Origin of the sequence: Thauera sp. AutoDN2, from assembly GCF_051280715.1 — a bacterium.
Taxonomy (GTDB): Bacteria; Pseudomonadota; Gammaproteobacteria; order Burkholderiales; family Rhodocyclaceae; genus Thauera.
This window is the reverse complement of sequence record NZ_JBNCAR010000017.1, coordinates 1-54,971: the sequence shown is the minus strand read 5'-3', so window position 1 is coordinate 54,971 and position 54,971 is coordinate 1. Positions and strand designations below refer to the sequence as shown.

The following is a 54,971-nucleotide window of genomic DNA, read 5'->3' as shown; positions in this document are numbered from 1 at the left end:
TCGAACAGGGTCACCGACTGGCGACCCGCTGCGAACAGGCGGCGGGGCAGGTCGGGAAGCACGAGGATGATGCCGCCTTGCTTGCATACGGCAATCACGCGCTTGTCCATCCAGCCGGCGAAGTCGGTGTAGAGATAGCGACCGTCGATGCGGCGGCCGGTGCTCCAGTAGTTGAAGCGTTCGAAGGCCTGGCGGGGGCGTGGATTGGCCGCGCTAGTGTCGACCGTGCGGGCCACTGGGTGCACGGCCATCCCCGCGCGGGCAAGGGCGACCGCGATGGTGTAGAAGCTGCCGAAGTGGCCGGTGAGCAGGATGAGGGGGCCGGCCTGGAGGCGGGCTTCGCGCAGGGTCTCGAGGCCGTCGATCGCGATCGCAGGAGCGCCGGGCCGCAGCACCCTGTGGGCGTCGGCCTCTCGCTCGATCTTGACGCGTTGTGCGTTGGCGCAGGCGGTGTCGAGTGCGGCCTCGGTGGCGTCCGGACCCCATAGCCAGCGCAAGGCGTGCCGGGTCGGGGCGACATCGTTGGCGTGGAAGGCGCGCATGCGGGCGAGGGTTCCCTGGTGCGCGAGCCCGTGCGCCCAGCGCGGCAGGTCGAGGAAGTAGTGGCGCCAGGCAGCCAGGTCGGCAGGGGAGGTCATCAGCATGCGTTTCGGTCAGGGGGTGGGGGCGGCGAGTGCGCCGCGCAGTGCGGTCTCGATCCGCCGGGCGACGGTGGCGCCGGCGTAGCGCTCGCGCACGACCCGGGGGCCGCGTTCCTGGAGGTGGCGGCGCAGGGCGTTGTCGTCCATCACCCTGGCGAGCGCCTGCGCCAAGCTGGCGGGTCGGCCCGGGTCGGCGAAGACCGCGTAGTCGGATTCGGGGGCGAAGCGGGTGAAGGATGCGATGCGGGTGGCTACGCAGGCAAGGCCACAGGCGAGAGCCTCGGCTAGAGGCAGGCCGAAGCCCTCGCCTTCGAGGGAGGGGGCAACCAGGATGTCGGCGGACAGGAGGAGGTCGCGCATGGCCGCAGGAGCGATCGACTGGTGGTACTCGTCCACCGTGGTGATGGCAGCCTCTTCTGCCGTCAGTGCGACCGTGGAGGCGCGCAGCAGATGCAGCCGCCGTCCCTCCCGGCGCAGTTGCGCCACGGCGTGCAGCGCGTCGCCGATGGCCTTCACGTCCACGCCGAACTGGCCGACCACGAGGACCCGCCAGGGGTGACCGAGCAGCCGGCGCAGGGCGCGCCGCCAGGGTAGCCGGGGCGGGCGGAAGAGTTCGATGTCGACGATCTGGCCGATGTCGATGACGGGGAAGGTGGCGGTGCCGTAGCGCTGGTGCAGGCGCTCCTTTAGCCAGGGGCCGACGGTCAGCTTGGGGATCGGCGTGCGGTAGGCCGCTTCGATGCGGGGGAGGAGCCCGGCGTATTCGCGGATGTCGCCTTCATAGCCCTGGCAGAGGTGCGCGACCACGCGTGCGCCGATCTGGAGGGCGGGCTGGACCGTGGTCCAGAAGGTGGCGATGACGGCGTCGGGAAATTCTCCAGTGGCGAAGGGCGCATCGAGTTGGGGGAGGTAGCGCACCCGGAGCGGATGGGGGTACCAGTCGTGCGTGCCCATCACGGCGCGGATCTCGACGTGGTGGCCGAGTTGGCCGAGGAAGCGCGCCTGGTCGAACACGATCCGCACGCCACCGCATAGTTCGGTCGACATCAGCAGGTAGCAGATGCGCAGAGGGGCGGACATGCGGGACGTCAGCGGTAGTCGGTGTCGCCGCTGGTCAGCCACCAACGGCGGTTGAAGCGTTCGAGCACCCACGCCGGGCCCAGCGGGTTGGCCATGATGCGGAACTCGAGCGGCGCGGACGACTGCGCGAGGGGGGCGAAGCGTTCGGCGTGACTCGATGCGAGCCACAGGGTGAGGCGGGTCCCGGCGGTGGCGCCAAGCCAGTGGCGGGCCGCGGTAAGCAGACGCGGAATCCGCGGTAACGGGGCGATGATGTCCATCAGTTCGCGCTCTGCGCCGGAGCCTTTGACGAACAGCACGCCGAGCGTGCGGCGGAGCCAGCGGCTGCGCACGACCAGGCAGGTGTAGTGGTTCTCGGGGTGTTCGAAATAGCGCCAGCGCAGGTAGGCGGCGTCGCGCACGCCCACGAGGCCGTCCTGCAGGTCGGCGGCCATGGCCGTCCATAGGCGGTCGAGCCGGCGGGCGGCCTGCGGGCCGAGTTCGTGCAGGGTGTCGATGCGATCGCTGCTTGCGTAGGCCGGGAGCGCGTCGAAGCCGAGGGCATGGACCTGGTCGATCTGTGCGAATACGCCGAGGCGCTCGCCGAGGCGCATCGCGCGTTCGCTCGGGAAACCGAAGGCGAGGGCGTCCGGGTTGCGCTCGTCGGGCAGTTCGGCCAGCAGGCGGCGGATCAGGCGGGCGAAGGGGGAGTGTTCGCGCGCGAGTCCGCCCGGCTTGTGGGGACTCGCCATCAGGTCCCCGAGCTGTGCGATGCGGCGGAGCTGGCCGCCGGCCAGGGCGCGGCGGTAGAAGACGCCGCAATGCACCAGCAGGTCGCCGTCGGCATCCCAGGCGCCCCAGGACCGTCCGTGGCCCTCGCCGTACTTCCAGCGCACCATTTCCGGGCCGATGTCGACCTTGAACACCTCGCGGAAGAGTGGGCGGATGCGCTCCTCCGCGCCGGGCGCGGCCGCATCGATGCGCAGGGCGTCGGGAAGCGCGGCGGTCATGCTGTTGTCGCGGGCGCCTGCCAGTGGCGCTCGATGAAGACGAGACCCTGCTCGATGCCCGCCTGCATGACCTCGAAGCGGACGCAGTGAGGAGCGTGGTCGTAGATGTGCATCATGCGCTCGCAGCCGAGGAAGAGGCTCATGCTGTATTCGCCGCGCATCAGGGGCAGCTTGGGCAGAATGAGTTCGACGCTGGCGCTGCCGTCGGGGGCGCGCTCGATTGGCACGCCGTCGTACAGGCTGCCGGCGCTCGTGACCGACAGCCCCGCGTTGGTTTCGATGCCGAAGGCCAGGGTGGGCGGGGGGAGGGCTGGATCGGAGCAGAAATCGATGCGCACCCGCAGGGTGGATTCGCCCGATCGCAGGCACAGGTGATCGCCGTGTGTATCGTCGCTGCGGGCGCTGATGTGGGCGAAGCGGGCCTGCCCGGCCGGTGCCGAAGTGGCGTTTGCGGTTGCCTGCTCGGCGTCGGCAGGCGTGGCGGCGGCTGCGGCGTCGGTGCTGGTGGCGATGTGGGTGTCGGTGTCGAGGAGCAAGGCCGTGTTAAACGCCTGGGTGACCTTGCCCGGCGCGTCCCACATCCGTATCGCGCCATGGTCGAGCCAGAGCGCCCGATTGCAGATGGCCTCGATGTGGTACATGGAATGCGAGCAGAAGAGGATGGTCGCTCCACGCTCCTTGAGCTGCATGATGCGGTCGAAGGACTTGCGCGCGAACTCTCCGTCGCCCACCGACAGGGCTTCGTCGACCACTAGGATGTCGGGCTCGACAGAGGTCGCGATGGCGAACGCAAGGCGCACATACATGCCGCTGGAGTAGGTCTTTACGGGCTCGTCGATGAAGCGGCCGATTCCGGAAAAGGCCACGATTTCGTCGAAGCGGGCTTCGATCTCGGGGCGTGCGAGGCCGAGGATGGCGGCGTTGAGGAAGACGTTCTCGCGCCCGCTGAAGTCCGGGTTGAAGCCGGCGCCCAGTTCGAGGAGGGCCGCGATGCGGCCATTGACCTCGACGCTGCCGGTGGAGGGCGTCAGCGTCCCGCAGACCAACTGCAGCAGCGTGGACTTGCCTGCGCCGTTGCGGCCGACGAGGCCGAGCACTTCGCCGCGATGCAACTCGAAGCTGACGTCCTGGAGCGCATGGAAGCTGCGACCGTAGTTGTGTCGGTTGCCGACCAGCAGTTGCTTGAGGCGGTCGAGCGGACGCTCGTAGAGCTGGTAGGTCTTGCCCAGGTGCTGCGCACGGATGGCGATTCCGTCAGAGGACATCAGCGAAGCCCTTTCGCGTGGCCTGGAAGAAAAGCCCGGCCAGCCATGCGAATACGCAGGCCGCCAGCGTGTACAGCGCAAGCGCCTCCCATTGAGGCCACTGCGTGTGCAACAGAATCCGGCGGACGTTTTCGATGATCAGCGTCAGCGGATTGAAGAACATCAAGTCACGCATCGGTTCGGACAGGGATTCGAGCGAGTAGAACACCGGGGAGAGGAACATCGACAGGCTGACCACGAAGTTCATGATCTGTCCCACGTCGCGGATGAACACCCCAAGCGCGGAGAAGAGCCAGCCGATGCCGAGAAGGACGGGTAGCAGCGGCAACAGAACGAGGGGCAGTGCGAGCATGGTGGGAGCAAGCGCTCCAGGCTTGATCGCTGCGACGGCTAGGAGCAGCACGGCGGCGCTGAGGAGAAGATGGAACAGGCCGGACAATACCGTCACCCAGGGGAGGATCTCGAGCGGAAAGACGATCTTTTTGACCAGATTCGGTTGGTCGAGAATGAGCCTGGGTGCGCGTGTCGCTACCTCGGCGAAGAGGTTGAAGACCATAAGCCCCGCGAAGATTTGCATCGCGAATTCGACCCCGCCCGACTGCTCGGCGCCGGGCCAGCGTGCCTTGAAAACGCCGACGAAGACAAAAGTGTACACCCCGAGCATCAGGAGTGGCGTGATGAAGGACCAGCCGAGCCCGAGCAGCGAGCCGCGGTAGCGCCCGAGGACCTCGCGGCGGGCGAACTGCAGGGTCAGTGAGCGCTGGGCGAGGGGAAGGAAGAAGGACAGTCTCGGCATTGCTTGGGAAAGATCCCGGCGGGAGGGCGATGCGCTCGAAGGCGGTTGCGCGGGAGGCCACGGTGGAAACTGCGGCGGCCTTCGGGCGTAGGAAGCGGGTGATGATAGCAGAGATGGTTGTTGCATCCGGACTGTGGTCATCGGAACGAAACATACTTCGGTCAAGCGGAGAACCGGGCTGTGCGTGCGCCGGGCGCAGGGGCGGCGGCGCGCGCGAATGCCTATTTTCCATCGATCGTTGGTGCTGCTAGAATGCGAGTCCGTCCGAACTTCGAGAACTCAGTCGGTAAATCTTGGCTGCTAACTCGTAGGTCCGTGGTTCGAGCCCAAGTCGCGGATCCAGCGGGCTGGGCGGCGGCGGCTCAGTGGTAACGCGATACCTTGCCAAGGTATAGGTCGAGAGTTCGAGACGCTTCTGCCGCTCCAGTTTTCCTCCGTATTGCCCATGTGGCTCAGTGGTAGAGCACTCCCTTGGTAAGGGAGAGGTCGGCAGTTCGATCCTGCCCATGGGCACCACTTGCCCCGCCTGCCGGCGCTGCGCTGCGGGTTCAGCCCAGCCAGCCGTCGTCGTCGAGGATGGTACGCACCGCCGTGAGCTTGACCACGCCTATGCCGAAGCTGCCGCCCACCGGGTTGAACACGTCCAGATAGAAATTTTCGTCCGGCTCCGGCGTGGCATTGCCGAGGATCTCTACCGCGATGACCGCCTGGTGTTCGCCCGGGTAGAGGTTCAACGTGCCTTGGACGGCGATGTAGTCGCTGCCTGCGAGGGCAGATCCGTCGCGGGTCGCGTAGTTGACGCCAATGATCTCTTCCGGGGCGTTGCGCACCCCGGTGAACTGCAGAAGAAAATATACAAGCCGGGTGCCGGCGTTGCCTTCGGCGACTTCCTTGATCACGTCCTGGGGCCTGGTCGGTGCATCGGTGTATTCGGCGCGCAGGTTTTGGTCGATCCATTGCTGATAGGCACTCACGCGCTGCCAGGCGCCAATCTCGCCGAAGCTACTGTTGTTGAGATCGTCGACGTCGGGTGTGGTGGTTCCGCGGCTGAGGCTGGCGGTGTAAGTGGCTACGCCGGCGAGCATGCCGTCGATGAAGGCAGGGCCGCCGCTGTCGCCGCTCGCGATCAGCCCTTCATTCGCTCCGTAGCCGAGGTGGGTGCGGCCGAGGAGCTGTCCGAGGGCGTCGTTAGCGCTGAGGCCGTTGTCGAAATCGGCGAGGAGCTGGGTGCCGGCGAGCGGCTTCCAGTTGATGAAGGCGCCCAGCTGCGTTTCGAGCTCTGAAGCTTCGGTGTCGAAGAGGTTAGCAGCCTTCAGACGGGGCGGTGTGGCGCTCTCACTGCTGGTGACGCCCGTGGCGCCTGTGCCGGTGCGGCCGTAACCGGCCAGGGTGAAGGCTTGTCCAACTTCGTTGCGGTCGCGGTAGAGGCCGTAGCGGTCCGCCTCTACAGGGGCGGCGGAGGCGAGCCACACGAGTGCTAGATCGTTGTTGCCCTCTGTGTCGTATCCGGGATGCTGAACGTGCTTCAGCGCGCTTACGGTCTTCGTTTCGGCACCCGTCTCGAAGCTCACGCCGATCGTACCGCTGCGTCCGTCGAACAGATGTGCGGTGGTCATGATGGCCCGCCCGTCGAACAGCACTGCGCCGGTGCCGTAGTAGCCGGCGTAGCTTACCCGGACGACGCCGTCAAAGCCCTCGCCCGCGTATGTGCGGTAGCGCGAGTCGCTGAAGTGGGACGCTGTGGTAACCATACGATCTTGCTCCGAAGTCTCGCCGTGTTGATGTGCGGTCGGCGCATTTGGTCTATGGACGGACAAGCGAGCGCCGATTTCCGCGAAGGGTGTGCTGATGCAGGCGGGGCGCCTTCACTCAGTGCATGCGCGCAGTGTTGAGCTCTCGTAGAAGCCAAAGGTAGGTTTTCTGAAGTCCCTCTTCGAGTGTTTTGCGTGCCTGCCATCCGAGCTGCGCCAGTCGGCTCACATCCATCAGCTTGCGCGGCGTGCCGTCCGGCTTCGTTGTGTCGAACACCAGCTTGCCCTCATAGCCGATCACCTTGACGAGGGTTTCTGCCAGTTCGCGGATTGTCACATCCGTCCCCGTACCGACGTTGATGTGCGAGCGCATCGGCTCGGTCTCACTCGCGTAGCGCTCCTGCGAAATGTTCTGCAGATGCACCACCGCCTCGGCCAGGTCATCCACATGCAGGAACTCCCGCATCGGTGTGCCGCTGCCCCAGATCACCACCTCAGGCGCCTTCGCCAGCTTTGCCTCGTGGATGCGCCGCATCAGCGCGGGGATGACGTGGCTGTTCTCCGGGTGGAAGTTGTCGCCTGGGCCGTAGAGGTTGGTCGGCATGGCGCTGCGGTAGTCGCGGCCGTACTGGCGGTTGTAGCTCTCGCACAGCTTGATGCCGGCGATCTTGGCGATGGCATAGGGCTCGTTGGTGGGCTCGAGCAGGCCGGTGAGCAGCGCCTCTTCCTTCATCGGCTGTTCGGCGAACTTGGGATAGATGCAGGACGAGCCGAGGAACATCAGCTTTTGAACGCCGTGGGTGTGGGCGGCATGGATGATGTTGGCCTCGATCATCAGGTTCTGGTGGATGAACTCGGCCGGGTAGGTGTTGTTGGCGTGGATGCCGCCGACCTTGGCCGCGGCCAGATAGACCTCGTCGATGCGATGGGCGGCGAAGAAGGTATTGACCGCGTGCTGGTCGGTGAGGTCGAGTTCATCGCGCCCGGCGGTGAGGATGTTGGTGCAGCCCATCGCCTGCAGCCGGCGCACGATGGCCGAGCCGACCATGCCGCGATGGCCGGCAACGAAGAGGGTGTCGGTGAGGTTCATGAGGTTCAGTTCTCGGTGGCGACCTGCACGTCGTGCCCGTGCGCCTTCAGGAATGCATGCCGCTGTGCCACCTTGAGGTCTTCCGCGACCATCTCGGCGCACATCTCCTGCACGGTAATCTCCGGCGTCCACCCGAGCTTGTCCTTGGCCTTGCCCGGATCGCCGAGCAGGGTCTCGACCTCGGCGGGGCGGAAGTAGCGCGGATCGACGCGCACGATGATGTCGCCCACCTTCAGCGCGGGAGCGTTTTCCCCCTCGATATGCTCGACGACCGCATGCTCTTCCACGCCCTTGCCCTCGAAGCGCAGCGCGACGCCCAGCTCCGCTGCCGACCAGCGGATGAATTCGCGCACCGAATACTGCACGCCGGTCGCGATCACGAAGTCTTCGGGCTGGTCCTGCTGCAGCATCATCCACTGCATGCGCACGTAGTCCTTGGCGTGGCCCCAGTCGCGTAGCGCGTCGATGTTGCCCATGTAAAGGCAGCTTTCCAGACCCTGCGCGATGTTGGCCAGTCCGCGAGTGATCTTGCGCGTGACGAAGGTCTCGCCGCGGCGCGGGCTCTCGTGGTTGAACAGGATGCCGTTGCAGGCATACATGCCGTAGGCCTCGCGGTAGTTCACCGTGATCCAGTAGGCGTAGAGCTTGGCCACCGCGTAGGGGCTGCGCGGGTAGAAGGGGGTGGTCTCCTTCTGCGGGATCTCCTGCACCAGGCCGTAGAGCTCGGAGGTGGAGGCCTGGTAGAAGCGCGTCTTCTTGTCCAGGCCGAGCAGGCGGATGGCTTCGAGCAGGCGCAGTGTGCCCATGGCGTCGACGTCGGCGGTGTATTCGGGCGACTCGAAGCTCACCGCCACGTGCGACTGCGCGCCGAGGTTGTAGACCTCGTCGGGCTGCACCTGCTGCAGGATGCGGGTGAGGTTGGACGAGTCGGTGAGGTCGCCGTAGTGCAGGACCATGCGCGGGTTGAGCGTGTGCGGGTCCTGGTAGAGGTGGTCGATGCGCTGGGTGTTGAAGCTCGAGGCGCGGCGCTTGATGCCGTGGACTTCGTAGCCTTTGGCGAGCAGGAATTCGGCAAGGTAGGAGCCGTCCTGGCCGGTGATGCCGGTGATGAGGGCTGTCTTGGTCATTGGGTTCTCTTCCGGTTCGGTGCGCCGAGGCAGAGGCGCGTCTGGGGTCATGCGCTAGAATCCATGCCTCGGGTGATCGATGCGATTATCCCATCTCCAAGGGCCGGCCTGCCGTGAAACGTGTGTGGTAAGGCGGCGTCAATTGCTTGAACAGGAAGAGAAACGATGAGTAAGGGTTCGCTGCTGATCGAGGTGGGTGCAGGTGAGGTGATCGACAAGATCACGATCCTGAAGATCAAGGCCGAGCGGATGACCGATGCGGCAAAGCTCAAGAACGTGAATCATGAGTTGTCGGTTCTGAGCGCTGCATGCGCTCAGAACCTGACGGCGACGCCTGAGCTTGCGCGCCTCGAGGGGGAGTTGCGCGCGGTCAATGAGACCCTGTGGGTGATCGAGGACGACATTCGCGCATGTGAGGCGGTGCGCGACTTCGGGCCGAAGTTCATCGAACTGGCGCGCTCGGTGTACATCCAGAATGACAAGCGTGCGGCGATCAAGAAGCAGATCAACGAGCACTGCGGCTCCAGCATCGTAGAAGAAAAGTCCTACACCGAGTTTTCCTGAGCGGGCAGTTTTCTCAGAATTGCGTCGAGGACGGTCTGGACGGAGAGTTCGGCCAGGTTGGCAACCTCGATGGCCCCGAACTCGCCGCGACAGATGCCCGTGCGTGCAGCGCTTGTGTGCGGTCCGAACAAGGCGAGGCCAGGTTTGTCGAGGCACGACGCAACGTGGCTCGGTCCGGTGTCGTTGCCGACGACGAAGCATGCGTCCTTCAGCACGCCTGCCAGCTCGAACCAGTTGAGAAAACCGTTCGGGCCGAGCAGGGTGTGGCCGGGAATGCGCTTGCACAGTTCGATCTCGTCGGGACCAGGCGCCATCACGATGTCGTATCCTCGCGCGATGAGCGCTGCCGCCAGTTGGTTGTAGTAGGGCCAGCGCTTCTGTGGATGCCGGGCGGCGCAGCCCGGAATGAGGGCAATGTAAGGGTGGCGCACGCCTGCTTCGATGAGCAAGGTGTTCACATCATCGGCCATCCAACCCACGTTGGGCCGGATACATTCTGCAGGCTCGACCCCTGCTCGCCTCAGTTGCGCCACATAGCCATCAATTGCCGAAGCGGGACAGTCGCCCGCGGCGCGCCCGCTCCAGATCGCGTTCCTCAGAAAGAAGCGGCGATAGAGATCGGTGCGATCGGTCTTCTGCAGATCGAAAACGCGGTCGAAGGCTTCGGTTTTCAATGCGGTGCGCAGGGCCCACAGGGCGTTGAGCTTCCAGAGTGGCGCGCGGTTATCGATCAGAATGCGGTCGATATGCGGACAGCGCGCCATGAGTTTTCGAAAAGGTGCGGTTGTCAGCAGCACGGTTTCAGCGTGTGGGAACCGGGCGCGGATGTCGCGCAATGCGCCGTCCGTTTGCACGATATCGCCAAATGCGCCGTGGCGGATAAGGAGGATTTTTTCAGCGGAGGGCGAAGGCTTGCGAGCGTTTGTCGGCATGAGCGTCATGCGGATGGGTTTCTGACGGTGGGCGATGGGCTGGGCCTGGCGCGTTCACAAGGTGCGCCAGTACCGCGAGGAAAAGCATGGCATAGATGTTGAATTCACGCGACGCGTAGGAAATGCTGAACTGTGTTTGAACCAGCACTGCGCACGTTGCGGACAACAAAAGCCCAGCCTGGAGGCGCTGTTTCTGGGGCAGCGAGCTCCACGCCCGGATGGGGCCTGCCAGTGAGATGCTCAGTACGAGTATGAGGGTGCCGACGCCAACAAAGCCGGTTTCATACCAGGCGTCCAGCCACAGATTGTGTAGGTGCCTCACGGCATGGCCGTCGAGGCTGGCGATGCTGACGACCTCTTGATAGCGCTGCGCATTGCCCATTCCGACGCCAAACCACCGATTTTCAGGCGGGCTCTGAATCGCTTGCAGCCACAATGTAAGGCGTCCGCTGCTGAATTGGTCCAGCCTTTGAAAGAGATCCCCACCGTTCTCCAGGCCGCGCAGCAGGGTTTCGCCATTCAGGGCGACGGCCAGTGCGATCAGGGCAATGCCTGAGGCCACGACCTGTAATGCGGAGAGCCTGATAACCAACAAGAACAGCACCGTCGAGGCTGCAAGAAAGCCGATCAAGGTTGTACGCTCGTCCGCAAAAATGACCATGCCAGCCGTTAGTGCATAAAGTGTCATCGCCGTAATCAGGCTGCGCGCCCCATGTCGTGTGCCGATGCAGCATCCGACCAGGAAAGGCGCAAAGATGACGAGGTCCACGGTACGCAGGTCGAGGCGCGGGATGAAGTCTTCGCTGGTGAAGACTGTCTTCACGAGATCGATATAACAAGCCGCGAGCGCGGCAAGCGCGCCGATGGTGAAGGCGCGGAAGAGTTGGGTGATTCTTCTGGGGTCGTCCCGCAGGACGGCATAGGTGATTGCGCCGGTGCCCATGAAGAGCAGGACCATCGCCCAGGCCTTGATAGCACGAGCTGTATCTTCAGCAATAAAAATGCTTGGCGCATACGCGCATCCGAGCAGCGCGAGGAACTTGCCGCCGTCAACCAAATCCTTGCGCCGAAGCTGCGACAGGGAGAGCAACGCCCATAGCGTGTAGCCAAAGAACAGCGTATTGAACAGCCCTCGTCCCCCAATGTTGGCGACGGGGAAGAACGCTGGAGCCAGCCAACCCAGCCTCAAGAAAGCGGACTGGAGTGCCGCCAGCCTGGTCGAAGGATTTTTCCGTATCACGACCATCTCATGCCTGCGCGGCCTGACTCAGGTTCTTTCTTGATCTAAGGCGGACATGGAGTTTTTCCAGAACGAATCCAAGCGCGGCGACCGGGTGCCGCTTGCGCCAGGCATGTCGCCCGTACAAGGTACTGGATGCGCTTGTACTGCTGATGGCCTGTCTGGCGCTGGCTCCTGTTGTCTCAATGATCCGGGTGATTATCGCGAATAGATTTTCGTGCTCGAGTACGCGGTGCCGGGCTTCATCGATGGCGCGCAAACGTATCTCCCATTCATTGTTACGGATGGCCTCGATGATCACGCGAGCGGCACCATCGGCGTCGTGAATGTCGAGCGGGATGAAGCTGTCGGCCGGGAAGTAGTCTGCAGCGTTCGGTGCGCCGGCATAAAATGGCAGGCAGCGCCCTAGAAATGCATCGGTGAGCTTTTCCGTGATGTGGTGCGGGGCGATGTGATTTTCGATTGCGATGTGATAGCGGAAGGGATGCAACGCATCCGCTTTATCGTCCATCGGAATGGCACCACGCCCAAACAGAGTGACATCAGATAGCAACTCGGTCAGGCGTTTGATGAATTGGAAGCGCTGAGCATGAAGCGTATGTGTTTGCTGCTTGGGTGAAAAAACGCAGGATAGATCGTGGACTTTGTCTTCGAAGCTGGGGCCTGCCCGCATCTCGGCATACGATTTCCAGTGCTTCTGCCCGCTCCCGTAAAACCAGTGATTGGCTGCGTGCTGGTAGTGGCGGCAGGCGTGGGGTAGGGCCCACTCAGGTTGACTGGTGAGGACATGGCCGAACTGGGCAGTGTAGCCTTTACCGTATGTCTTGATGCTCTCCGGCTCGGTAGTGATCAGCAAGGTGTCTTGCGGGTTGCAGCGCAAGTTCTCGACAGCCTGGTCGCGACCTTGTCCCGCTTGCGGAGGCAGGTCGTCATAAACGACGAGCCAGTCGTATGCGTCCGCATCGCGTGCGAAGGTGAACTGGCAACTTCCCCAGCGCATTGTTGGATTGCTGAAATAGCGAAGCCATTCGCCCGGGTTGAGGCGGCTGAGGAATTTGACGATCGTCGTTTCGCGTTGCATGCGTAGTAGATCAGAAAAGTTCTTTGTAAATCGAGAGTGTTCTTTCGAGCATGTTGTCCAGGGTCAACTGCGTGCTCGCATGGGTGAAGGCTGCCTCGAATGTCGTCTTGAAGGCATCAAGATCGGTGAGTGCGTACTGGATCGTGCTGGCCAGCGCGCTAGGGTCCTCCACATCGTACAGTGCTTGCGCAGGCAGCAACTCCGGCATGACGCCGACGCGGGTTGATGCCACGGGTAGATTCTGCTGGAGCGCCTCGATCAGTACGTAGGGGCAGCCCTCATAGCGGGACGAAATGACCATCAGGTCGGCGCTGCGCACGTACGGCAGGACGTCGTGCTGATGTCCAGCGAGCCGAACTCGGTCGGTCAAGCCTCTGTCGGCAATCAAGCTCTCTAGCCTGGGGCGTTCAAAGCCTTCGCCTAGAATTAGAAGGTATGCGTCGATCTTGCTCCATGCCTCGATCAGAATGTCAAAACCTTTGACAGGGACCAAACGGCCCACTGCTATGACACGCTTGCCGCGCGGCGCATTATGCCAGGCCCCGTCCGATGCCTGGCTGTGATCATCCGAAGGCGCGATACCGTTATAGACGATGCGGATGCCGGGATGTTCGAGGTTTAAGGTGGATACCTTGCTGACTGCGATGACGCGCTCGAATGCGCGAAACATGCGAACGTTCTTCTTCCGGCTATGCAGGGTTGCCACGCTGTGGACCTTGAGCAGCGGAAGCAGGCTGCCAATCATGCTGGCCGCCTTGTTGCCATGTGCGTGCACGAGATTCGGGCGGGTTTGTCTTATGGTGCGCCAGAGCTGGAATAGCGCAATCGGGTTTCGCCGGCTGCCTGAGAATACAAAAGGCATGAATGTGATGTCTTGTGCGAAACGCACGCCGTACATCGGATCCGCAATAACGCAGACCTGGACACCTTCCTTTTTGTGGCGCATCAGGCCGTTTGCCAGCTCGACCACGTGCTTTTCGAGGCCGCCTTCACCGTACCCGGCCATGATGATGGTTATTTTCAATGTGTTATCGATCCTTAGAACGCCTCGGGTCGATTGGCCTGATGCGTGTTCAGATTGCATGGAGGCTGCGATAGAGTTCAATTGTCTGCGCCTGCATGCGCTCTAGCAGGAGGCGATCATTGGGCCTCGCAGCGGGCGTCCGGTTGGTGAGTACGTCCGCAGTTCGCTTTGCGGCAGCCTCGACATCTCCCTTCGCCACCGCCCCATGCGGAAACAGCTCCCCCAGAATCTCCGCCACCCCCCCATGCGCATACCCCACCACCGGCCGCCCCATCGCCAGCGGCTCCAGCACCGTGCGCCCGAACGACTCCGGTGTGCTCGACAAGCTCAGCACGCAGTCCGAGATCGCATAGATTTCGCGGACGTCGCTTCGATGCCCGGTGAACACGATCCGCTCGCCCAGCCCTTCCGTCTGCACGCGCTCACGGATCTCCTTCGCGTAGCCCGGCCGCTTCGGATCTTCGCCGCCGACGATCAGCCCCACCACGTCCAGCCCTTCGCCAACCAGCTTGGCAACGAGGCTGATGAAGTCGTGATGTCCCTTCAGCCGCGTGAGTCTCCCCGGCAGCGTCAGCACCTTGCGCTGTCCGATCTGCGGAAACTCGGCGCGGAATCGTTCCAGCCACTCTTCCGACGGCCGGTAGTCGCGCGGAAACTCCGCCGGGTCGATGCCGCGCGGGATCACCGTGATGCGCTCGTCGGCCAGGTGCGGCCAGCGCGACGGCGGATAGTTCGTACGGATGTAGTCGCGCACCGTGTCGCTGACTGCGATCACGCGCTCGCCCGCGCACATGATCGCGCTGTAGCGGCTCACCGAGTGCATGCCGTGCACCGTGGTGACGAAGCGCGGACGGGTCTGCGCCGGCATGCCGCGCCACGCAAGCCACGCCACCCAGGCGGGCATGCGCGAGCGGGCGTGGACGATGTCGAAGCGCTCCTGCTCGAAAAGTCTGCGCAGCGCGCGGTACTGCAGGAAGGTGGTCGGCGACTTGCGCCCGAGGTCGCGCGCGATGTGGCGCGAGCCTTCGCGCTGCAGCTGCTCGACCAGCCGCCCGCCTTTCGACAGCACCACCGATTCATGCCCGGCCGAAACCAATGCGCGCGCAATCTCCAGCGTGCCGCGCTCGACGCCGCCGCTGTCGAGGGCGGGGAGGAGTTGAAGGACCTTCAGGGGTTTCATCGCGAAGGCCGCATATGTGCGGCGTGTTCGTTGGCGTCGGGCATGGCGCGATTGTACCTGCGCGCTGGATGCAGGTTGAGCGTGGCGGCTACCCCGGCCAGCGCGACAGCATGAGCCCGGCCACACGATCGGCTTCGCACAGGCGAGTCTGCGGAACGAGTAACAGAGCCTTCCGCTCCCAATCCGCAAACGGGGTGACGAAGCCCTCGCGCTGCAGTTGCGCCACCCCTGCGGTGATCCGCGTTTCGCCCTGCCGCGGCACCGAGAGCAGCCCGGTAGCTGCGCCGGCGGTGAGGCTCTCGTACACCATCGAGACGCTGTCCTCCGTGACCCAGGCTTGCGCACTGCGCGCAACCTGTTCCATCGCCCAGCCGGACGGCGTGTCGCGCACCGGGCGTACGTCCACGCCGCGTTCGCGCAGGGCGAGCAGCGCCGACTCGGTGTCGGCCGGCGTGCGGCGTGAGGTGGTCAGCGTCCAGCGCATCCCTGGTGTGGCGGCGAGGATGGCGTCGATTTGCGCGAGCAGGTCGGCACTGTTCCAGCCGTGGTGCTTGGACGGCCCGCCGATCAGGAACAAACCCTTGTCGACTTCGCGCTCGCGGCTGGGGCGGGCGGTGTTGAGCACGCCGCGGGTGGCGATGATGTTGGCACGCTCGGGCGGATGATCGTGCTGCGGGATCACGCACAGGTCGAACCAGCCCAGTGGCAGGCTGGGCCGCATCAGCGCGATGAGCTTGCCGCCGTGCGCGCGTCGTGCGGCAAGGCCGGCGAGGTGGGTGCGATGGCCGGCGACGAGGATGAAATCCGGGTCGGGCAGTCCCGCGCCCGCCGGGAAGTGGCCGCCCAGCCACTGCCACAGCGCGCTGTGCCCGGCCGGGGCGTCGATCCAGTGCGCCTCGACCGCCGCGCGCGCAGCAAGCGCCTGCGCCAGCCCCTGCAGTTGGCTGCGATGGCCGGGCTTGTTGTCGGTGATGAGCCAGAGGGAAGTCATCGGGGCTTCACCTTCATCCTCGGTTGAACCACTTCAGCACCACGCCCCAGCTTTCCATGTCGATCCGTGTCACCTGTCCGCAGCCGAAGTCCAGTCCCAGCCAGCGCTCGGGCGGCAGGCCGAGGAGGTGGCCCGCGATGACGCGCAGCGGGCCGCCGTGGGCTATGACGACGAGGTGTTCGGGCGCCGTGCCTGGAAATACCCTATTTCCAGATTCTTGCCTGATCTCGTCCAGCCATTGCAGCACCCGTGCCGCCATCTCACGCGGCGACTCGCCGCCTGGCGCGCGAAAGCCGAGCGGGTCGGCGGCCCAGTCGTCGATGGCGCTGCCGATGTCGGCAAAGCTGCGGCCTTCCCACTCGCCGAAACAAATCTCCTTGAGCCGGTCGTCGAGGTGCGGCCTTCCAAGTGCCTCCGCGAGCAGGCGCGCACGCGCGAGCGGGCTGGCGTGCAGCGTGAAAGTGTCGGGCAGCAGCGGCCGCAGGCGGGCGGCGACCTCGGCAGGGCATTCGGCCAGGCCGAGATCGGTCTGCCCGTAGCAGGTGCCGGGCTCGACAGCGGGGCGGGGGTGGCGGATGAGGTGAAGTTGCATGCGCGGTTTCAGGTGGTCAAGGGGGTGCCGATGGCGGTGAGCACCCCGATATAGCACGCCAGCTCCGCCGCCTGCTGCACCGCGCCGAGCAGGTCGCCAGTGTGGCCGCCCAGGCGGCGCAGGAAGAGGCGGGCGAGCCAGAGCGTGACCAGTGCGGCGAGGATCAGCGACCCGGCCGCGGGCGCGAGGCCGAGCCCTGCCAGAGGCAGCAGGCCGAAGACTGTTGCGAATGCCAGCTCGCCGCGCGGCAGCCGCTTCGCCACGGTCCGCGCCTTGGCACTGTCGTCCTCACGTGCGTAGGGCAGGGCGTGCAGCACGCCGACCGCAGCCAGGCGCGACAGCGCGTGCGCGGCGATCAACGCGGCGGCGGCTGTCGTGGGCGAGATGGCAGCGAGCTCGATCAGCGCTGCGGCCTTGGCCAGCAGCATCAGCACGATGGCGATGGCGCCGTAGCTGCCGATGCGCGAGTCCTTCATGATCGCGAGGATCTGTGCCTTCTCCCAGCCGCCACCGAGGCCGTCACAGGCGTCGGCAAAGCCGTCTTCATGCAGGGCACCGGTCAGGCGAACGGTGAGCGCCATCGAAAGAATGACCGCGAGGCTGACCGGCAGCAGCGAGGTGAGTACGAGCAGCGCCGCGGCGCCGGCGCATCCCACCACCCAGCCCACCAGCGGCAGCCATGCGGCGGCGTGCGCGAGCCGCTCCGGCACCCATTCCACCCAGGCGGGCACGGGCAGCCGGGTGAAATAGCCCAGCGCGGTGAAGAAGCGGGCGAACTGCTCGCGCATGGCCGCGTTCCGGGGGCGTGAAAACCGTTTGCGCGCTTAGGTCGCCGGACCTTGGTCGCTCACCCCGGCCGACTCGAAGCTTGCCATGTCGTTGAGGAAGTTGACCGCGGCCTGCACCAGCGGCAGGGCGAGAGCGGCGCCCGTGCCTTCGCCGAGGCGCAGGTCGAGCTCCATCAGCGGTTGGGCGTCGAGATAGTCGAGCTGCACGCGGTGCCCCGGCTCCTGCGAGCGGTGCCCGAATATGCAGTAAGACAGCACGTTGCAGGCGATGGCATGTGCAGCCAGCAGGGCGGAGGTGACGATGAACCCATCAACCAGGATCAGCATCCGCTTTTCCGCTGCACCGAGCATTGCACCGGCCATCATCGCAATCTCGAAGCCGCCGTACTGGGCCAGCACCTCCAGCCCGTCGTGGTGTCGGCCGCCGCGTTCGAGCGCCTGCGACAGCAACTGGCGCTTGCGGATCAGCCCGGCGTCGTCCAGCCCGGTGCCGCGCCCGGTCACGCTGTACAGATCGCCGTCGCGGGCCGCGCCCACCAGGCAGTGGGTGATCAGCGAGGCCGAGGCCGTGTTGCCGATGCCCATCTCGCCGAAGGCGACACAGTTGCAGCCGTTGTCCGCCAGCGCATGGGCGAGTTCACGGCCGCGCTGCAGGGCGGCGTCGCGCTGGCCGGGCGTCATTGCGGGCTGTTCGATGTAGTTCGCGGTGCCCGGCGCGATCTTCGCGTCGATCAGTCCGGTGCGTTTGCCGAAATCGTGATTCACCCCGGCATCGACCACGGTGAGCCCCCAGCCCATCTGCTTGCTGAACACGTTGATGGCGGCGCCGCCGGCGAGAAAGTTCTCTACCATCTGCCAGGTGACGTCCTGCGGAAAGGCCGATACGCCCGCCTTTGCCGCGCCATGATCGCCGGCGAACACCACCATGTGCGGCTGGCGGATCTCGGGTGTGAGCGTCTGCTGGATGAGGCCGATCTGGTGTGCGAGCGGCTCCAGGCGCCCGAGCGCGCCGAGCGGCTTGGTCTTGCGGTCGATCTTGTGTTGCAGCGCGGCGGACAGCAGCGGGTCGGGCGGAACGATGGCGAAGGGTTTCATGGTGACAAGCTTGGTCGGTTGGACGGGATGTTCATCGTGGACGGGGGCTACGCAGCCGCATGGAGTGCAGCACACGCGTCCGTCCTGGATGTCGTGCGGCTTGCAGTTTAGCCCTGCTTCAGCACCAGCGGCAGTCCAGCGGCGACGAAGACAACCCGTTTGCATAGGGTGGCCACTGCCTGGTTGAGCCGTCCGGCCTCGTCGCGAAACAGCCTGCCAAGCTGGGTTTCGGGCACCAGCCCCAGCCCAACCTCGTTGGCGACGAGGAGAATGCGGCCGGGCAATGCGGGCAAGGTGGCGAGCAGTCTCTCGCGCTCGCGGCGAAAGCGCGGCAGCTCGTCGGCGTCGGCTCCGGGTGGCAGGTGCTCGGCGTCGATCAGCAGGTTGGTGACCCACAGCGTCAGGCAGTCCACCACCAGACAGCGATCGGGTGCGGCTTCGCGGCGCAGTGCATCGGCCAGCGCCACGGGCGCCTCCACCGTACGCCAGCCCGCGGGGCGGTCGGCCTGGTGGCGGCGGATGCGCGCGGCCATTTCGTCGTCGAGGGCTTCGGCGGTGGCGATCACCGTCACCGCAAGTCCGGATCCGGCGGCGCGCCGTTCGGCTTCACGGCTCTTGCCGGAGCGTGCGCCGCCGAGGATGAGTTCACATGTCATTGTCGTGGTTTGGTTTTCCGCTCGTCGTGCGGATTCTTTTTGCAGTGCACGATACCGCCTCGTACGGTATCATCCGCCCCCACTGCCCCGGAAGGGGCAACGCGTTATCGGTGCCCGCGGGCGTATCTCGCCCAGGGTTAAACGGGAAACAGGTGCGCGGCCCTTCGCAAACGAGGCCGCAATGCCTGTGCTGCCCCCGCAACGGTAAGTGCGCGCAAGGTGTGTCCTGCAGCCACTGGGAACATTCCCGGGAAGGCGACTCACCCGTCCGGCCATCAGGCCGGCACAGCGCACGAGCCCGGAGACCGGCCGGAACGCGGAATGGCGGATGTGCCGCGGGGTGGCGGCGACGGGCGCGGTTTGTCTTGCTCTCTTCGGTTCTACCTGCCTCGTGGTGCGTCCATGTGAAGTTGCCATGGCGTGCGGGGACGCACGGTGTGGCGAAGGGAGAGCCCTACGATGAATATCCGCTTCTCCGCGCTGGCTTCGGCTGGCGCGCTGTGCTGTTTCACCCTGCCGGCCGTTCATGCCGCCGATGCCCAGTTGGGCCATGTGGTCGTCACGGCCACCCGTCAGCCGGTCAGTGCAGATGCCGCGCTCGCGAGCGTCGACGTGATCGAACGTGACGAGATTGCCCGTGCCGGTCATTCGAGCCTGCTCGGCCTGCTGGCGTCGCGGCCGGGGGTGCAGATGGCACGCAATGGCGGCCCTGGATCGAGCGGAAGCGTCTATATTCGCGGCGCCAACGCCGGGCATACGCTGTTGCTTGTGGACGGTGTCCGCATCGGCTCGGCGACCAGCGGCTCGCCGGTGCTGGAGACCATCCCGCTCGAGATCGTTGAGCGCATCGAGATCCTGCGCGGCCCCGGCAGCGCACTTTATGGTGCGGATGCGCTGGGCGGCGTGATCCAGGTGTTCACCCGCAAGGGCAAGGAGGGCTTCCACCCCTCGGCGCGCGTGGGTGCCGGCAGCGACGGCGCACGTGAAGCCAGCGCCACGCTGGCTGGCGGTGCGGGTGTCCTGCGCTATAGCGTGACCGCTGGGCATGAGCGCAGCGACGGCTTTAATGCGCGCACGCCGGTGCTGTCCGTGAACGACCGCGACGACGACGGTTTCCGCGAGGATTACCTCAGCGCCTCGCTGGCGCTGGACCTGGGCGGCAACGACGAAATTGGTGCCAATGTGCTGTATTCCGACATGCGCAACTGGTATGACGCAGCTCAGCCCTTCGATTCCCATCTGGACAAACGCGCGGAATCCTATGGCATGTATCTGCGCAAGCAGCATTCGTCCGATTGGGTCAGCACCCTGCGTTTCGGCCATGGCGTCGATGCGCTCGAGAACCAGTCGAATGCCGGCGCGCGTTCCCGCTTCGACACGACACAGCGTCAATTGAGTTGGCAGCACGATATTGCGCTCGGTGGCGGCTCCTTGATGGCGGCCTACGAGTTCCTGCAGCAGCGCGTGCAGACGACGACCCACTACGAGAGGACCCGGCGCCATATGAACGCCTTCCTGCTCGGCTGGGGCGGCGAGTTCGATCGCCACCGCGTGCAACTCAATGCACGTCACGACCGCAATTCCCAGTTCGGCAGCAAGACCACCGGAACAGCGGCCTACGGCTACGAGATCACGCCGGAGTGGCGCGTCCATGCAAGCATCGGCAATGCGTTCAAGGCACCGACCTTCAATGATCTCTATTACCCCGTAGAGTGCTATCCGGTGTGGGGTTGCTTCGGCGGGAATCCGGCGCTCAAGCCGGAGGAGGCGCTCAATCGCGAGATCGGTGTGGCCTGGGAGCGCAATGACCTCAGCCTGGGGCTGACCTACTTCAACAATCGCATCCGAAACCTGATCGATTGGAGCAGCGGTGTGGCGGCGAACGTCGGCCGGGCAGACATCGAGGGGGTGGAAGCGAGCCTGGGTGCCATGCTCGGGCAGTATCGCGTGCGTGCCAGCGTCGACCTGCTCGATGCGGAGGATCGGCAAACCGGCGACGAGCTCGGCCGTCGTGCGCGCATCAGCGGTGCGCTTGCGCTGGAAAGGCTTGCAGGCGCATGGACCTGGGGCGTGGAGTGGAATGGGAAAGGGCCGCGTTATGATCGGGTGCCCAATGCCCCTGCCGGTCGCATGGGGGGCTATGGCCTGGTCGATGCGTACGTGCACTACGCCGTGGCGCCTGACTGGAGTGTGGAAGTTCGCGCCAACAACCTGCTCGACAAGGACTACGAACTTGCCAAGGGGTACGGAACACAGGGCCGGAGCGTCTTCGTGGCACTGCGCTACGCCATGCACTGATCGCCGATGCCTGCAATCGCGCTACGTGGGGAGTCGCGCGTGAGTCCAGCCATGCGCCGCACGCGATCGCCGCTGGCGATCGCCGTGGTCCTGCTGCTGGCGGGGGCGCTTGCGCTGCTCCTGGCGCTGGTCGCCGGGGGGCTGCCGGTGGGGACCGCCGACGTACTGGGTGCGCTTACCGGCGCGGACGGTATGAATGCGACCGTGATCCGCGAGCTCCGCCTCCCCCGCGCCCTTGCTGCCTTCGCCTGCGGTGGCCTGCTCGCCACCGCGGGTGCCCTCATGCAGGTCTTGCTGCGCAACCCGCTGGCCGACCCCTACATCCTCGGCATTTCGGGCGGTGCGGCGGTGGGTGCGCTGGGGGCGATCACGCTCGGGGCGGCTGCGTTCTGGGTGGACGCCTCCGCCTTCGTCGGCGCGCTCACCGCGATGCTCGTCGTCTTCGGTCTGGCACACGGTGACGGTAGCTGGACGCAGACGCGGCTGTTGCTGACAGGCGTCATCGTCGCGGCTGGCTGTGGCGCCGCGGTCTCGCTGATGCTTGCGCTCGCGCCTGACACACGCGTGATGTCCATGCTGTTCTGGATGATGGGCGATGCGAGCGCAGCAGCGCGGCCGTGGCCGGCGCTGGTGGTGCTGGCGTTGGCGCTGGTGGTCGTGTTGCCGTTTGCGCGCGACCTCAACGTGCTCGCCCGCGGTGAACTCTCCGCGCGGGCGCTGGGCGTACAGGTGGGGCATCTGCGCATCGCGCTGTACGTGCTCGCTTCGCTGCTGACTGCGACCGCGGTGACGCTGCTCGGCTCGGTGGGCTTCGTCGGCCTGATCGTGCCGCACCTGGTGCGGCTCGCACTGGGCAACGACCAGCGTGTGCTGATCCCCGCTGCGGCGCTCGCGGGGGGCACCCTGCTGACCCTGGCCGACACCGCTGCGCGCACCGTGATGGCACCGCAGCAGTTGCCGGTGGGCGTGCTCACCGCGCTGATCGGCGTGCCGGTCTTCCTGTTCCTGCTCTCGCGCAGCCCGCGCAGCACACGATGAACGCTGCCCGTCGCCCCCTGCCGGAGGATGCGGCTCCGCTGCTCGAGGCCGAACGCCTCGCGCTCAAGGTGGGCGAGCGATGGCTATGCTGCGAGTTCAGCCTCAGCCTGGCCGCGGGTGAATGCCTGGTGCTGCTCGGCCCCAACGGCGCTGGCAAGACCACGCTGCTGCACACGCTGGCCGGGCTGCGCGAACCCACGGTGGGCGAGGTGCGCATCGGCGGCCTGCCCTACGCCGCCTGGCCGACGCTGGAGGCGGCACGTTTTCGCGGCCTGCTCGCCCAGCAGCAACCCGACCCTTTTGCCGCGGGTGTGCTCGAGACCGTACTCGTTGGGCGCCATCCTCACCTTGGGCGCTGGGGCTGGGAGGGGCCGCAGGATGTGGCGATCGCGCGCAGGGCGCTGGAGGCGGTGGAACTGACAGGCTTCGAGCAGCGGGACGTGCAGACGCTGTCCGGTGGCGAGCGCCAGCGTGTGGCGATCGCCACCCTGCTCACGCAGGCGCCGCGCCTGTTCCTGCTCGACGAGCCGCTCAATCACCTCGACCTGCATCACCAGATCGCCACACTCGAACTCTTCCAGCGTCTGGTGCGCGAGCAGGGCGCCGGGCGCGGCAGTGTGCTGGTGCTGCACGACATCAACCTCGCCGCACGCTACGCCGACCACATCATCCTGCTCGACGGCCGCGGGGGCGTGATCGCCGGCGATCGCGACACCGTGCTGCGTGCCGACCTGCTCGGCCAGGCCTTCGGCCACCCGCTGCGGCGGATCGAGCACGCGGGGCGGGCGGTGTTTTTGCCGGATTGAGCGCAGGCCCTGGCCCAGAACCCTGATCGGTATTCCCGATCTTCCATGTTTATCGACCATACCGACAACGGACCCGATCAGATGCTTCGCGACCCGCTCGCGGCATGCCCGTCGTTGCTGCCGGGCTCACCGACTACGAACAGGAGAACAACCACATGACCCAGTCCCCCGACCGCGACACCCGCCACAACGCCCGCATGGTGCGCAAGAAGAACGTCGTCGATGAGAAGATCGCCACCGCGCAGGCGGAGCGTGGCGTGCTGCTGGTCAATACCGGCAACGGCAAGGGCAAATCCAGCGCTGCGTTTGGCCTGGTGGCGCGCGCGCTTGGCCATGGCATGCAGGTGGGGGTGGTGCAGTTCATCAAGGGGCGGTCGGATACCGGCGAGGAGGCCTTTTTCCGCAAGCAGCCGGGGGTGCGCTGGCACGTGATGGGCGAGGGTTTCACCTGGGAAACGCAGGACCGCGCCCGCGACGTCGCTGCGGCTGAAGCAGCCTGGGCGGTGGCGCGCGAAATGCTTCAGAATCCGGTCTTCGGCCTCGTGGTGCTGGATGAGCTGAATATCGCGCTGAAGTACCAGTATCTCGACCTCGAGCGGGTGCTTGCCGATCTGCGCGCCCGCCCGCCGATGCAGCACGTGGTGGTCACCGGCCGCGGGGCGCCGCTCGCGTTGGCCGAGGCCGCCGACACCGTCACCGACATGGCGCCGGTCAAGCACGCCTTCTCCGCAGGGGTGAAGGCAATGCCCGGCATGGAGTGGTAAGCATGGCAGTTCCCGATCTCGCGGTTCATCGTCCCGGCCCCCTGCCGGGCTGTGTCTACCTGGTGGGCGCAGGTCCGGGGGACCCGGAGCTGTTCACCTTGCGTGGCGCGCGCCTGGTCGCGGGCGCGGATGCGATCGTCTACGACAACCTCGTCAGTCCGGCCATTCTCGACCTTGCGCCGATCGAAGCCGAGCGCATCTATGTCGGCAAGAAAGCCGCCGACCATTCGCTGCCGCAGGACGAGATCAATCTGCTGCTGCTCAAGCTGGCGAAGCAAGGTAAGCGGGTGGTGCGCCTGAAGGGCGGCGACCCTTTCATCTTTGGTCGTGGGGGCGAGGAGATGGAGCTGCTGGTGGATGCCGGCATCCATGTCGAAGTGATTCCCGGTGTCACTGCGGCGGCAGGTGTCGCCGCCTATGCGGGCATTCCGCTGACGCATCGCGAGCATGCGCAGTCGGTGGTGTTCGCCACTGGCTTCCTCAAGGAGGGCAAGCTCGATCTGGACTGGCCGATGCTCGCGCGCCCGCAACAGACCGTGGTGATCTACATGGGTATCTCGCGCCTGGCCGACATCTGTGCGCAGTTCATTGCGCACGGCTTGTCGCCGAGCACGCCCGCGGGCGTGATCGAGCGCGGTACCACCCACGCCCAGCGCGTGGTGGTGGCCGACCTCGCCACCCTGCCGCAGCGCGTCCTGGAAGAGGGGGTGCGCCCGCCCTCGCTGACAGTGGTCGGCAGCGTCGTCGGGCTCTACCCCAAGCTCGCGTGGTTCGAACCGGAAGACCAGCCCAAGGCCTCGCCGTTACCGCACGCTGGTTGCGCGGTGGTGCATGGGAAGGGCGAGGCTTGAGTGCCGTGGGCGCGCCCAGCCGTGATGAGGCGATGAGCCCCGCCGCGCGGGGAGATCGCGCGCCGGACGGTTCCCATGCTCGTGGCGGGGCTGGGGCCGTCCAGTGCCCGGCGCTCTTTGTCGCTGCACCCGCCTCCGGCCAGGGCAAGACCACCGTCACCGCCGCGCTCGCCCGCCTGCACGCCCGCTTGGGCAGGCGGGTGCGGGTGTTCAAGTGCGGGCCGGATTTCCTCGATCCGCAGATTCACGCGGTGGCAAGCGGCGCACCGGTACACAACGTTGATCTCGGCATGTGCGGCGAAACCGATATCGCCTGGCGGCTGCACGCCGCTGCGCGCGAGTGCGACCTGATCCTGGTCGAAGGCGTGATGGGCCTCTACGACGGCACCCCCTCGGGTGCAGACATCGCGCGCCGTTTCGGCATCCCGGTGATGGCGGTGATCGATGCGCGTGCGATGGCGCAGACCTTCGGCGCCGTGGCCTACGGACTGGCGCACTACCTGCCCGGTCTGCCCTTTGCCGGTGTGCTTGCCAACCATGTTGGCAGCGCGCGCCATGCCGAAATGCTGCGTGCGTCGCTGCCCGAGGGCATGCGCTGGTTCGGTGCTGTGATGCGCGACGCGGACGCGGCGCTGCCGGAGCGTCATCTCGGCCTGCTGCAGGCCGACGAGATCACCGACCTGGGCGAGCGGCTCGACCTCCTGGCCGACCACCTTCAGGCCACGGGCGCCGCCGAACTGCCGCCGGCGGTTGAGTTTCCTGCGGTCTCCGCGCCGGCAGTTCCGCCCCTGCTCGGCGGCAAGCACATCGCAATTGCGCGCGATGCGGCCTATGGCTTCATCTACCCGGCCAACGTGGACACGCTGCTTGCGCTGGGCGCGGAACTCGCCTTCTTTTCGCCGCTGGCCGGCGAGACGCTGCCGGCGCGCTGCGATGCGGTGTGGCTGCCAGGCGGTTACCCGGAACTCCACGGCGAGAGGCTGGCCGCGAATACGCGCTTCTGGGCGAGTCTGCGCGCACACGTTGCTGCCGGCAGGCCGGTGCTTGCGGAGTGCGGCGGGTTGATGAGCCTGCTCGAGACCGTCGTCGACAAGGCCGGCGCTGCGCATGGCTTTGGCGGCCTGCTGCCCGGCCGCGCGGTGATGCAGAAGCGGCTTGCCGCGCTGGGCATGCAGCAGGTCGATCTGCCGCAGGGCCGGATCACCGGCCACACCTTCCACTACTCGAAAACGGAGACCCCGCTGGCGCCCTGGCTCCATGCGCAACGACCTGAGGGTGGGGAGGGCGAGGCGATCTATCGTTGCGGCTCGATCACCGCCTCGTACGTGCATTTCTGGTTTCCCTCGAATCCGTTGGTGGCGGCGGGCCTGTTCGGCGGCTGATCGCGCACGCGCTGATGCGGTTGCCGGCGGCGTCTAGCCGTTGGCGGGGGGAGGCCGCAAGGCCGTGCCGGCGGCGTCGGCGATCGCGTTCGCGAGGCTCGCCATCACTGGCGACTGCACCTGCCAGTGGTGCCAGTAAAGCACCACGTCCTCGCGCTCTGGCGCCAGGTCCACGAGTTCGCCGCGTGCCAGATGCCCGCGTGCCTGGATCTCGGGGATGAAGCCGTAGCCGAGCCCCGCGACTGCGAAGGCCATGAAACCCTCGGAGGAGGGTACGACGTGGTGCGGATACTGTCCGGCGTCCAGGCCGAAGTGGCGCTGCAGGAAGGCTTCGTGCATGTCGTCATGACGACCGAACACGATCGCGGGCGCCTTCGACAGTGCCGTCCGCGTCAGCCCGCGCGGGAACCAGCGTGCGCGGAACCCGGGCGCGCCCGCGCACAGGTAGGGCATGGTGCCCAGCCGCCGGGCGGCGCAGCCGCGCATCGGGTCGGCGCGGGTGGAGACGCAGCCCAGCACCTCGCCGTCGGCGAGCAGCGCGTGGGTGTGGTCCTGATCATCCACCACGCATTCGAGCACGATGCCCTCGTCCTTGACCACCTCGGCGACGGCGCTGATGAACCAGGTTGCCAGCGAATCGGCATTGACGCCCACCGCCAGGCGCAGGGGGCCGTGGGTCTGGCGCGGCGCGAGCGCCCTGCGTGCTTCGGCCTCCATCAGTCGCAACTGCGCCAGATAGGGCAGCAGACGGCGTCCCGCAGGTGTTGGCCGCACCGGCTTGCTGCGCACCAGCAGCACCTGGCCGAGCTCGGCCTCGAGCAGTTTCACCCGCTGCGACACCGCGGACTGGGTGAGTGCCAGGCGGCGTGCGGCGCGCTCGAAGCTGCCTTCCTGCAGCACGGCCTCGAAGGCAAGCAGGCGGTGGTCGATCATTAGGAATTTTGCTTGAAAGTGAAATTAATCGATTCTACTTAATGAAGAGCTGGTTTGCGCCTATCGTTTCAGCGATCGCACCTGCGACATTCGTGCACGAGCCTGCGCCTGTGCGGGTGTCTGCCGCCGCGCTGAAAACAACAACGGAATGCCTCATGAGCAACGTCTACCTCAACGGTTTCATCCTCACCCTCGGCCTGATCATGGCGATCGGCGCGCAGAACGCCCATGTGCTGCGCCAGGGGCTGCGGGGCGAGCATGTGCTGCTGACGGTGAGCGTGTCGGCCCTGTGCGACATGCTGCTGATCGGCGTGGGCATCGCCGGCCTGGGCGGACTCTTCGTCGCCAACCCCGACTTGATGGCGGTGGCACGCTATGGCGGTGCGGCCTTCCTGCTGTGGTATGGCGGCCGCTCGCTGGTCTCGGCGCTGCGCGGCGGGCGGGTGATGGACTTCGCCGAACACAAGCGCATGTCGCGCGGGCAGGCCCTGCTCGCAGCTGCCGGCTTCAGCCTGCTCAACCCGCATGCGTACCTCGACACCGTGGTGCTGCTCGGTTCGATCGGCAGCCAGCAGGCCGATGATCTGCGCCCGCTCTTCGCAGCCGGTGCGATCACTGCGTCCATCGTCTGGTTCGTGCTGCTTGGCTACGGCGCCCGCCTGCTTGCCCCTCTGTTCGCCAAGCCGGTGGCCTGGCGCGTGCTGGATGCGCTGGTTGCGCTGATGCTGTGGGGCATTGCGGCCTCCTTGTTGCTGGCGTGAGGATGCGGCATCGTCGGCGGCGCCGCGATCATCAGGCCAATCGCGACAGGGTATTTCATTGCCGGTGTGCAGGAACGTGGCCGGTATAATCGCGTCCCACGCGTGAATCGCCCGCACATCATTCAGGATCCTGCCGTGTCCGAACGTCTCACCGTTGCGCTTCAATATGCGCTGCCCAAACGCCTGCTCACCCAGCTTGCCGGCAAGTTCGCCGGTCTAGAGGGGGGCGCAGCGACGACTGCGGTGATCCGCTGGTTCGTGAAGCGCTACGGCGTGAACATGGCCGAGGCGGCCAATCCGGATCCGGCCAGCTTCCCGAGTTTCAACGCGTTCTTCACCCGGCCGCTGCGCGATGGTGTGCGGCCGCTGGCGGATGCGGATTTCGTCTGCCCGGTGGATGGCGCGATCAGCCAGTTCGGGCCGATCGAGTTCGACCAGCTCTTCCAGGCCAAGGGCCACTTCTATTCCACCACCGCCTTGGTCGGCGGTGACCGCGCGCTGGCCGAGCGCTTCGAGAACGGCGACTTCGCCACGATCTACCTGTCTCCGCGCGACTACCATCGCATCCACATGCCCTGCGCCGGCCGGCTCACGCAGATGATCTACGTGCCGGGCGAGCTGTTTTCGGTGAATCCGGCGACCGCACGCGGCGTGCCGGGGTTGTTCGCACGCAATGAGCGCGTGGTGTGCGTGTTCGAGGGTGCGTTCGGTCCCTTCGTGATGGTGCTGGTGGGCGCAACGGTGGTCGGCAGCATGGCGACTGCCTGGCATGGGGTGGTCAATCCGCCGCGCCAGCCGACGATCGAGAAGCGCAGCTATGCAGAAGGCGCGGTAGTGCTGGAGAAGGGGGCCGAGATGGGCCGCTTCCTGCTGGGTTCGACGGTGGTGATGCTGTTCCCGAAGGACGTGCTGCGTTTCGGTGCCGACTGGGCGCCGGGTGCGTCAGTGCGCATGGGCGAGCCGATGGCGCGCGCGAAAGCCGCGATGCCCGCGGATGGTGCAGGCGAGGGGGGCGATGCACCCTGATGGGGACGGTGATGCGGTGGGCGCACGCCGCAGCGGGCGTGCCCCGCTGTCACGATGCTGAAAGAAAGATGCGCTAGAACAGGCGCTTGGCTTCCGACTGGAGAGCCAGGTGCGGCGGCTCGAAGCTGGCACGATTGAAGCTTGGGGTTCCGTGCAGTCCAACTACAAGCATCAGGAGACAGATCATGCCAAGCCGTCCGATTCATCAGATTCTTTCCGATCGTCCCTTCGTCAGCGTGCCCGCCGAAACCCCGGTGCGCGAGGTGGTGCGCCAGATGGATGCGCTGCAGCGCAGCGCGGCCGTGGTCACCGAGCATGGGGTGCTCACCGGCATCTTTACCGAGCGTGACGCCGCCTTCCGTGTGCTGGCGGCCGGCATCGATGCCGACATCACGCCGGTGGGCGAAGTCATGACGCACAACCCTGTGACGCTGACCGAGGACAAGCCTTTCGGTCATGCGCTGCACCTGATGTACGAGAACGGTGTGCGCCATGTGCCGATCATCGACGCCAGCCGCCACCCGCTCGGCATCGTGACCGCACGCGACGCACTGCAGCTCGACGCGCTGACCTTCGGCGCCGAGCTGGTGCGCCGCGAGGAGATCACGGTCATTCTCTGAGCAGGCAATCCCGCGCCCACAGGGCGGGGTGCTCGATTCGTGCTCCCCGCTCGAGGGCTTACAGCAGACTCATCTTTCGCGCAGCTTCCCGGAGTTCGCCGCGGAAGTCCGGATGCGCGATGCCGATCAGCGCTTCGGCGCGCTGTTTCGCGGTCTTGCCGCGCAATTGCGCCACGCCGTACTCGGTCACCACGTAGTTGATGTCGTTCTTGCTCGTGGTGACGTGCGTGCCAGGCGACAGCACCGGCGCGATGCGTGACACGGTGCCGCCTTTCGCGGTGGACGGCAGCACGATGAAGGCCTTGCCGCCCTTCGAGCGGTTGGCTGCGCGTACGAAATCCACCTGGCCGCCAGTGCCGGAGTAGGGCAGGTGGCCCAGGCTCTCCGAGCCACACTGGCCGATCAGGTCGATCTGCATGGTGGCGTTGATCGCGCACAGATTGTCGTTGCGCGCGGCGACGTAGGGGTCGTTGGTGAAATCCACCGGATGCATCTCGATGCCAGGGTTGCGGTGCATGGTGCGGTACAGGCGGTGCGAGCCGAGCGCGAAGGTGGCCACCGTCCTGCCCGGCATGAAGGTCTTCCTGCGGTTGGTGACCGCGCCGGCTTCGATCAGCGACAGGATGCCGTCGCCGAGCATCTCGGTGTGGATGCCGAGGTCGTGCTTGTGCTTGAGCTGCATCACCACCGCGTCCGGAATGCCGCCGTAGCCGATCTGCAGCGTGGCACCGTCGTCGATCAGGTCAGCGACGTATTTGCCGATCGCTTCCTGCACCGAGCCGATCTCGGGCAGGCCGACTTCGAACAGCGCGTCCTCGCTCTCCACGACGCCCGCGACCTGGGAGATGTGCACCAGGCAGTCGCCGTTGGCGAAGGGTACGTTCGGATTCACCTCGAGCAGCACCACGCGTGCGCGGCGGACTGCCGCCATGGTGTAGTCGGGCGCGAGCGACAGGCTGAAATAGCCGTGTTCGTCCATCGGCGAGGCCATCGACACGACCACCTCGGCCGGCAGCAGGCCGCGGTCGAGCAACATTGGCAGCTCGGAGAAATAGGCCGGCACGTAGTCTATCCAGCCCGCCTGGCCGCCCGGGCGGGATGCGCCGCCGAAGAAGTAGGCGTCGTGACGCACGTTCGCGCGCGTGTCCGGGTCGAAGTAGGCGAACCTGCGCAGCGGCAGGATCTGGCTCACCGCGACGTCGCGCAGTTCGCGGCGGCGCTCCGAAAGGGCGTGCAGCAGTGCGGGCGGCTCGCCCACGCCCGTGGGCACGACGATGGTGTCACCGTTGCGGATCAGGCCTGCAGCGTCGGTGGGCGTCATGCGCTTGTTGTCGTAGAGGGCCTGCGCTTCGGTCATGATCGTGCTCCGGTTTCTGTTGTTGTGCTGTGGTCATGGATTATACGTCCTGCCCATACCGGTGCGTATGGAGTACGCATGGAGTGCGTATGCGAGGCGGTCTCGGCGGTCTCGTCTCCGTGCACTCGGGCGAGCGTGAGAAGCTCAGCCGCCCGTTGCATCGTTGACCAGTGCGCTGCACACGTAGTATTCCGGCAGGTGGTACTCGGCGGCGAGCTCGGCTGCGCTGCGTCCGCTGGCGCGGATGGCTTCCAGCCAGCCGTCGAGGCCCGTCGACAGCGAATGCCCGGAGTGCTCGCCGTCGCGGGTAGCGCGTGCGCCGGCGTCGACCGCGTACTTGTTGGCATAGCCGCGCGGGGTGACCATCAGGCCCTCGCGCACGAAGGTGCTGGCGTTGCCGATCAGCACCGTGGTGAGCATGCCGATGTCGGCCTCGGCCATGCGTGCGAGGGTGCTGAGCTCGATGCGCTGCTTCGGCCGATAGGCCGACTTCACGATGGCGACCGGCGTTTCCGGGGCACGATGGCGCAGAAAGATGCGCTGTGCTTCGCGGATCTGCCCTGTGCGCCGCCCGCTCTTGGGGTTGTAGAGCGCGACTACGAAGTCGGCGTAGGCGACGGCGTCCAGGCGGCGTGCGATCGTGGGCCAGGGCGTGAGCAGGTCCGAGAGCGAGATCGCGCAGAAATCGTGCGTCAGCGGTGCGCCGACCAGTGCGGCGCAGGTGTTCAGCGCCGAGGCGCCGGGCACGATCTCGACCTCGATGCCCGAGCCGGGTGTCCATCCGGCCTGGAAAAGCACCTCGAAGGTGGGGCCGGCCATGCCGTAGACGCCGGCGTCGCCCGATGAGATCAGCGCGACCTTGCGCCCCTGGCGGGCGCGTTCCAGCGCCTCGATGGCACGGTCGAGCTCCTCGGTCATCGACTTCTTGATCACCTCCTTGCCCTCGAGAAGCTCGGCGACCAGGCGGATGTAGGTGACGTAGCCGATCACGGTGTCGGCCTCGGCGATCGCGGCGCGGGCGCGGGCGGTGAGATGTTCATGCGCTCCGGGGCCAAGGCCTACGAGCATGATGCGGCCACCGGGGACGGCGGGGCGGAGAGGTTCGGGGGCGTTCATCGGGGCATCCTTGCAATGGAGACGGTGGCGTTGCGGCCGTCGGGGCCGCGCAGCCGGTGTTTTTCGACGAGCAGCGCGCCGGGGTCGGCGGCGAGCGAGGTGCCGGCCGCGAGCAGCGCAGCGGCCTCGGACACTGAGGGCGTTCCGGTGTATTTGCGCACGGTCTCGGACGGGTTGGGGACGGGGACATTGGCCAGGCGTTCCGCTTCGTGGAAGCGCAGCGCCCAGCCCGCGGCAGCGGCGACTTCGAGCAGACCCGGCTCGTCGGCCTTGATCGTGATGCTGGCTACGGCGGCGACCTCGAGCTCGGATGTCCCGAGCCGGGCGGCCGCCTGCGCCAGGGCCTCGGCCACCGCCTGCGCAATCGTCTCCGCCGGCGTGCCGCGGTCGCAGCCGAGGCCGAGCGCCACGCATACCGGGAGGCTGGCGGCGCGTTCGGGAGTGCCTCGGCCCGGGCCCGTTGCGCTCGGCGCGAGCCCGGCAGGGGACGTGCCGCCTTGTGACGGCGGATGGCTCATGCTTGCTCGACGCCTGGGCGATAGATCACCCGCTTGCCCGCCAGGCGTGCCTCGTAGGCCGCCGGCAGCGCGCGCTGGGCGATCCACAGCACGGCGCCGAAGCGCTCGGGCTCGATTTCTTCCAGGCGGTCGAAGCAGTGCAGGTTTGCCGGTAGCGGTCCGCTGCGGCCGTTGGCGTGGCTCGGCCACCAGTCGCGGCGGCCGGCTTCCTGTACCAGCGCCACCGCTTCGTCATTCACCATCGCCGCGCTCGCGCGCACGAGCTCGTCGTGGCTGGCCTCAAGGCTCCAGCCGAGCTCGCGGCCAAGCAGATCCACCGCCAGTGTTCCGCGTGCGTCCGAGGCCGTGGTCAGCACCGGGGTGGCGCCGATCGCCGCCTGCAGCGCGGCGGCGATCGCGTTGGCGCCGCCGAGATGGCCGGACAGCACCGGGATCGCCCAGCGCGCGGCCTCGTCGAGCACGACTACGCCGGGGTCGTTCTCCTTGTCCTGAAGGTGGGGGGCGATCAGGCGCACCACCGCGCCGAGCGAGACGATGGCGATGAGGCCGTCGAAATGTGCGAACAGCGCCGGCACCTGCGCGCCGACCTTGCCCTCGTAGCAGGTGAAGGCGCCGGGGGCGGCAGACCGGGCCTCGGCGCCGTACTTCTGCGGCGCAAACATCTGGGCGCCGGGAAGTGCGGCGATCACGCGGCCGGCGAGCGTGATGCCGTGGCGGGTGATCGCGACCACCGCCAGGCGGTCGGGCGGAAAGGGGAGGAGGGCGCAGGGGTTTGGTGCACCGGTGTCTGCCGGTGCTGGGTAGGCGCGCGCCTGCGGTCGAATGCCCGCGCTCACGGTGCGGCGCCTTCCATTGCGGCTTCAACGGCCGTTTCGGTAGTGTGCGCCGATGCGCCCGATTGTGCCGCCGCGCGTTCGGCACGCTGGCGGCAGCCGCGGCGAAGTTCACCCCGTGGGCGCTTGGGGTTCTGTACCAGCAGTAGAGACAGGTAATTGACCGTCTCGCCGCGCAGGCGGATGACATCGCGCACCACGCGCTCGCCGGGGGCGCCGGCCTTCTCGATGAAGCAGCTCGTGGCGAGCAGGTCGCGGCGCTCGAGCAGTGCGATCACCTCGTCGAGCAACGGCTTCACCTTCATCAGCACCAGCGTATCGAACTCGTCGAGCAGGTGGTCGATGACGGCGGTGCCGTAGGCGGCGGGGATCACGGCCACCGTCTCGTCCTCTTCGGCGAGTGCCACGTCGGCGAGTGCCGCGGCCGCGGAGAAGGAGCTGACTCCGGCGATGGTGGCCACCTCGATCTCGGGTGCGAGCTCGCGCGCCGCGCGCGCAAGGTGGCGGAAGGTGGAGTAGGTGGAGGCGTCGCCCTCGACCAGGAACACGAGATCGCGGCCTTCGGCGAGCAGCTGCACCGTCCGTGCGGCGGCGCGCGCCCAGGCCCGGGCCAGCGCCTCGGCGTCCCGCGTCATCGGGAATACGAGCTCGACGGCATCGTCCGGAATGTCGAGCCCGCCGCGACGGGCGATGTCGAGGGCGTAGGAGTGTTCCGCCGCCTTCTTGACCGGATACGCCCAGCGCGCGCCCGACTGCAGGGCTGTCCAGCCGCGGCGGGTGATCAGTTCCGGGTCGCCCGGGCCGAGCGAGACGCCGATCAGGCGACCGAAGCGTGGGGCGGGTGGGGTAGCGTTCATCGGGAAGTCTCCTTGCAGGCGGTGAGGATCCACACCGGGTTCTGTGCAGCGAGGCGGTGCATGTCGAGGATGGGCTGGCTGCGCGCGGCCGAGAGCAGGGTGAGCGCCCAGGCGGTGGCGTTGGCATCGAGCGTGGTGGTGGCGGTGGCGAGGTTCTCTACGGTGACGAAGTTCATCACCAGCCGACCGCCGGGTTTCAGGCGCTTCAGGGCGAGGGTGATCAGCTCGGCCAGTTCGCCCCCCGAGCCGCCGATGAAGACCGCGTCCGGGTCGGGCCAGGCATCGAGCCCGGCCGGCGCCTTGCCCTCGAACAGGCTGTAGTTGCTCGCCCGCAGGCGGCGGGCGTTGTGGCGGGCGTTGGCGGCGTCGGCGGCGTTTTTCTCGATCGCCCACACATGGCCGTGGTGTGCGATGCGGCTGGCCTCCAGGCCCACCGAGCCGGCGCCGGCGCCGATGTCCCACACCAGACTGTCGGCGCGCAGTGCGAGCCGGGCGAGGGAGACCGCGCGCGCCTCGAGCTTGGTGATCAGGCCCTTCTCCGGGCTGCGCTGCACGTAGTCGAGGTCGTCGAGGCCGAATACCGGTGTGGACACGGGCAGCGCGTCGGAGCGCGCATCTGCGGTGGCGAGCGGGCGGCGCTCGATCGCGACGACATTGGGCTCGGGGAAACGCTGTACGGCGGCCTCCTCCAGGCGCAGTGCGTGGAACACCGCTTCGTCGTCCAGGCACAGGCGCGCGACCACCGAGAGGCGGACCTCCTCCCCGCTGCCCCGATCGCCGTAGCCAGCGGCCAGCAGGGCACGGGCGACGCGGTCGGGGCGGTTGGCCGGGCTGGTGAAGGCGAGCACCAGTGCGTGCTCGGCGACTGCGCGCACGAGGCGGTAGAGCCCGTGCGCCGGGCTGGGGGAGGAGGGCGGCGGACCCGGCTGGACGGGGGTGGGTTGCAGCGGGTCGGTTTGCGGCGGGCCGGACTGTGGCGGGGCAGCCACCCACTCGCCGGCATCGGCGCCGTGGCAGGAGGCGATGCACGCGTCTTGCCACGGCAGGCGCAGGCGCGCGCACGCCAGTTGCAGCGTGGAGGGGGCGGGCAGCACCTCCACCGCGTCCGCGCCGAGCTTGTCGATCAGATTGGCGGCGATGCCGTGGCACAGCGGGTCGCCGGTGGCGAGCACGACGCTGTGGGCGCCGGCGCTGCGTGCGGCCTCGATCCAGCCGGGGAGGCGGGAGAAGGCGCCGTCCATTTTGTGGCACGCCGAATGTGGGCCGAGGTGTGCAGCGACCAATTCCAGGGTGCGCGCGGCTCCGATCACGCAGCCTGCGGTGGCGATGCGCGCGCGTGCCGCATCGGAGAGGCCTGGCCAGCCGTCGTCGAGGATGCCGACGACGCTGCAGTGCGAGCTCGGGGGCGGGGTGGAAGGCGGGGTGGAGGGCATGTGTTCGGACATCGTGTGCGTGCTTCAGTACGTTTCGTCGCGGGCCGGACCGGGGGCCGTGTCCGGGGCCGAGCGAGGGGGGAGAAGTGAGGTAGCCGTGGCGGTGATCGGAGGCGTACGGCCACCGTCCTCGACGGTCACGATCGGCTCCCCCTCGAAGTTGCAGGCGAGCACGGTCAGCCGGTGCGGGCCGGGGTAGCGGGTGCGCAGGCTGCGGATCGCACGTTCGGCGAGGGCGCGGTGGAAGGCGACGGCAAGACCGCGCGCGGCCAGGTGCTCCGCAGCGAAGCGGGCGGTCTCCGCCGCGCGGATCTCGGCGACCAGGGCCGGCGGGGCGCCGACCTCCAGCGCGGCCTCGGCGATCAGCGCGCGATCGACTTCCTCCCGCCAGGCATGCGTCACCGACAGGCCCTGGGCGATCTTCGTCAGCTTGCCGACCATGGCGCCCAGCACGATGTGCTGCGCGCCGTGCTGGATCGCGGTGGTGAAGGCCGCCTTGACGAAGTCGCCGAACTGCACGAAGCAGGCCTCGTCGAGTTCGGGGAAGCTGCGCATGGCGCATTTCTCGGTGCGCCCGCCGGTGGTCAACACCAGTGTGCTTTGCCCCTGCGCTACGGCGACCTCGATCGCCTGCACCACGCTGGCACGCCAGGCCGCGGTGGAGAAGGGGCGCACGATGCCGGTGGTGCCGAGGATGCTGATGCCGCCGAGGATGCCGAGGCGGGCGTTGAGGGTTTTCTTCGCCATGTCCTTGCCCCCGGGCACCGAGATCCTGACCGCCAGGTCGTCGCCGGCCTGCAGGATGGCGGCGCCGGCCGCCGAGACGTTCGCCGCGATGTTGCGCCGAGGCACCGGGTTGATCGCAGGGGCACCCACCTCGAGGCCCAGGCCTGGCTTGGTCACGATGCCGACGCCGGGGCCGCCTTCGAGCACCACTTCGCCGCCCCCGCCGGGGATGCGGCGGACCTCCACGGTGATGTGGGCGCCGTGGGTTGCGTCGGGGTCGTCGCCGCCGTCCTTCACCGCCACCGCATGTGCACACTCGACGTCGTCGGCCCGCTCCACGCGACCGCCGAGGATGGCGAACTCGACCTGCATGCCGTTGGGCAGCTCGCACGCTACCTTTTCGGGCACCTCCCCGCGCACCAGGCCAAGCGTGGCCGCGGTCGCGGCGGCGGCCGCAGTGGCGCCGGTGGTGAAGCCGGTACGGTTGCCGCGCTGGCGACGGCGGTCGCCTTTGCGGACCTTCTCCGGAGCGGAAACCAGGGAGGACATCGGGGCGCGAGGAGGGTGGGCTGAGGGGGCGTGAGGGAGGGACGAGGGAGAGAATGTGGGTGCGTTGCGCGCAGACGCCCGCTTCAGCCCTGCAGGGCCTGGCGTTGCCGGGTTTCCGCGAGGCCGAGCAGCGCGTGCAGGGCGGCGACGACCAGGGTGGAGCCGCCCTTGCGGCCGCGAAGGGTGATCCAGGGCACTGCGCCCTCTGCGGCGAGCAGTGCCTTGGATTCGGCTGCCGACACGAAGCCGACCGGCATACCGATCACCAGGGCCGGGCGTACGCCCTCCTCTCGGATCATGCGCACGAGCTCGATCAGCGCGGTGGGGGCGTTGCCGATGCCGACGATGGCGCCATCGAGCAGGCCGAGGCGCTGCGCCTTCCGCATCGCCTGCACGGCGCGCGTGGTGCCGGCGGCGCGCGCGGCTTCGATCACGTCGGGGTCGGAAATGAACTCGTGGGAGTGCAGGCCGAAGTGTGCGAGGCGACTCTTCGACAGCCCGACGCAGATCATCTCGACATCGGCGACGATCGGCGCGCCGCCGGCGAGGACCGCCTCCAGCCCGGCCTCGATCGCATCGGGGTGGAATTCGGCCAGACCGTTGAACTCGAAGTCGGCGTTGGCGTGGATCATGCGGCGCACGATCGGCCACTGCCCCGCGGTGTAGGCATGCGCGCCGGCCTCGGCGTCGATGATGGCGAAGGAGTCGTGCTCGATCGCGCGGCCGGCGGCGGTGAGCTGTTCGGTGATGGTGTTGGCGTGCATGGGATGGCCTCCGTGTTCAGAGGTGGGCGGAATGGGGGTGGGCATGAGGATGGGCGTGTGCGTTCGTGCCGTGTCCTGCCGTGCAGCCGTGGCTCGCGTAGGCGTGGTCCGCATCCGAGTGGCCGTGATGGCACGCGGTGTGGCTGTGGTCGTGCAGGTGTTCGTCCTCGGCGGCGAGGCGGTAGCGGCAGCCGTCGCACTCAAGCAGGCCGTGGGCGGCACCGGCCCCGGCATCGGCGACGCCCGCGCAGCCCTCGGCCACGCGTGTATCGAGCAGGGCGAAGATGCCTTCGTCGAAGCCGAAGTGGGTTCCGAGCGCGAAGACCAGTTGCGGGTACTGGCGCCGCAGGCGCTCGATCTGGGCCTGGATGCGCTCGATCAGCACGCCTGTGAAGAGGTACACCGGAACGATGCAGATCTGTGTCATGCCGAGCCGAGCCTGGCGCTGCACCACGGTCTCGAGCCGGGGCCAGGTCACGCCGGTGAAGGCGAGTTCGACCAGCTCGTGGTCGCCGTCCTCGAAGATCCAGCGCGCCATCTTGGCGAGCTCGCCGTTGGCGCCAGGGTCCGAGGAGCCGCGGCCGAGCAGCACCACGCCGGTGGTGTGCGGGTCGGGCATGTCGAGCTGGCGCATCAGGCGATCGAGCTGGCCGCGCAGCACGGCGAAAAGCTCGCGCCCCATGCCGAGATGCCGGGTGCAGGCGAAGTCGACGCTGGGGTGGCGCGCGCGGGCGCGCTCGAGTGCGGCCGGCAGCTCCATCTTGACGTGGCCGGCGGCGTTGAGGATGAAGGGGATCGAGAGCACGCGGCGGCTTTCGCGCGCGGCGCGGTCGAGGCCCTCGTCGAGCAGCACGTCGGCGTGCTCGATGAAGCAGGTTTCGATGCGCCAGCCGGGATGGCGTTCGCGCCATTGTGCGGCAAAGTGCAGGATCTCCTTGTTGCCCTCGCGATTGCGCGAGCCGTGACCAACGAGGAGGAGCGTGGTGTCGTTCATGCGGATTCTCCGGTGGCGATGCCGGGTTCTGTGGCTGGCCTCGACGCCTTGCGGAAACGGTGGCCGAAGCCCGGGTCGTAGAGCTTCGAGCGCGCGATATCGGGCCACAGGCGGGCGCCGAGTGCGGGGCTGGCGAGAATCATGGCCTGGCTGGCGATCTTCTCGTCCTGGCAGCGGCGCTTGATGTCGGCCAGGGTGCCGCGCACGATCCTCTCCGCGCCCGGCCAGCTCGCCTTGTGCACCACCACGATCGGGGCATCCTCCGGCCAGCCGGCGGCACGCAGCGCGCGCTGCACCTCGTGCAGCAGGGTGATCGACAGGAAGATGCACAGCGTGCTGCGGTGGGCGGCGAGCGCCTCGAGCGCCTCGCCTGCGGGCATCGGGGTACGGCCGGCAACGCGGGTGAGGATGACGGTCTGGGTGACTTCGGGCAGGGTCAGGGTCTCGCCGGCCGCCGCGGCCGCGGCCATCGCCGAGGACACGCCTGGCACCACCTGCCAGGGAATGCCTGCGGCGTCGAGCGGGCGGGTCATCTCGACGAGCGCGCCGTACAGGCCGGGGTCGCCCGTCTGCAGGCGCACCACGGTGCGGTGACGGGCGCAAGCGTCGATCAGCCAGGCGTTCATGGCCTCGAGCGTCATGTCCTTTGAGTCACGGATCGTGCAGCCGGTGGGCGCGTGCTGCGTTGCCGCCTGATCGACCAGCGAGCCCGCGAACAGGATCGCGCCCGCCTGCTCGAGCAGGCGGCGGCCCTTCACCGTGATCAGGTCCGGGTCGCCGGGGCCCGCGCCGACGAACCAGACCGTGCCGGGCAGGCCGGACATCAGCCGCGCGCCGGGATGGCGAAGCAGAGCTGCACCAATGGGCGGTGGGCCTGCGACTGCAGCAGCCGGACCACGGCCACGGTGAATACCGGCTCGATCAGCACCACCGGCAGGTAGGCGGCGGCGAAGGTCATCCACTCCGCGAAGGGCGTGGCGATCTCGCCCATGGCCAGCCAGAAGCCCACCATCAGTGCGACGCCGGCGTAGTAGCCCGCGTCGAGCTTGAGCACCGCGCCGATGCGGGTGGCGGCGCCGGCGGTGAGCTTGCGGCCCAGCGTGGCATGCAGTGCGAGCAGCGGCACGGCGAGTGAAAGGAAATTCACTCCCAGGTGCAGCAGGTCGGCCGGCTCGAAGATCACGCCCTGCAGCAGCAGGCCGAGGCCGAAGCCGAGCAGGGTGGGCACGAAGCCGAGCGTGAGGTAGATCGGCATGGCGCCGATGAAGTGCAGCTCCGACGCGCCCGCGGGCAGGTGAAAGCTCTGCATGAAAACGGAGAAGAACAGCGCCGCGAGCAGCGTGCGCAGGATGAACTGCGGTTTGCGCAGAAGCTGTGGTGCCTGGGCGGCGACGAGTGCGACGGCGGCGAGGTTGGCGGCGGTGATCTTGGTGCCGGAAAGGATGCCCGGTTCGATGTGCATGATGACTCCCCACGAGTGCATGGAACGACGATGGGAACCACGCGGGCGGGGGGCGGCATGCGGACACGGCGCTGCCGGTGAGCGTGCGCACGCGAGCAGAGCGCGAACGCACGCAGGGCACGGCAGTGCCTGGAGACCGCTTGCACAACGAGTCGGCTGGAGCTTCCGGCGCACGCGGGCAGCCGGCGGAAAACCAGTCGGATCAAACCCACACCCCGGGGCTCACATCAACCTGGAACCTCGCACGCCGCCGCTTGCATGGCGGGCGCGATGTTCCGTACTCGATCGGGCCGGTCTTCTGGCTCGCCGTCTTCCTCGTCCGCCGACCTTCCCGAGCGCAAGGCTCAGTGGCATGTTGGCGGATTCGTCAGGCTCACAGCAGCGGGGGCTGCGCCGGAATGGTCGTTCGCGCACAAGGCGGACGACGTCACCGGACTTCCCGTTTCACCCCGTCCTGCGGTTGCAGGCCGGGGCACCCGGATCGAATGCGGGGCGAAGCATAGGCGAAGGCGGCGCGACAACGCAAGCGTCGTGTCGAACTGCGCGTCTCTTGCCCGGCTTCATTCCCTTGTGCTGCGAAAGGTGTGCAGCGTGTGCCGCGTCGGCGGCAAGCCGCAGTCGTTCAGCGCTTATCGCCGCTCGGTTTTGCGGCAAACAGGGCGGCGCGTGGGGGTTGGCGCCTTCCCGCCTCGGGGCGGGGTGAGGGTTTGCGCGCGACGCCCGTATCACGCGGCTCGGTTGCGCGCGCAGTGCGCGCGCCCTCGCCCTCGGCATGACCTTGTGCTGCCGGGCGCGGGGCGGCTTTGCCCGGGCCACGACCGCTTCTGCTGGCGCCGCGTTCGTCGCGCGCGGGCGCACCCTGGGCGCCTCGGCCGGAGCCGGGGCGACCTCCACCGCGGCGCGGCATGGGGGGGCGGGCGTGGTCGGCGTCATGCGCGGCCTCGCCGCCGGCGCTGGGCACGAAGTCCTCGGCCACGGCGCGGTCGATGCGGCGCTTGATCAGGCGCTCGATCGCGGTGAGCAGGTTGGCCTCTTCCCGGTCGACCAGCGAGATTGCATGCCCTGCGGCGCCAGCGCGGCCCGTGCGGCCGATGCGGTGCACGTAGTCCTCGGGCACGTTGGGAAGCTCGAAGTTGACCACCTGTGGCAACTGGTCGATGTCCAGGCCGCGCGCGGCGATGTCGGTGGCGACCAGCACCGGCAGCGAGCCGTCCTTGAACTGCGCGAGCGCGCGGGTGCGAGCAGCCTGACTCTTGTTGCCGTGGATGGCCGCGGACTCGATGCCGTGCTTGGTGAGGTACTCGGCGAGCTTGTTGGCGCCGTGTTTGGTGCGGGTGAATACCAGCGCCTGGAACCACTGCTTTTCCTTGATCAGATGCGCGAGCAGCTCGCGCTTCTGCTTCTGGCCGACCATGTAGACCGCCTGGTCGACGCGCTCTGCCGTCGTGTTGCGCGGCGCCACCTCGACGGTGGCGGGGTCGTGCAGCAGGCCTTGGGTGAGCTGGCGGATCTCGTCGGAGAACGTGGCCGAGAACAGCAGGTTCTGGCGCTTCTTCGGCAGCAGCGCGAGCACCTTGCGAATGTCGCGGATGAAGCCCATGTCGAGCATGCGGTCGGCTTCGTCCAGCACCAGAAACTCGACGCCCGAGAGGTCGAGCGTGCGCTGGCCGACATGGTCGAGCAGGCGCCCCGGGGTGGCGACGAGGATGTCGACACGCTTCTTCAGTGCCGTGATCTGCGGGTTGATGTTGACGCCACCGAACATGACCAGCGAGGTCAGTGGCAGGTGCTTGCCGTAGGTCTTGACCGACTCTTCCACCTGGGCGGCGAGCTCGCGTGTGGGGGTAAGGATCAGGCAGCGCGGGCGACCGGGCGGATGCGGGTGGGTGTGGGTGGCGGCCAGCATGTGCAGCAGCGGCAGCGTGAAGCCGGCGGTCTTGCCGGTGCCGGTCTGCGCCGCAGCGAGCAGGTCGCGGCCGGACAGCACCTCGGGAATGGCCTGTGCCTGGATGGGCGTCGGGTGGGTGTAGCCCGCCTCGCCGATGGCGCGCAGGATGGGTTCGGCCAGCGCGAGGCTGGCGAAAGTCAATTCGGGATTCATTCGATGGTCCGGCGCGAGCCCGCCGCGTTCGAGCGGCACCAATCCGGGCTGCGGGAAGAGATCCGGCTGGCTGCACGCGGAAGGCGCGGGCCGCATGGATCGTTTCAGGAAACGCTGCATCGACTGGTGCACTGCAGCGAGGCGCCACTATAAGCGCTTGGGCGGCGATATGCGAGGCCTTTCGGCGCTCTTTCGCAAGGGTTCGATACCATGCGCATGAATATTGCGCTTTGGTTACAATTCGACCTCCTTCAACGTGTCCGGCAGCCGCCATGAGCGCATTCCTGCCCCGTCCGAGCGTCCTTCGCCTGCGCGAGCGGATGGCCATCCGTCTCGCCCTGGTTTCGCTGTCCGGGATTGCGTTGCTGCTCGGCGCGGTGGGTCTTGCGGCATGGCTCGCGGCGGCAAGCGCAGGCGCTGCGCTGCAGGCGATCGACCATGGACTTCCGCTGCGGACGCTGGCCTGGGTCGCCGTGGGGCTGGTGCTCGCCTGGTTGGCCTCATGGGGGTTGGGGGCGATGCTGCGGCTCGCACCCCGCGCCGAGGGCGTACCGCTTACGCGCCAGTCGGCCGAGGAGCTCTTTCGCCTGGTCGATGAGCTCTCCGAACGCGCTGGCATTCCTCCGCTTCACCATCTGCGCATCACCGAAGACATCAACGCTGCGGTGGTGCAGAGACCGAGCCTTGGGCTCGGTGGCAGGTTGCGAACCGAACTGCAGATCGGGCTTCCACTCGTCCATGGTCTGTCACCGATGCAGTTTGGTGCCGTGCTTGCGCATGAACTGGGCCACATTGCCGCGCAGCGTCTGGGCTGGTGCGGCTGGGGGGCCTTCCTGAGGGCATGGTGGATGCGCATCCTCGATGCGCTCGCGCTGAATCTGCCGGCGAGGCTGCGCTGGCTGGAGTCCCGTATCGATGGTTATTGCCGGCACATGCTCCGGCTCGCGCGTGTGGAGGAGCTCGAGGCCGACAGTGTCGCGGCACGCCTGGTCGGCGCCGAGTTGGTGGGGCAGACGCTGGTGGAGTTGAGCCGAAAGGCCCACTTCCTGCATCATGACTACTGGCCTCGGCACCAAGCCTTGCGGGTGGCAGGGTGCTCGTCCGCGCTGCGTCCGTATCGTGAGATGGGGTGCGGATTTGCCACGGCATATCCATGCGTGGCGCTGGCGTGTGCGCAGGCCGTGGGTGACGGCGAATGCCGCCCCGACCCGTTCCATCCCAGCCTGCGTCGCCGCCTGCGGGCGCTCCGGTTTGCTGGTCAGGGGCCGGCGACCAGACCGGGCACGGCCGCCGACCAATACCTCGGCGGAGCCCTTCCTGGCCTGGCTCGCGTGTTCGACCGGGCCTGGGAAGAACTGGTGCACTGCAAGCGCCACCCCATGGTGGCGGGTCGTGGCGGGGCGGACGAGCCGCGCGACTGAACGTTCCTCCGCTTGTGCGGCGGCTCAGAAGGCCGCGCGTTCGGCCTCGAGGTAGGCGAGGCTGACGTACTTGCCGATGTTGCCCTCGAAGCCCGCGGTCTCGGCTGCCTTGCCCGCGACGCGCGGATCCTGCAGCACGCGCTCCCTGGCTTCCTCCATGCCGGCCATCTCTTCCACCGCGTGCAGGCAGTTCTCGTAGATGCCCTCGAATAATTCGCGGTTCCATGCCAGCACCTCCCCGCTCGCGTGCCCGTGGCCGGGTACCCAGATGCGCGAAGGGGCATTGCGCTCCAGCTCGTCATAGAAATGGAAGGTGCCGACGTAGGAGCCGTCGTCCATGTTGGCGATGCGCCGGTCCATGGCGACGTCGCCCACATGGGTGAGTGCGTCCTCCACCACCTGCACGCAGATGTCGCCGGGCGTGTGCGCGACGCCGTAATGATGGACGCGCAGCGTGACGTCGCCGAAGCGGAAGTGGTCGCCATGAACGGTGTCGCGGTTGGGTGCGACGATACGCGTGCCGGCGGTGGCCTGGTTGGTCCATCTTTCCAGCATGCTCTGCCACATGCTGCCCTGCACGCCCTCGATCTCGCGCCGGCTCCGCGGGTGAGCGTAGATCGGCAGATCTGCGCCGAAAGCGTCTACGAAGGCGTGGTTGGCCAGCCAGTGGTCGCCGTGGTAGTGGGTGTTGAAGATCGCCACGACTGGCTTGTCGGTCACGGTGCGGATCATGCGCAGGGCCATCTCGCCGATCTGTACCGAGCCCCCCGGGTCGATCATCACCACCCCCTCGTGCGTTACGACGAAGGTGACGTTGCTCATCATCCCCTGGTTCTCGGGCGTGGGAAAGCCGTCCTTCGCCCAGATCATCCACACATGCTCGGAAAGCTGTGCCGGCTGGATGTCGGGAACCGCCGGGCCGCGAATGAAGTCGTTCAACTCCTTCGCGAAGGCGGTGATCGGCGCCCACTGGGTGCCGATGCCGGCGAGGGCGGCGGCGCCGAGGCCGAGCTTGATCATCTGGCGCCGGGACAGTGGAACGCCGGGGCGTGGGGCGTCTGGGGTGCGCATGGTCGTCTCCTCCTCTTGTGGGGTGTGAGGAGCATATTAACGAAAACCGATGCGCGCACGCTGCCGGGGGTGTGATTCTGCTTGCGCGGAGGAGCGTGGAGAAGTGCGGAGAGCGGGGGCGTGCGCCCGCAGCAAGGATCGGGCGGGCGCGTGTGCGGCCCGGACCTCGAGCGCTCAGTTCCCTCGCGCGCTGCCGGCCGGCCTGCGCGCGCGGGCCTGCTCGAGCTGATCGCACAGGCGGCTTGCGCCGTCGAGGATGCGCGGGGTGTGTCGCTGGATGTGGTCAGGGCGGATGAAGAAAAGGTTGTCGCGCGTGGCGGCTTCGAGCTGTGGCCAGCGTGACCATTGGCTGAGCCACTCCGGTCGCGCCTCACCCATCCCGCTGGCAACGATCACTTCCGGATTGGCGGCGAGGACCGCTTCCACGCTGATCGTGGGTGCGAGCTGCGACAGGCTGCCGAACACGTTCTCGCCGCCGCACAGGCGGATCACGTCGGCGATCAGGTGCTCGTCGTTCACCGTCATCAGCGGGCGGTCCCAGATCTGGTAGAAGGTGCGTACCTTCGGGCGGCGGGTGTAGTGCGCCGAGAGCTCGGCGTGGCGGGCGCGGAACGCACTTGCGGAAGCTTCGGCTGCCGCCTCGGTGCCGGCCAGGCGGCCGAACTGCTCCAGGCTGCGGGCGACGTCCTTCAGGCTGCGTGGTTCGTTCAGGTATACCGGAACGCCGAGCGCCTCCAGCCTGGCGAGGTGACCTTCGCGGTTGCCGCTTTGCCAGCCGATGATGAGGTCCGGGCGCAGGGCAGCGATCGCCTCGAGGTCGATCTGGGTGTAGCCACCGACCTGAGGCAGGGATTTTGCCGCCTCCGGGTAGTCGCTGTATGCGACCACGCCGACCACCTTGTCACCGGCGCCGGCGGCAAACAACACCTCGGTAACGTGCGGTGCCAGACTCACGATCCGTTGCGCCGGTGCGGGCAGGGTGATCTCGCGCCCGGCATCGTCGGTCAGCACAATCCCCGCATGCGTGGATGCCGGCAGCAGTGTGCCGCAAAGCAATGTGGAAGCGAGCGCGAGGACAGTGAGGGCGGAGCGGGTGTCGTGCATGGTCATTCATCCATGGGGTGCGGGAGACAGGCTTCGAGCGCGGCCTGCAGGCGCTGCCATCCGGACTCGTCTGCGGGCAGGCCGAAACGTAGCGCGGGCGGATCGTCGAACTGGCGCAGCAGGATGCCGCGGCGGGCGAAGGCGGCATGCAGTGCTGCGGCGTGCGGGGTGCAGACCCGCTGGAACAGGGCCGGACCTTGCGGGCGTAGACCGTGTTCGGTGAGCAGGCGGTGCAGGCGCTGGCCTGCCGCGCCCAGGGCCGTGCGTGCGCTGGCCTGCCAGGCGGTGTCGGCCAGCGCATGGCGGGCCACCCAGCGTGCCGGGCCCGAGAGCGTCCACGGGCCGAGCTGTTCGGCCAGTGCGTCGCGGATTTCGGTGGGCGCGAACACGAAGCCTACGCGAGCGCCCGCAAGGCCGAAGAACTTGCCCAGCGAGCGCAGCACGACCAGCCCCGGCTGTCCCGCCAGCGGTGCCAGGCTGCGCTCCGGCGTGGTGTCGATGAAGGCCTCGTCCACCACCAGCCAGCCGCCGCGCCGGGCGAGGTGTGCATGCCAGTCGAGCAGGCGCTCGCGCGGGAAATGCTCGCCGGTGGGGTTGTTGGGCTGCACCAGCACGACGATGTCGCTGCGTTCAACGGCGGCGTCGAGCGCGGTGGCGTCCACCGCGCGTGGTGTTCGCGTGCGCCAGGCATGGGCATGTTCGGCGTAGCCAGGGGCGAGCAGACTCACGCGCTCGCCGCCCAGTACGGCGGGCAGTGCCTGGATTGCCGGCTGGGAGCCTGCCACCGGAAGCAGCGCAGTGCTGCCGTAGTAGGCCGCCGCCGCCCCCTCCAGGCCGTCGTCGTCTTCGGGCAGGCGCTGCCAGGCCGAGGCGGGAATCGCCGGCACCGGGTAGCCGACCGGGTGGATGCCGGTGGACAGGTCGAGCCAGTCGGCGAGCGGGATGCCATACCGGGCTGCGGCGTGGCGCAGGCGTCCGCCGTGCTCAAGCATGGCCGGCGCCCGCGGCCGATAGCAGGCCCAGCGACAGGCCAGCGATGCACAGCACGGCGAGCCACAGCCAGGCCCCGCGCCGGACCAGCGACACCGCACCGAGGATGCTGGCCGGGCCGGCCTCGCGCCCGGTGCCGAGCACCGGGCGGTGCTCCTCATGTCCGTGGTAGGTCGCCGTACCGCCCAGGCGCACGCCCAGCGCGCCCGCGCCGGCCGCCATCACCGGGCCGGCGTTGGGGCTGTCCCATTGCGGCGCCTGCGTGCGCCAGCAGGCCAGCGCCTCGCGCGTGTGGCCGAGTACGGCGTAGGTGAGGGCGGTCAGCCGGGCCGGCAGGAGGTTGAGCGCGTCGTCCACCCTGGCCGCAGCCCAGCCGAAGTGCAGGAAGCGCGGCGTGCGGTAGCCCCACATCGCGTCCAGCGTGTTCGCCAGGCGGAATAGCAGCGCGCCCGCGCCGCCCGCGAGCACGAACCAGAACAGCGCGCCGAAGACCGCGTCGTTGCCGTTTTCGAGCACGGACTCGGTGGCGGCCTTGGCGACGCCCTGCGCGTCCAGGGCCTGCGTGTCGCGGCTCACGATCCAGCCCACGCGCGTCCGTGCTGCCTGCAGGTCACCGTTTGCGAGCGGGGTGGCGACTGCGCGTGCATGTTCGGCCAGGCTGCGCCCGCCGAGCGCGAAGTAGAGCAGGGCTACATCCACGGCCCAGTGCGCCTGCGGGTGCAGGCTGCGCAGCCACAGCGCGAGCGCCAGCCAGGGCAGCACCGCGAGCGACCAGGCGAGCAGCCCCGCAAGGCGGGTGCCCGTCTCGTTGGCACCGTAGGCAAGCCTGCGGCACGCTCGCTCGGCCCGGCTTGCCCAGTGCCCGAAGCCGATCAGCGGGTGCAGGCGCCGCACCTCGCCGAAGGCGCGATCGGCAAGCAGGCCGGCAGCCATCTTGAGGGCGAGGACGAGGGGGAGGGAGAGTTCCATCGGGTAGCGATCCGGCAGGTACGAGAAAGGACGCGAATCGGCGATAATCCGGCCCTTTTGCAAGGAAGCGGATTCTACGCGATGTCTTCCCCGATCACGCTGATGGTCCAGGGCACCACCTCGGACGCCGGCAAGAGCACGCTGGTCGCCGGGCTGGCCCGTTGCCTGCGCCGGCGCGGGCTGCGGGTGGCGCCGTTCAAGCCGCAGAACATGGCGCTCAACTCCGCCGTCACCGTCGACGGTGGCGAGATCGGCCGTGCCCAGGCGCTGCAGGCCCTGGCGGCCGGCGTGGCGCCGCATACCGACTTCAACCCGGTCCTGCTCAAGCCTTCGACCGACATCGGCGCCCAGGTCATCCTCCATGGCCGCGCCGTCGCCAACCTGTCGGCACGCGACTATCACGCCTACAAGCCGACCGCGATGGCCGCGGTGATGCAGAGTTGGGGGCGCCTGTGCGCTGCCTACGATGCGGTACTGGTCGAGGGCGCCGGCAGTCCGGCCGAAATCAACCTTCGCGATCGTGATATCGCCAACATGGGCTTCGCCGAAGCCGCGGACGTGCCGGTGGTGCTGGTCGCCGACATCGATCGCGGCGGTGTGTTCGCGCATCTGGTGGGCACGCTGGAACTTCTTTCCCCCTCGGAGCAGGCGCGGGTGAAGGGCTTCGTCATCAACCGCTTCCGCGGTGACATCGGCCTGCTGCAGTCCGGACTCGACTGGCTTGAGGCCCGTACCGGGCGCAAGGTGTTCGGCGTGATGCCCTATCTGCATGGGCTGTTCCTCGATGCGGAGGACGCACTCGCCGACGCCGCGACCGACGTGCGTGCAGGCGAGGATGCGCTGCGCGTGATTGCGCCTGCGTATCCGCGCATCTCCAACCACACCGACCTCGACCCTCTGCGGCTGCATCCGCAGGTGGACTTCCGCTGGGTGGGGCCGGGGCAGGCGATCCCGCCTGCGGACCTGATTGTGCTTCCGGGCTCCAAGAGCGTGCAGGCCGACCTCGCCTGGCTGCGTGCGCAGGGCTGGGAGGCCGCGATCCGCCGGCATCTGCGGTATGGCGGGCGGCTGATCGGCATCTGTGGCGGCTTCCAGATGCTCGGCGGCGAACTCGCCGACCCGCTCGGGATCGAAGGCAGTGCCGGCAGCGTGGACGGGCTGGGTCTGCTCGACATGCGCACCGAGCTCGCACCGGAGAAGCAGCTGCGCAATGTCTCAGGACAGCTGGCTGCGCTTGAGGGTGTGGCGGCCCTCGGGCCGGATGTCGCGCGAGGCGCCGCTCCGGTCGCGGGCTACGAGATCCATATGGGCGTCAGCGCAGGGCCGGCGCTCGAGCGGCCGGCGCTGGTGCTGCAGGACGCGGGCGGACAACGCCCGGACGGTGCGCTCTCGCCCGACGGACAGGTGCTCGGCACCTATGTGCACGGACTGTTCGAGGCGCCGGCTGCGCTGTCGGCCCTGCTGCAATGGGCGGGCCTGGAGAAGGTGCAGTTCGTCGACCTCGGCGCGCGCCGCGAGGCCGATCTCGACCGGCTCGCCGACGCGGTCGAGCAGAGCGTCGATCTCCATGCACTGTTCGACGGATCTTTATCCCGAGTATCGAGGCCAGCATGAACACTGAAAACACGCGCCGGCACGGCGCCGAATCCTCGCTGCTTGGCCAGGCGGTCGCCTATCGCGACACGTATGCCCCCGAGCTGTTGTTCCCGATCGAGCGCCAGCTCAAGCGGGATGAACTGGGCCTGCGTGCCGAAGCGCTGCCCTTCGTCGGCGAGGATCTGTGGAACGCGTACGAACTGTCCTGGCTCGATTCACGAGGCAAGCCGGTGGTCGCGCTCGGCGAATTCCGTGTGCCGGCCTCGTCGCCGCGGCTGATCGAGTCGAAGTCGCTGAAGCTCTATCTGAACGCCTTCAACCAGCAGCGCTTTGCCGACGTGGAAGCGGTGCGCCAACTCATCGCGCAGGACCTTTCGGCCGCGGCCGGGGCCCTGGTGGGTGTGCGGCTGAGTCCGTTGAGCGAACAGCCCTTGCGCCGCTTCGGGTATCCGCAGGGGGTCTGTCTAGACACCCTCGACATCGACATTGACCGTTACCTGCCTGCGCCCGAATTGTTGCGCGCGGGCGGGCACGAGGTGGAGGAGACACTGTACTCCCATCTGCTCAAGTCGAACTGCCTCGTCACCGGTCAGCCCGACTGGGGCATGCTGGTGGTGCGCTACCGCGGGCCGGCCATCGAGCGGGAGGGGCTGTTGCGCTACATCGTGTCCTTCCGTTCACACAACGAGTTTCACGAGCAGTGTGTGGAGCGCGTGTTCTGCGACCTGCTCGCGCGCTGCAAGCCTGTGCGGCTCGCGGTATGGGCGCGCTATACCCGGCGCGGCGGGCTGGACATCAACCCGTTCCGCGCGACGCACGTGGCGCTGGCTGCCGATGAGGTGATGGAGGTGCGGCAATGAGCGTCTGTCGTGTCCGCGATGGTGATTGGAAATACGCAACAAGGTATTGCATTTGATCTGGATCCATGGCGCGCCGCAGGAGCCTGGGTTAACATCGGCCCGTAATCACCAACAACACGAGGTAATGAACATGAAGGCTCTGGTTGCTGCTGCAGTTGCTGCAGGTCTCCTCTCCGCTTCGCCCGCGTTCGCTTCCGAGGCGCTGGCCAAGTCCAAGAACTGCATGGCCTGTCACGCAGTGGACAAGAAGCTGGTCGGCCCGTCCTACAAGGATGTCGCCGCGAAGTACGCCGGCCAGGCCGACGCCGCGGCCATGCTCGCCGACAAGGTCAAGAAGGGTGGTGTGGGCGTCTGGGGCAAGGTTCCGATGCCTCCCAATCCGCAGGTGAATGACGCCGATGCGACCGCGCTGGTCGAGTGGGTGCTGTCGCTGAAGTAAGCGTCGTGTGGGCCACTGCCGCGTGGCGGTGGCTGCGAATGGAAAAAGGGTCGGCCTGCCGGCCCTTTTTTATGGGCGCCGTTCCGCTCAGCCCGGCTCGGCGCAGGGGGCGCCGAGGATGGGGTCTTCCAGCGACGTGAACAGGGCTTCCGGACGCGTCAGCCATTCGCCGACCTGCTCGGCGGGCGCCGCGCGCGCAAAGAGGTAGCCCTGCATGATGTCGCAGCCCAGTGCGTGCAGGGCTTCGGCCTGTTCCCTGTTCTCCACGCCTTCGGCGATCAGGTCGAGCTCGAAGCCGCGCGCGATGCCGCTGATGGCGGAGATGATCGGGTTGGTCATCGGGCCTTCGAGGTCGCGCACGAAGCTGCGGTCGATCTTGATTGTGTTGACCGGGAACTTCTGCAGGTAGGCCAGCGCCGAGTAGCCGGTGCCGAAGTCGTCGATCGCGACGCTGATGCCGGCGGCGCGCAGGGCGCGCACCTTGGCCGCCACGCCGGCGGCGTCATCCATCATCAGGCTTTCGGTGATCTCCACCTCGATGTGTCCTGGCTCGACGCCGTGCCGGCCGATGCAGGCGGAGACGGAATCGACGATGTCGTGGCGATGGAAGTCGTGGGCGGAAAGGTTGACCGAGATCTGCGGTGCGGCAATGCCTTCGCTCTGCCAGCGCGCGAGCTGGGCGCAGCTGGTTTCGAGCACCCATGTGCTGATCTCGCCGATGAGGCCCACTTCCTCCGCGACCTGGACGAAAGTGGCGGGCGAGACCGGGCCCAGCGCGGGGTGATTCCAGCGCAGCAGGGCTTCGAGGCCGACGATGCGGCGGGCGGTGAAGCTGACCTGGGGCTGGTAGTGCAGTTCGAGCTCGTTGCGTGCGAGCGCGCTGCGCAGGTCGTTCTCCAGCGCGATGCGGTCGCGGTGGCGGGTGTTCAGTTCGGGGTCGAAGAAGCGGTAGCCGTTCTTGCCGGAGCGCTTGACCTGATACATCGCGATGTCGGCGTGCCGGGTCAGATCTTCCGAAGTATTGCCGTCGCGCGGGAAGAGCGCGATTCCGACACTCACCGTGGCACGAAACTCGCCCCGGCTCAAGGCGATCGGTTCGTCGAGCGCAGCGATGACCTTGCGCGCGATGGTCTCCGCATCCTCGGGGTGGGCGATGTCCGGCAGCAGGATGGTGAACTCGTCCCCACCCAGGCGGGCGAGGGTGTCTCCACGGCGTAGCGCCGCGGTCAGCCGGCTGGCGATTGCGCGCAGCAGCGCGTCGCCTTCGGCATGGCCGAAGGTGTCATTCACGAGCTTGAATCGGTCAACATCCACGAACATGACCGCCAGGGCGCCCGTGCGGCGCTGCGCTTGCGCGATCGACAGCTCAAGCCTGTCCTTGAAAAGCACGCGGTTGGGAAGGTGGGTGAGCTGGTCGTGATAGGCCTGAAAGGAGATGATCTCCTCGGCCCGCTTGCGCTCGGAGATGTCGCGCGCGACGCCGTACAGGCCGACCACGCGGCGCTCGCCTTCCTGCGTGATCATCGGGATGGCGGTCAGCGAGACTGTGACGCTGTCGCCCTCTGCGCCGGCGGTGTTGGCCCTATGGCGGCGCAGCCGGAGCTCGACATGGAAGCTCTCCCCCGGCAGGGCGCTGGGCTTGCTGAGCAGGCTGTCGATGCGGTCGATGTCCTCGGGCATCACCAGTGTGGTGAAGGGACGGCGCAGCAGCGCATTGCGCTCGTAACCGAGCAGCGCCTTGACGCGCGGGTTGAGGTAGGTGAAGCGGCCGGCGCCGTCGAGCGTGAAGATGATGTCGGGCGAGCTCTCGACGAGGTAGCGGTGCAGGCGCTCCGAGGCCTTCAGGCGCTTGCTCATCAGCTTGTTGGTGCGCTCGAGCGTTCCCTTGTGCAACGCGCTGTCGACGGCGCGCTGGAGTTGGGCGACGTGATAGGGCTTGCGTACGAAGTCGTCTGCACCGCCGCGCAGGGCGCCAATGGCCGCGTCGATCGCATCTTCGCCGGTGATGACGACCACGGCTTCGTCGCGCTGGTGGTCGGAAAGCCATTCCAGCAGGGCGAGGCCGTTCGCGTCAGGCAGGCGATAGTCGAGCAGGATCAGCGCGTAGTGCTTGCGCTCGAGGCAGGCGATCGCTTCAGAGATGCTGCCGCATTCGTCGAAAACCCGGCCGGGCCTAGCGAGGACGTGGGGAAAAGTCTTCCTGAGCGAGGGGTCGTCGTCGACGATGAGAATGCGCGTGGATTCGCTGGTGGCGGCCTTTTCGTCAACCGTACGGGCCTGGACGGCTTGATCTGTCGGCGGTGTCATGGCTCCAGGAATCAGGAGGGGGCGGGATTGTCAGTCCCCATGATGCAACACTCAGCCGACTTCTTCCAGCGGGATCATCACCTGGAAGCTCGTTCCGGTCCCGGGCTGGCTGCGGCAGAGCAGCGTCGCGCCCCATTTCGCGAGGATCTCGCGCACGATGCTTAGCCCCACGCCGCGGTGCGTCCCGCCCTTTTCGCTTGGGCGCGGCGAAAGCGGATCGCGGGCGCGTTCGGGCGGAAGACCCGGTCCATTGTCCACGAAGCGGATCTCGAGGCAGTTGCGTCCGTCGACATTGACCAGCGGCAACACCGAGACGATCAGGCGCTGTCCTGGCTGGAGCGCCTCGGAGGCGTTGCGGAACAGGTTGAGCAGGACCTGCTTGAGCGCCGAAGGCGGGATGGCTGCGGGCGGCACGTCACGCGCGGCGCGCAGTTCGAGCTGGATGTCCCGGCTGCTGAACAGCGGCTCGCCGTATAGCGTGCGCATGTCGAGAAGCAGCTCGGGGACGCGGCAGGCGCGCGACTCCGGGCTCTGGGCGGGAAGGTCTGCGGAATTGCGCAGGAGGTTGTCGATCCGGTCGAGCTCGGCATTGAGCAGGCTGAGCTCGTCCTGCAGCGGTGTGTCGGCAGAGCGCTCTTGCGCCAGCATGCCGAGCCGGCTCTTGAGCACCGTGAGCGGATTGCTCGCTTCATGAGCCAGTTTGCGCATGTGGTCCCGGAAGCGCGCCTGCAGCGCGCTCTCGCGCTCGGTGATCTCGCGTGCATGGCGGTGGTGGCTGCGCAGCGCGCGTGCGGCGGCTCCGAGCAGCGCGACGTAGCGCCAGCGCATTTCGCTGTCGAGCGCCTGCCGGCCAAGCGTTGGCACCAGGGCCACCGAGGGGTCCTCCTCCGAGCCGAGCGGAAGCACCTGGAAGCCCGGGTGGCCCAGCCATCGGGCAATCTGCCAGTCGACGACGCTGCGCCCCGGGCTTTGTGTCTGCGTGGTGAATTCAGCCGGCTGCCCACTGCGGGCGGAAAGTGCGATGCAGCTCGCGGCGTCGTCCAGGCGCAGCCCGAGCTCGCCGATCAGGGCCTCGGGGCTGCCGTCGGGGGGTGTCAGAAGTGGGTGAAGGACGCCCCGGTCGTCACAGCCAAGGAGCACGGGGGCTACACGCAGGCCAAAAAGCGGGCAGGCGATGTTCAGACGCTCGCGGACTGTGGCAGCGTCCAGGTCTACGAAGGCCGCGGTGAGCAGGCCGAGCATGCCGGCGCTGCGGTATGGGTCATCGATCAGACGTGGCCGCGCCTGCGCAGCGGCGGGGCGGCCTGCGGTGGGAGGTGCGGGCGGATAGGCTGCATGGCCCGAAACGATGTAGCCCACGTCGGTGCGCAGGCTCATCACGCTCGCGGACTCCAGGCCGGTCAGGCGTGCAACCTGTGCGGCCTGATCCTGCCAGTCCTGGGCGACGAGGCGCTCGGCAGCGGCGATCAGGGCGATCAGGGGGTGTGCGGCGGCAATCTGTTCGTCGAGCAGTCCCCGCACTTCAAGAGCATCCGCGAGTGTGGGCGGCAGGCCGCAATCGTGAATCAGTGCGGGCAGGCTCGGGCGCTGGCCTGTACGCCACCGCTCGGATCCGGTCAGTCCGCGCCACAATCCGGCGAGGTAGGCCTCGTCCGTGCGCGGGTAGCCGGTTTCGATTGCCAGGTGCAGTGCGCATTCGGCGCGCAGCAGGGAATTGTCAGGCGTATCGTCGGCTTCTTCGCCCAGGTGCCCCAGTCCCAGCAGCCAGGCGCGCAGCAGATCGGCCCCGGTGCGCTCCAGTCGCTTCCGCAGCGCGCTGTTGAGCCCCTCCTGAAGCTCGCCCGCGCACAGTGGCTCGGCGAGCAGCAGCGCAAGGCACAAGGCCGGGTCCCGCGCGGCGACCAGTGCAATCTCGGGCCAGTTCGGCGCCTGCGCGGCCAGCAGGCGCAGGATGGTCGACGCACCATCCGGCAGCGGCTGCAGTTCGAAGGCGGAGAATTGGGTCAGCTGCATCGGGTGCACGGACAGTTGGATATCCGTCGCATTCTAGTGTAGTGCTGCATTTTGTTTGGAACTTAAGCGGCTGTTTGCGCGGATGACCTTCTGCAGGATGTCGCGAGCGCTCTTGGTCCAGATGAAGGGC

51 protein-coding genes, 1 tRNA gene and 2 riboswitches (1 of these 54 running past the window's edge) are annotated in these 54,971 nt (G+C 67.5%); of the genes, 15 read left to right on the top strand and 37 right to left on the bottom strand.

Annotated elements, in window-relative coordinates; all coding sequences use genetic code 11:
• The 5 genes in view from ACPT9U_RS10825 to ACPT9U_RS10805 are tightly spaced (at most 9 nt apart) and all read right to left on the bottom strand, a layout consistent with a single transcriptional unit that may run on beyond the window.
• Positions 1-644: the 5' portion of a hypothetical protein gene (locus ACPT9U_RS10825; RefSeq protein ID WP_435750933.1), read on the bottom strand. The gene continues 256 nt to the left of window position 1, outside the view; 644 of the gene's 900 nt are visible here — the first part of the coding sequence; it begins with the start codon at positions 642-644; its stop codon lies off the left edge, out of view.
• 9 nt (positions 645-653) lie between these two features.
• On the bottom strand, positions 654-1,721 hold the full coding sequence (locus ACPT9U_RS10820) for a glycosyltransferase family 4 protein (RefSeq protein WP_435750932.1): 1,068 nt from the start codon (positions 1,719-1,721) through the stop codon (positions 654-656).
• A gap of 8 nt (positions 1,722-1,729) precedes the next feature.
• Positions 1,730-2,710 carry a hypothetical protein gene (locus tag ACPT9U_RS10815; RefSeq protein WP_435750931.1) on the bottom strand — a complete coding sequence of 327 codons (981 nt, stop codon included), beginning with the start codon at positions 2,708-2,710 and terminating at the stop codon, positions 1,730-1,732.
• On the bottom strand, positions 2,707-3,975 hold the full coding sequence (locus ACPT9U_RS10810) for an ABC transporter ATP-binding protein (RefSeq protein ID WP_435750930.1): 1,269 nt from the start codon (positions 3,973-3,975) through the stop codon (positions 2,707-2,709). Before ACPT9U_RS10810 ends, ACPT9U_RS10815 begins: the two co-directional genes overlap by 4 nt.
• Positions 3,965-4,771 (bottom strand): ABC transporter permease, encoded by an 807-nt coding sequence (locus ACPT9U_RS10805; RefSeq protein WP_435750929.1) that lies wholly within the window; start codon positions 4,769-4,771, stop codon positions 3,965-3,967. Before ACPT9U_RS10805 ends, ACPT9U_RS10810 begins: the two co-directional genes overlap by 11 nt.
• 441 nt (positions 4,772-5,212) lie before the next feature.
• Here ACPT9U_RS10805 and ACPT9U_RS10800 point away from each other — a divergent pair.
• A tRNA-Thr gene (locus ACPT9U_RS10800) sits at positions 5,213-5,287 on the top strand.
• 32 nt (positions 5,288-5,319) lie between these two features.
• On the opposite strand, the gene ACPT9U_RS10795 is transcribed toward ACPT9U_RS10800, so the two are convergent.
• The 3 genes from ACPT9U_RS10795 to gmd form a co-directional block, all read right to left on the bottom strand.
• The gene (locus ACPT9U_RS10795; RefSeq protein WP_435750928.1) at positions 5,320-6,522 is read right to left on the bottom strand and encodes a trypsin-like serine protease; all 1,203 of its coding nucleotides are present in this window, start codon (positions 6,520-6,522) and stop codon (positions 5,320-5,322) included.
• Positions 6,523-6,640: 118 nt separating this feature from the next.
• Positions 6,641-7,612 (bottom strand): GDP-L-fucose synthase, encoded by a 972-nt coding sequence (fcl, locus tag ACPT9U_RS10790; RefSeq protein WP_435750927.1) that lies wholly within the window; start codon positions 7,610-7,612, stop codon positions 6,641-6,643.
• A gap of 5 nt (positions 7,613-7,617) precedes the next feature.
• On the bottom strand, positions 7,618-8,739 hold the full coding sequence (gmd, locus tag ACPT9U_RS10785; protein ID WP_435750926.1) for a GDP-mannose 4,6-dehydratase: 1,122 nt from the start codon (positions 8,737-8,739) through the stop codon (positions 7,618-7,620).
• 165 nt (positions 8,740-8,904) lie between these two features.
• Between gmd and ACPT9U_RS10780 the strand changes: the two genes are divergently transcribed.
• The gene (locus ACPT9U_RS10780) at positions 8,905-9,303 is read left to right on the top strand and encodes a DUF6165 family protein (RefSeq protein WP_435750925.1); all 399 of its coding nucleotides are present in this window, start codon (positions 8,905-8,907) and stop codon (positions 9,301-9,303) included.
• On the opposite strand, the gene ACPT9U_RS10775 is transcribed toward ACPT9U_RS10780, so the two are convergent.
• The 10 genes from ACPT9U_RS10775 to cobU form a co-directional block, all read right to left on the bottom strand.
• A complete protein-coding gene (locus tag ACPT9U_RS10775) occupies positions 9,285-10,244 on the bottom strand; it encodes a glycosyltransferase family 9 protein (RefSeq protein ID WP_435750923.1) in 960 nt (319 codons plus the stop codon). The two genes, ACPT9U_RS10780 and ACPT9U_RS10775, sit on opposite strands and share 19 nt — an antisense overlap.
• A complete protein-coding gene (locus ACPT9U_RS10770; protein ID WP_435750922.1) occupies positions 10,198-11,481 on the bottom strand; it encodes an O-antigen ligase family protein in 1,284 nt (427 codons plus the stop codon). Before ACPT9U_RS10770 ends, ACPT9U_RS10775 begins: the two co-directional genes overlap by 47 nt.
• Position 11,482: 1 nt before the next feature.
• Positions 11,483-12,556 (bottom strand): glycosyltransferase family 10 domain-containing protein, encoded by a 1,074-nt coding sequence (locus ACPT9U_RS10765; RefSeq protein WP_435750921.1) that lies wholly within the window; start codon positions 12,554-12,556, stop codon positions 11,483-11,485.
• A gap of 10 nt (positions 12,557-12,566) precedes the next feature.
• Complete coding sequence (locus ACPT9U_RS10760; RefSeq protein WP_435750920.1) at positions 12,567-13,640, bottom strand: glycosyltransferase; 1,074 nt, start codon at positions 13,638-13,640, stop codon at positions 12,567-12,569.
• Positions 13,630-14,760 (bottom strand): glycosyltransferase family 4 protein, encoded by a 1,131-nt coding sequence (locus ACPT9U_RS10755; RefSeq protein WP_435750919.1) that lies wholly within the window; start codon positions 14,758-14,760, stop codon positions 13,630-13,632. The genes ACPT9U_RS10760 and ACPT9U_RS10755 overlap by 11 nt, the downstream gene beginning before the upstream one ends.
• An 88-nt stretch (positions 14,761-14,848) precedes the next feature.
• The gene (locus tag ACPT9U_RS10750) at positions 14,849-15,751 is read right to left on the bottom strand and encodes a mitochondrial fission ELM1 family protein (RefSeq protein ID WP_418364548.1); all 903 of its coding nucleotides are present in this window, start codon (positions 15,749-15,751) and stop codon (positions 14,849-14,851) included.
• A 13-nt stretch (positions 15,752-15,764) separates the two neighbouring features.
• Positions 15,765-16,343, bottom strand: coding sequence for an alpha-ribazole phosphatase family protein (gene cobC / locus ACPT9U_RS10745; RefSeq protein ID WP_435750918.1), 579 nt, complete (start codon positions 16,341-16,343; stop codon positions 15,765-15,767).
• Between the two features lie 8 nt (positions 16,344-16,351).
• Positions 16,352-17,131 (bottom strand): adenosylcobinamide-GDP ribazoletransferase, encoded by a 780-nt coding sequence (locus tag ACPT9U_RS10740; protein ID WP_418364550.1) that lies wholly within the window; start codon positions 17,129-17,131, stop codon positions 16,352-16,354.
• A gap of 36 nt (positions 17,132-17,167) precedes the next feature.
• Positions 17,168-18,226 carry a nicotinate-nucleotide--dimethylbenzimidazole phosphoribosyltransferase gene (cobT, locus tag ACPT9U_RS10735; protein ID WP_418364551.1) on the bottom strand — a complete coding sequence of 353 codons (1,059 nt, stop codon included), beginning with the start codon at positions 18,224-18,226 and terminating at the stop codon, positions 17,168-17,170.
• A 107-nt stretch (positions 18,227-18,333) separates the two neighbouring features.
• A complete protein-coding gene (cobU, locus tag ACPT9U_RS10730) occupies positions 18,334-18,882 on the bottom strand; it encodes a bifunctional adenosylcobinamide kinase/adenosylcobinamide-phosphate guanylyltransferase (RefSeq protein WP_418364552.1) in 549 nt (182 codons plus the stop codon).
• Between the two features lie 91 nt (positions 18,883-18,973).
• Positions 18,974-19,209: riboswitch (cobalamin riboswitch) on the top strand.
• A gap of 132 nt (positions 19,210-19,341) precedes the next feature.
• Between cobU and ACPT9U_RS10725 the strand changes: the two genes are divergently transcribed.
• From ACPT9U_RS10725 to ACPT9U_RS10700, 6 genes are all read left to right on the top strand, one after another.
• The gene (locus tag ACPT9U_RS10725; RefSeq protein WP_435750917.1) at positions 19,342-21,180 is read left to right on the top strand and encodes a TonB-dependent receptor domain-containing protein; all 1,839 of its coding nucleotides are present in this window, start codon (positions 19,342-19,344) and stop codon (positions 21,178-21,180) included.
• 51 nt (positions 21,181-21,231) lie between these two features.
• Positions 21,232-22,218, top strand: coding sequence for a FecCD family ABC transporter permease (locus ACPT9U_RS10720; protein WP_435750916.1), 987 nt, complete (start codon positions 21,232-21,234; stop codon positions 22,216-22,218).
• Entirely contained in the window at positions 22,215-23,024 is an 810-nt protein-coding gene (locus ACPT9U_RS10715) for an ABC transporter ATP-binding protein (protein ID WP_435750915.1), read from the top strand. Before ACPT9U_RS10720 ends, ACPT9U_RS10715 begins: the two co-directional genes overlap by 4 nt.
• Before the next feature lie 155 nt (positions 23,025-23,179).
• On the top strand, positions 23,180-23,788 hold the full coding sequence (gene cobO, locus ACPT9U_RS10710) for a cob(I)yrinic acid a,c-diamide adenosyltransferase (protein WP_435750945.1): 609 nt from the start codon (positions 23,180-23,182) through the stop codon (positions 23,786-23,788).
• A 2-nt stretch (positions 23,789-23,790) separates the two neighbouring features.
• Positions 23,791-24,639: a uroporphyrinogen-III C-methyltransferase gene (gene cobA / locus ACPT9U_RS10705; protein ID WP_418364556.1), complete on the top strand. Its 849-nt coding sequence runs from the start codon at positions 23,791-23,793 to the stop codon at positions 24,637-24,639.
• Between the two features lie 32 nt (positions 24,640-24,671).
• On the top strand, positions 24,672-26,021 hold the full coding sequence (locus ACPT9U_RS10700) for a cobyrinate a,c-diamide synthase (RefSeq protein ID WP_435750944.1): 1,350 nt from the start codon (positions 24,672-24,674) through the stop codon (positions 26,019-26,021).
• A 33-nt stretch (positions 26,022-26,054) separates the two neighbouring features.
• On the opposite strand, the gene ACPT9U_RS10695 is transcribed toward ACPT9U_RS10700, so the two are convergent.
• Positions 26,055-26,954, bottom strand: coding sequence for a LysR family transcriptional regulator ArgP (locus ACPT9U_RS10695; RefSeq protein WP_435750914.1), 900 nt, complete (start codon positions 26,952-26,954; stop codon positions 26,055-26,057).
• A 155-nt stretch (positions 26,955-27,109) separates the two neighbouring features.
• Here ACPT9U_RS10695 and ACPT9U_RS10690 point away from each other — a divergent pair, with 155 nt between their 5' ends.
• The 3 genes from ACPT9U_RS10690 to ACPT9U_RS10680 all read left to right on the top strand — a co-directional run bounded on the left by ACPT9U_RS10690 (position 27,110) and on the right by ACPT9U_RS10680 (position 29,361).
• Positions 27,110-27,715 carry a LysE/ArgO family amino acid transporter gene (locus tag ACPT9U_RS10690; RefSeq protein ID WP_435750913.1) on the top strand — a complete coding sequence of 202 codons (606 nt, stop codon included), beginning with the start codon at positions 27,110-27,112 and terminating at the stop codon, positions 27,713-27,715.
• A 135-nt stretch (positions 27,716-27,850) separates the two neighbouring features.
• Complete coding sequence (asd, locus tag ACPT9U_RS10685) at positions 27,851-28,741, top strand: archaetidylserine decarboxylase (RefSeq protein ID WP_435750912.1); 891 nt, start codon at positions 27,851-27,853, stop codon at positions 28,739-28,741.
• 185 nt (positions 28,742-28,926) lie between these two features.
• Positions 28,927-29,361 (top strand): CBS domain-containing protein, encoded by a 435-nt coding sequence (locus ACPT9U_RS10680; RefSeq protein WP_435750911.1) that lies wholly within the window; start codon positions 28,927-28,929, stop codon positions 29,359-29,361.
• Between the two features lie 58 nt (positions 29,362-29,419).
• On the opposite strand, the gene ACPT9U_RS10675 is transcribed toward ACPT9U_RS10680, so the two are convergent.
• The 12 genes from ACPT9U_RS10675 to ACPT9U_RS10620 all read right to left on the bottom strand — a co-directional run bounded on the left by ACPT9U_RS10675 (position 29,420) and on the right by ACPT9U_RS10620 (position 42,071).
• Positions 29,420-30,718: an acetyl-CoA hydrolase/transferase family protein gene (locus ACPT9U_RS10675; RefSeq protein ID WP_435750910.1), complete on the bottom strand. Its 1,299-nt coding sequence runs from the start codon at positions 30,716-30,718 to the stop codon at positions 29,420-29,422.
• Between the two features lie 144 nt (positions 30,719-30,862).
• A complete protein-coding gene (gene cobJ / locus ACPT9U_RS10670; protein ID WP_435750909.1) occupies positions 30,863-31,834 on the bottom strand; it encodes a precorrin-3B C(17)-methyltransferase in 972 nt (323 codons plus the stop codon).
• Entirely contained in the window at positions 31,831-32,352 is a 522-nt protein-coding gene (locus tag ACPT9U_RS10665) for a cobalamin biosynthesis protein (RefSeq protein ID WP_435750908.1), read from the bottom strand. Before ACPT9U_RS10665 ends, cobJ begins: the two co-directional genes overlap by 4 nt.
• Positions 32,349-33,188 (bottom strand): cobalamin biosynthesis central domain-containing protein, encoded by an 840-nt coding sequence (locus tag ACPT9U_RS10660; RefSeq protein ID WP_435750907.1) that lies wholly within the window; start codon positions 33,186-33,188, stop codon positions 32,349-32,351. Before ACPT9U_RS10660 ends, ACPT9U_RS10665 begins: the two co-directional genes overlap by 4 nt.
• Positions 33,185-34,042 (bottom strand): precorrin-2 C(20)-methyltransferase, encoded by an 858-nt coding sequence (gene cobI, locus ACPT9U_RS10655; protein ID WP_435750906.1) that lies wholly within the window; start codon positions 34,040-34,042, stop codon positions 33,185-33,187. The genes ACPT9U_RS10660 and cobI overlap by 4 nt, the downstream gene beginning before the upstream one ends.
• Positions 34,039-35,487 (bottom strand): precorrin-6y C5,15-methyltransferase (decarboxylating) subunit CbiE, encoded by a 1,449-nt coding sequence (gene cbiE, locus ACPT9U_RS10650; protein WP_435750905.1) that lies wholly within the window; start codon positions 35,485-35,487, stop codon positions 34,039-34,041. Before cbiE ends, cobI begins: the two co-directional genes overlap by 4 nt.
• A 12-nt stretch (positions 35,488-35,499) precedes the next feature.
• Complete coding sequence (locus ACPT9U_RS10645; protein WP_435750904.1) at positions 35,500-36,750, bottom strand: cobalt-precorrin-5B (C(1))-methyltransferase; 1,251 nt, start codon at positions 36,748-36,750, stop codon at positions 35,500-35,502.
• 83 nt (positions 36,751-36,833) lie between these two features.
• A complete protein-coding gene (locus ACPT9U_RS10640; protein ID WP_435750903.1) occupies positions 36,834-37,514 on the bottom strand; it encodes a precorrin-8X methylmutase in 681 nt (226 codons plus the stop codon).
• A 16-nt stretch (positions 37,515-37,530) separates the two neighbouring features.
• Positions 37,531-38,508 (bottom strand): sirohydrochlorin chelatase, encoded by a 978-nt coding sequence (locus ACPT9U_RS10635; protein ID WP_435750902.1) that lies wholly within the window; start codon positions 38,506-38,508, stop codon positions 37,531-37,533.
• On the bottom strand, positions 38,505-39,332 hold the full coding sequence (cobM, locus tag ACPT9U_RS10630; RefSeq protein ID WP_435750901.1) for a precorrin-4 C(11)-methyltransferase: 828 nt from the start codon (positions 39,330-39,332) through the stop codon (positions 38,505-38,507). Before cobM ends, ACPT9U_RS10635 begins: the two co-directional genes overlap by 4 nt.
• Positions 39,332-39,970, bottom strand: a complete 639-nt coding sequence (locus ACPT9U_RS10625) for an energy-coupling factor ABC transporter permease (protein ID WP_435750900.1) — start codon at positions 39,968-39,970, stop codon at positions 39,332-39,334. Before ACPT9U_RS10625 ends, cobM begins: the two co-directional genes overlap by 1 nt.
• A gap of 271 nt (positions 39,971-40,241) precedes the next feature.
• A riboswitch (cobalamin riboswitch) is annotated at positions 40,242-40,466 on the bottom strand.
• 126 nt (positions 40,467-40,592) lie between these two features.
• Complete coding sequence (locus ACPT9U_RS10620) at positions 40,593-42,071, bottom strand: DEAD/DEAH box helicase (protein WP_435750899.1); 1,479 nt, start codon at positions 42,069-42,071, stop codon at positions 40,593-40,595.
• A gap of 272 nt (positions 42,072-42,343) precedes the next feature.
• Between ACPT9U_RS10620 and ACPT9U_RS10615 the strand changes: the two genes are divergently transcribed.
• Entirely contained in the window at positions 42,344-43,492 is a 1,149-nt protein-coding gene (locus ACPT9U_RS10615) for a M48 family metallopeptidase (protein WP_435750898.1), read from the top strand.
• Positions 43,493-43,516: 24 nt separating this feature from the next.
• On the opposite strand, the gene ACPT9U_RS10610 is transcribed toward ACPT9U_RS10615, so the two are convergent.
• From ACPT9U_RS10610 to cbiB, 4 genes are all read right to left on the bottom strand, one after another.
• Positions 43,517-44,563, bottom strand: coding sequence for an MBL fold metallo-hydrolase (locus ACPT9U_RS10610; RefSeq protein ID WP_435750897.1), 1,047 nt, complete (start codon positions 44,561-44,563; stop codon positions 43,517-43,519).
• Positions 44,564-44,737: 174 nt separating this feature from the next.
• Positions 44,738-45,667 (bottom strand): cobalamin-binding protein, encoded by a 930-nt coding sequence (locus tag ACPT9U_RS10605; protein WP_435750896.1) that lies wholly within the window; start codon positions 45,665-45,667, stop codon positions 44,738-44,740.
• A 2-nt stretch (positions 45,668-45,669) separates the two neighbouring features.
• The gene (cobD, locus tag ACPT9U_RS10600; RefSeq protein WP_435750895.1) at positions 45,670-46,659 is read right to left on the bottom strand and encodes a threonine-phosphate decarboxylase CobD; all 990 of its coding nucleotides are present in this window, start codon (positions 46,657-46,659) and stop codon (positions 45,670-45,672) included.
• Complete coding sequence (gene cbiB, locus ACPT9U_RS10595; RefSeq protein WP_435750894.1) at positions 46,652-47,626, bottom strand: adenosylcobinamide-phosphate synthase CbiB; 975 nt, start codon at positions 47,624-47,626, stop codon at positions 46,652-46,654. Before cbiB ends, cobD begins: the two co-directional genes overlap by 8 nt.
• An 81-nt stretch (positions 47,627-47,707) precedes the next feature.
• Between cbiB and ACPT9U_RS10590 the strand changes: the two genes are divergently transcribed.
• From ACPT9U_RS10590 to ACPT9U_RS10580, 3 genes are all read left to right on the top strand, one after another.
• The gene (locus ACPT9U_RS10590; protein ID WP_418364569.1) at positions 47,708-49,240 is read left to right on the top strand and encodes a cobyric acid synthase; all 1,533 of its coding nucleotides are present in this window, start codon (positions 47,708-47,710) and stop codon (positions 49,238-49,240) included.
• Positions 49,237-50,082, top strand: coding sequence for an NADPH-dependent 7-cyano-7-deazaguanine reductase QueF (gene queF, locus ACPT9U_RS10585; RefSeq protein ID WP_435750893.1), 846 nt, complete (start codon positions 49,237-49,239; stop codon positions 50,080-50,082). Before ACPT9U_RS10590 ends, queF begins: the two co-directional genes overlap by 4 nt.
• Before the next feature lie 130 nt (positions 50,083-50,212).
• Positions 50,213-50,521, top strand: coding sequence for a c-type cytochrome (locus ACPT9U_RS10580; RefSeq protein ID WP_418364571.1), 309 nt, complete (start codon positions 50,213-50,215; stop codon positions 50,519-50,521).
• Between the two features lie 87 nt (positions 50,522-50,608).
• On the opposite strand, the gene ACPT9U_RS10575 is transcribed toward ACPT9U_RS10580, so the two are convergent.
• The gene (locus tag ACPT9U_RS10575; RefSeq protein ID WP_418364572.1) at positions 50,609-52,828 is read right to left on the bottom strand and encodes an EAL domain-containing response regulator; all 2,220 of its coding nucleotides are present in this window, start codon (positions 52,826-52,828) and stop codon (positions 50,609-50,611) included.
• A 51-nt stretch (positions 52,829-52,879) separates the two neighbouring features.
• Positions 52,880-54,841 carry an ATP-binding protein gene (locus ACPT9U_RS10570; protein ID WP_418364573.1) on the bottom strand — a complete coding sequence of 654 codons (1,962 nt, stop codon included), beginning with the start codon at positions 54,839-54,841 and terminating at the stop codon, positions 52,880-52,882.
• Between the last annotated feature and the right edge of the window lie 130 nt (positions 54,842-54,971).

Bases quoted from the DNA above. Each gene is read 5' to 3' on its own strand.
- cobT (WP_418364551.1), bottom strand. From the start codon at position 18,226: ATGAAACCCTTCGCCATCGTTCCGCCCGACCCGCTGCTGTCCGCCGCG.
- ACPT9U_RS10575 (WP_418364572.1), bottom strand. From the start codon at position 52,828: ATGACACCGCCGACAGATCAAGCCGTCCAGGCCCGTACGGTTGACGAA.
- cbiE (WP_435750905.1), bottom strand. From the start codon at position 35,487: ATGTCCGAACACATGCCCTCCACCCCGCCTTCCACCCCGCCCCCGAGC.
- ACPT9U_RS10815 (WP_435750931.1), bottom strand. From the start codon at position 2,710: ATGACCGCCGCGCTTCCCGACGCCCTGCGCATCGATGCGGCCGCGCCC.
- ACPT9U_RS10665 (WP_435750908.1), bottom strand. From the start codon at position 32,352: ATGAGCCATCCGCCGTCACAAGGCGGCACGTCCCCTGCCGGGCTCGCG.
- ACPT9U_RS10590 (WP_418364569.1), top strand. From the start codon at position 47,708: ATGTCTTCCCCGATCACGCTGATGGTCCAGGGCACCACCTCGGACGCC.
- ACPT9U_RS10620 (WP_435750899.1), bottom strand. From the start codon at position 42,071: ATGAATCCCGAATTGACTTTCGCCAGCCTCGCGCTGGCCGAACCCATC.
- ACPT9U_RS10780 (WP_435750925.1), top strand. From the start codon at position 8,905: ATGAGTAAGGGTTCGCTGCTGATCGAGGTGGGTGCAGGTGAGGTGATC.
- ACPT9U_RS10775 (WP_435750923.1), bottom strand. From the start codon at position 10,244: ATGACGCTCATGCCGACAAACGCTCGCAAGCCTTCGCCCTCCGCTGAA.
- cobU (WP_418364552.1), bottom strand. From the start codon at position 18,882: ATGACATGTGAACTCATCCTCGGCGGCGCACGCTCCGGCAAGAGCCGT.
- ACPT9U_RS10805 (WP_435750929.1), bottom strand. From the start codon at position 4,771: ATGCCGAGACTGTCCTTCTTCCTTCCCCTCGCCCAGCGCTCACTGACC.
- ACPT9U_RS10605 (WP_435750896.1), bottom strand. From the start codon at position 45,667: ATGCACGACACCCGCTCCGCCCTCACTGTCCTCGCGCTCGCTTCCACA.
- ACPT9U_RS10580 (WP_418364571.1), top strand. From the start codon at position 50,213: ATGAAGGCTCTGGTTGCTGCTGCAGTTGCTGCAGGTCTCCTCTCCGCT.
- gmd (WP_435750926.1), bottom strand. From the start codon at position 8,739: ATGACCAAGACAGCCCTCATCACCGGCATCACCGGCCAGGACGGCTCC.
- ACPT9U_RS10795 (WP_435750928.1), bottom strand. From the start codon at position 6,522: ATGGTTACCACAGCGTCCCACTTCAGCGACTCGCGCTACCGCACATAC.
- ACPT9U_RS10740 (WP_418364550.1), bottom strand. From the start codon at position 17,131: ATGCGCGAGCAGTTCGCCCGCTTCTTCACCGCGCTGGGCTATTTCACC.
- cobC (WP_435750918.1), bottom strand. From the start codon at position 16,343: ATGCAACTTCACCTCATCCGCCACCCCCGCCCCGCTGTCGAGCCCGGC.
- ACPT9U_RS10765 (WP_435750921.1), bottom strand. From the start codon at position 12,556: ATGCAACGCGAAACGACGATCGTCAAATTCCTCAGCCGCCTCAACCCG.
- ACPT9U_RS10610 (WP_435750897.1), bottom strand. From the start codon at position 44,563: ATGCGCACCCCAGACGCCCCACGCCCCGGCGTTCCACTGTCCCGGCGC.
- ACPT9U_RS10570 (WP_418364573.1), bottom strand. From the start codon at position 54,841: ATGCAGCTGACCCAATTCTCCGCCTTCGAACTGCAGCCGCTGCCGGAT.
- ACPT9U_RS10720 (WP_435750916.1), top strand. From the start codon at position 21,232: ATGCGCCGCACGCGATCGCCGCTGGCGATCGCCGTGGTCCTGCTGCTG.
- ACPT9U_RS10635 (WP_435750902.1), bottom strand. From the start codon at position 38,508: ATGAACGACACCACGCTCCTCCTCGTTGGTCACGGCTCGCGCAATCGC.
- cobI (WP_435750906.1), bottom strand. From the start codon at position 34,042: ATGAACGCTACCCCACCCGCCCCACGCTTCGGTCGCCTGATCGGCGTC.
- ACPT9U_RS10675 (WP_435750910.1), bottom strand. From the start codon at position 30,718: ATGACCGAAGCGCAGGCCCTCTACGACAACAAGCGCATGACGCCCACC.
- cobO (WP_435750945.1), top strand. From the start codon at position 23,180: ATGACCCAGTCCCCCGACCGCGACACCCGCCACAACGCCCGCATGGTG.
- ACPT9U_RS10715 (WP_435750915.1), top strand. From the start codon at position 22,215: ATGAACGCTGCCCGTCGCCCCCTGCCGGAGGATGCGGCTCCGCTGCTC.
- fcl (WP_435750927.1), bottom strand. From the start codon at position 7,612: ATGAACCTCACCGACACCCTCTTCGTTGCCGGCCATCGCGGCATGGTC.
- ACPT9U_RS10750 (WP_418364548.1), bottom strand. From the start codon at position 15,751: ATGACTTCCCTCTGGCTCATCACCGACAACAAGCCCGGCCATCGCAGC.
- cobD (WP_435750895.1), bottom strand. From the start codon at position 46,659: ATGCTTGAGCACGGCGGACGCCTGCGCCACGCCGCAGCCCGGTATGGC.
- ACPT9U_RS10770 (WP_435750922.1), bottom strand. From the start codon at position 11,481: ATGGTCGTGATACGGAAAAATCCTTCGACCAGGCTGGCGGCACTCCAG.
- ACPT9U_RS10725 (WP_435750917.1), top strand. From the start codon at position 19,342: ATGAATATCCGCTTCTCCGCGCTGGCTTCGGCTGGCGCGCTGTGCTGT.
- ACPT9U_RS10755 (WP_435750919.1), bottom strand. From the start codon at position 14,760: ATGAAACCCCTGAAGGTCCTTCAACTCCTCCCCGCCCTCGACAGCGGC.
- ACPT9U_RS10690 (WP_435750913.1), top strand. From the start codon at position 27,110: ATGAGCAACGTCTACCTCAACGGTTTCATCCTCACCCTCGGCCTGATC.
- queF (WP_435750893.1), top strand. From the start codon at position 49,237: ATGAACACTGAAAACACGCGCCGGCACGGCGCCGAATCCTCGCTGCTT.
- cobJ (WP_435750909.1), bottom strand. From the start codon at position 31,834: ATGAACGCCCCCGAACCTCTCCGCCCCGCCGTCCCCGGTGGCCGCATC.
- ACPT9U_RS10645 (WP_435750904.1), bottom strand. From the start codon at position 36,750: ATGTCCTCCCTGGTTTCCGCTCCGGAGAAGGTCCGCAAAGGCGACCGC.
- ACPT9U_RS10695 (WP_435750914.1), bottom strand. From the start codon at position 26,954: ATGATCGACCACCGCCTGCTTGCCTTCGAGGCCGTGCTGCAGGAAGGC.
- ACPT9U_RS10700 (WP_435750944.1), top strand. From the start codon at position 24,672: ATGAGCCCCGCCGCGCGGGGAGATCGCGCGCCGGACGGTTCCCATGCT.
- ACPT9U_RS10820 (WP_435750932.1), bottom strand. From the start codon at position 1,721: ATGTCCGCCCCTCTGCGCATCTGCTACCTGCTGATGTCGACCGAACTA.
- cobA (WP_418364556.1), top strand. From the start codon at position 23,791: ATGGCAGTTCCCGATCTCGCGGTTCATCGTCCCGGCCCCCTGCCGGGC.
- cbiB (WP_435750894.1), bottom strand. From the start codon at position 47,626: ATGGAACTCTCCCTCCCCCTCGTCCTCGCCCTCAAGATGGCTGCCGGC.
- ACPT9U_RS10625 (WP_435750900.1), bottom strand. From the start codon at position 39,970: ATGCACATCGAACCGGGCATCCTTTCCGGCACCAAGATCACCGCCGCC.
- ACPT9U_RS10615 (WP_435750898.1), top strand. From the start codon at position 42,344: ATGAGCGCATTCCTGCCCCGTCCGAGCGTCCTTCGCCTGCGCGAGCGG.
- cobM (WP_435750901.1), bottom strand. From the start codon at position 39,332: ATGTCCGGCCTGCCCGGCACGGTCTGGTTCGTCGGCGCGGGCCCCGGC.
- ACPT9U_RS10810 (WP_435750930.1), bottom strand. From the start codon at position 3,975: ATGTCCTCTGACGGAATCGCCATCCGTGCGCAGCACCTGGGCAAGACC.
- ACPT9U_RS10640 (WP_435750903.1), bottom strand. From the start codon at position 37,514: ATGCACGCCAACACCATCACCGAACAGCTCACCGCCGCCGGCCGCGCG.
- ACPT9U_RS10760 (WP_435750920.1), bottom strand. From the start codon at position 13,640: ATGCAATCTGAACACGCATCAGGCCAATCGACCCGAGGCGTTCTAAGG.
- ACPT9U_RS10680 (WP_435750911.1), top strand. From the start codon at position 28,927: ATGCCAAGCCGTCCGATTCATCAGATTCTTTCCGATCGTCCCTTCGTC.